The organism is Vagococcus fessus, from assembly GCF_003987565.1.
Taxonomy (GTDB): Bacteria; Bacillota; Bacilli; order Lactobacillales; family Vagococcaceae; genus Vagococcus_D; species Vagococcus_D fessus.
Genome location: NZ_NGJY01000001.1, coordinates 403,700 through 461,370, shown reverse-complemented (window position 1 = coordinate 461,370; position 57,671 = coordinate 403,700). Strand labels below are relative to the sequence as shown.

The following is a 57,671-nucleotide window of genomic DNA, read 5'->3' as shown; positions in this document are numbered from 1 at the left end:
AAATCGCTATCAAGAAGCCCTAGTAGAACGTATCAATTATGACGTTCAAGCTAACACTTTAGAAGAGGCACTGGTTGGTCAGGATGCCTTTATCGGTTTGTCTGACGCTAACTTAGTTACGAGTTCTATGGTCAAAACGATGGCGGAAAATCCTATTATTTTTGCATTAGCCAATCCAGTTCCTGAAATTACACCGGATGAAGCTAAAAAAGGTGGTGCTCGTTTAATCGGAACAGGATCTTCAGCTTATCCTAATCAGATTAATAATATCTTAGCTTTTCCTGGCTTATTCAAAGGTTTATTGGAAGCTAAAATTAATGCTGTTACATTGCCACTTCAAATTGTAGTAGCAGAAGCGATTGCAGGTTTGGTCTCAGAACCAACTGCTGAAAAGTTAGTTCCAGGAGTATTTGATGCAGGTGTTGTTGAGGCTGTAACAGATGCTATTATTAAATTTAAAGAAAAAGAGGAGGCGTTATAATGTCGGCGCAAACAGAGACAAAACAAACAAAGACGTTTGTTGAAAAATTAAAAGGATTTAAAATTGGGTTCATTCCATTGCCATTATATTTATTATTAGCTATCGGTTATGCTCTTATGACTTTTGCAGATAAAGTACCTGAAAATGATATGTTAGCAGCACTTGGTATTATGACTGTATTTGCTTATTTATTAGAAGAAATCGGTAAAAATATTCCAGTACTTAATTCATTAGGTGGGAAAGTATTAGTTGTAACATTCTTCCCGGCGTTCATGGTTTATAAAAACTGGTTACCTGAAAGCACGGTTAAAGTCGTAAGTGACTTTATGAGTAATACAAACTTCTTAATGTTCTTTATTACATTATTAGTAGTAGGTAGTATTGCATCAATGAACCGTCACACATTAATTAAAGCAAGTTCTAGAATTATCATCATCTTAATTCTATGTGACATTATTGGGTCATTAGTTGGAACTGGTGTTGGTATGATGTTAGGTATGTCAGCTTGGAAAACATATTTCTTCATTGTTGCTCCAATCATGGCTGGTGGTGTTGGTGAAGGTGCTATGCCACTTTCAATGGGTTATGCAGCAATTATTGCTAAAGACCAAGATGGTATTTTCGGTCAAATCTTACCATGTGTTATGTTAGGGAGTTTAGTTGCCGTTTTATGTGCGGGTGCTCTTAAAAAATTAGGTGATGTTCGTCCTGATTTAACAGGTAATGGTAAATTAATCGATGATCCTAATGAAGAAAAATTAGCTAGTCTTAAAGGTGGGAAAGTAGAAGTTAATATCGAACAAACATTGATCGCTGGTGTTGTTGCTATTTCAATTTATTTCTTAGCAGTATGGGTAGAGCATATCTTTAAAACATATGTCGGTTTCCATATCCCATCTCCTGTTATTTTATTAGTATCTGTTATGGGGGCTAAGATGTTAGGTTTCATCCCTAAAGAGATTGAAGAGGGTGGAAATAGTTTATATGGGTTTACAGTTAAAGGTATCACGCCGCCATTATTATTTGGTGTAGGTGTTGCCAAAACAGATTGGAACAAATTAATCGAAGTATTTAATAGTCCTGCAGCAATCATGACTATTATTGCAACAGTTTTAGCAATTGTTGCTACAGCTTACTTCGTATCAAAAGCTTTAGGGTTATATCCAGTTGATACAGCGATCGCGGTATCATGTTGTAGTGGACAAGGTGGGACAGGTGCCTTAGCTATTTTAGGTGCTGGAGACCGTATGGAATTAATGCCATTTGCTCAAGTTGCTGTAAGACTTGGTGGTGCAATGACCGTAACCTTTGCGATTTTCCTAATGGGAATATTATCATAAGCTATTTTTAAGGAGGACTACCATGTATTCAGAATATAATGTAGTTCATCTAAATTTAAGCAATACTAAACAATTAAATGAGTGGTCAACTCTTCTTGAAGAAGAAGGATTAACAGCTTTCTCTAAGGTAGATCTAGCAGAGCTAGATTTTACCTTAGGGATTTATTTAGATGACGAACTAATCGCAACTGCATCAAGTTCAACTAATATAATTAAATTCGTTGCTATTAAAGAATCAGAACGAGCAGGCGGAAGTTTGTTTAACACGCTTATTTCAAGTGTTATTTCTGACTTAGCAACACGTCATATTTTTCATGTATTTGTTTTTACTAAACCAGTGTATAGTCAGTCCTTTCAGTATTTAGGTTTTAAAGAATTGGCCTCAACTGAAAAAGGATGCTTACTAGAAACAGGAGATCAGACTATCAAAGATTATTTAAACGATATACCTCATAAAACTGGAGAGAAAATTGGTAGTATTGTTATGAATGCTAATCCATTTACTTTAGGGCATCGACATTTAGTTGAAACAGCGGCTAGTGAAAATGAGTGGGTTTATTTATTTGTTGTTAGTGCGGATAGATCGTTATTTACAACTGAGGAACGTTATCATTTAATCAAAGAAAATACAAAGGATTTAGATAATGTCATTGTTTGTAACGGAGCAGATTATCAAGTTAGTCCTATTACTTTTCCAACCTATTTTTTAAAGGATACAGATGATAAGGTGGCGTTCCAAACAGAACTAGATGCTAGTATTTTTAAAAAGTGGTTTGTACCTGAGTTAAACATAACAAGTCGTTATTTAGGAGAAGAACCTTTTTCAGTAACGACAAAAGCCTATAATGAAGCGTTACAGTCCGTTTTGAATGGAGTGTGCGATGTAAAAGTGATTCCTCGCAAGGAAACACAAGAAGGTATCGCTATATCAGCGACAGAAATTCGACATCTATTGGCTCATAACCAATTAGAATATATAAAAGACCAAGTGCCTAAACCGACATTTGATTTTATTATGGCGCACAAGGAGAGCTTGTTGACGCGAATAAAAACTAGGGAGGAAATAAAGAATGAAGATTGAAAAAACAGCCATTGCAGGCACATTGGAATCAAGTGATATCCAAATTACAGTATCAAAAAGTACTGAAGGGATTCAAATAGAATTAGATAGCCAAGTAGCTAAACAGTACGGTACACAAATTAAAAAAGTAATGATAGACACACTGGAAGCTTACGGTATTACAGAAGCTAAAGTTAAAGCTGTAGACAAAGGAGCATTAGATTGTACGATTAAAGCTCGTATGGTTGCGGCGATTAACCGTGCTATTGATGCGAAACACACAGATATTAATTGGGAGGTACTGTAAAATGGGAGAACGTTTAAGAAGAACGATGATGTTTGTACCTGGTAATAATCCATCTATGATCAAAGATGCTGGGATTTACGGTGCTGACTCGATTATGTTTGATTTAGAAGATTCAGTGTCATTATTAGAAAAAGATGCGGCTAGAATGTTAGTTTATCAGGCCATTCAAACAGTTGATTACGGTAAAACTGAATTAGTTGTTCGTATCAATGAATGTTCATCAGAATTTGGTAGAGCAGATATTTTCTCAATGGTTAAAGCTGGTGTGGATGTTATTCGTTTGCCAAAAACTGAAACAGTAGATGATGTATTAGAAGTTGAAGCTGTTATTTTAGAGGCAGAGAAGACATTTGGTCGAGAAGAAGGGTCTACACGTATGATGGCAGCTATCGAAGGAGCGAGTGGTGTTCTAAATGCACCAGCTATTGCAGTTTCTTCAAAACGCTTAATTGGTATAGCTATTGGAGCTGAAGATTATGTGACTAATATGAAAACACGTCGTTATCCAGACGGTCAAGAGTTATTCTTTGCTCGTAGTATGATTATTCACGCGGCACGTGCAGCTGGTATTTCAGCATTTGATACAGTTTATTCAGATGTTAACAATGAAGAAGGTTTCCGTAATGAAGTTGCGTTAATTCGTCAGCTTGGTTTTGATGGCAAGTCTGTTATTAATCCTCGTCAAATACCTGTTGTTAATGAAATTTATGCCCCAACTATTAAGGAAATCGAAAATGCTAAAGCTGTTATAGAAGCTATTAAGACTGCCGAGAAGAATGGTTCAGGCGTGATCTCATTAAACGGTAAAATGATTGATAAGCCAATTGTAATGAGAGCTGAGCGTGTCATGATGTTAGCGAAAGCGTCAAAAATAATTGATGAAGAGGGTAATCTTTATGAATAAAATTGAAAGTACATTTAAAAATAGTTTAGGACAAACGTATGAGCCATTTAAAACAGCTGATTTAGAAAGTTTAGAAATAGAACGTGTTGCTCCTAAAGTTAAAACAATGCCGACAACAGGAACAAAACGTGTTGATGATATTCAAGAAGTAATCAAGCGTACTGGACTTAAAGATGGTATGACTATTTCTTTCCACCATCATTTACGCGAAGGAGATTATGTTTTTAATCAAGTGATGACAGAGATTAAAAATATGGGCTTCAAAGACTTAACATTAGCACCGAGTTCATTAACAAATGTTATGAATGATATGGTAGTTGAGTGTGTTAAAGCAGGTGTTATTACATCAATTACAAGTAGTGGTATGCGTGGAAGTTTAGGAGAATTTGTTTCAAGTGGACAAATGGAAAATCCTGTCATCTTACGTTCGCATGGTAACCGTGCTCGTGCGATTGAATGTGGTGAGATTAAAATTGACGTAGCATTCCTTGCAGTACCTTGTTCAGATGATTACGGTAATGCTAATGCGGTCAACGGAAAAGCTGTTTTTGGTTCACTTGGTTATGCTCGAGTTGATGCTCAGTATGCAGATAAAGTCGTTTTAATCACAGATACAATTTGTGGCTATCCAAATACACCAATTAGTATTCCTCAAACACAAGTTGACTTTGTTGTGAAGGTAGAAGAAATTGGAAATCCTGATAAAATTGGGGCGGGGGCAACTCGTTTTACAAAAGATCCTAAAGAATTAAAAATAGCAGAGATGGTTAATAATGTTATTGTAAATTCTGAATACTTTAAAGACGGTTTCTCTTTCCAAACAGGAACAGGTGGAGCGGCATTAGCTGTTACGCGTTATTTAAGAAATTCGATGATTGCAAACAATGTAAAAGCTAGTTTTGCATTAGGCGGTATTACTCGTCCGACAGTTGATTTATTAGAAGAAGGATTAATTGATACTATCGTTGATGTTCAAGATTTTGATAAAGGTGCGGCATTAGGTATGGCTGAAAATGCTAAACAACAAGAAATTGATGCGTCATTCTATGCTGGCCCACATAATAAAGGTGCAGTAGTTAATAAGTTAGATGTTGTTATTTTATCAGCACTTGAAATTGATACTAATTTTAATGTTAATGTTATGACAGGTTCAGACGGTGTCTTACGTGGGGCTATTGGAGGCCATCAAGATGCTGCTAATGCTAAGTTAACTATTATTTCAGCGCCATTGGTACGTGGTCGCTTAGCAACAATTGTTAACGAGTTAACGACCGTTGTAACACCTGGCGAAAGTATTGATGTTGTTGTTACAGAAATAGGAATTGCCATTAATCCAGCACGTCAAGATTTAATGGAACAATTTAAAAATAATCCTAGTATCCCAGTGTTTACTATGGCAGAATTACAAGCAAGAGCTGAAAAAATTGTTGGAGTTCCTGAACCAATCGAGTATACTGACAAAGTTGTAGCTTACGTAGAATACCGCGATGGTTCATTAATTGATGTTGTTAAACAAGTAAAAGAATAGTGAGGTAAGCGAGATGGATATGTTCCTAACAGGTATACCGCAAACATTGCTTGATATATTAGATAATAAAGAAGAACGGGAGTGTTATAAATTGAAACAATTGGCAGTATTCCCTACTTGTCAATTGATCTCAATTGGGATTAACATACCTGGAGATATCAAAAACAATGAGAGAATCGAAAAAGTGTTTGATTTGGCAACAGAAGCGTTTGAACGCTACTTAGTGGATAATGAAATAATCATACGTCATGTGAGAAAAAAATATAATCCAACTGGACCTGAATTTTATGCATTAATAGACTCTAAACGAGATGATATTAAGAAACTATGTATTAACTTTGAAACTTTTCATCAGGTAGGTAGACTACTTGATATAGATGTCTATCAACGAAACGATGTGGGAGAATTGGTCATTATCGACCGTGATTTTTATAACTTACCGTCTCGACGTTGTTATGTTTGTGAGAAACCAGCTAAGGAATGTACCCGCGCTAAAACTCATTCGATAGAAGAATTAAGAACTAAAATAAATGAAATATGTCAGTCATTAATTTAAAGGAGATAATAATGAAGAATGCTAGATATTATAGTCAATTTGCCCAGCGTGCTATGCTCTATGAAGCCGTTTGTCACCCGAAGCCTGGTTTAGTGGACCCTGTTAGTCCAGGCGCACACCAGGATATGGATATTTTTACATTTATAGATAGCAGCTCTAGTATGCAAAAAGAGTTTGAAGACATGTATCTGGCTGGTTATCAATTTGATGGAGTAGATTTAAAAAATCTTTTTGATTCTATTCGTCCTATAGGCTTAAAGGCTGAAGTAGAAATGATGAAGTCGACTTATGATGTTAATACTCATAAAGGTGCTATTTTTTCATTGGGTATTTTATTAGCAGGATTAGGCTATTTGGATAATCAGAAAACAACAGTATCAATTGACTCAATTCAGAGTGTTGTTAAAGAGATGACAGGACACTTACTAGATGATTTTAATAATTTAGAGTTGAAGCCGGAAGAAAAGCTGACAAACGGCGAGAAACTGTACCTCGAATATGGCTTGCTTGGAGTTAGAGGGGAAGTAGCACAAGGTTTTCCTACTGTATTAAATTACGGTTTACCCTTGTTAGAACAATATGGGGACTGCTCTAATGAGTCGTTATTGAATGTTTTGATGTTGATGCTCTATTATAATGAGGATAGTAATTTAATTAAACGAGCGGGTGACGTCAAAATATTAAATTGGGCTAAAACAATTGTGACACGTTATTTCAAAAAAGGTGGAAGTCAAACAAAAGACGGAATACTTTATCTAAATGAATTAAATGACTTATTTATTTCTGAAAATCTATCTATCGGTGGAACAGCAGACTTGCTTATTGTAACCGTGTTTATATATTTAGTGGTATCTAATCAAAAAAAATAAGACCATATGGTCTTATTTTTTTTGGAAAAGTTTTTCTAAGTAGATATCAGAAATCAAACGGCATAGAGCTTGAAGATCTTTATCTGCTTCAATATTTGCATAGTAGTAAAACTTAACTGGTTCTTCATAGGCGTGCAGTTGATCAGAAACAACTAAGTCAGCCTGCCTTGCATCATTATGGAAGACGATAGTATCAGGTTTGAATAATTCTGACAAACGTTCTTTTAAGTAATATTCATAAGATAATTTGGTTTGGAAATCTAATACAATATAAAGTTGTGTTTGACGTGTTTTGCGATAGAAAGAAGACGTTAATTCTTCAAAAAAGTCGATATTGTCTAATAATAGTTTTGCGTAGCTAGGTGAAATCCCTGTTTTAATCAAATCAGATGAAATATTAGCTTGAAGAGTTGATTTTGGAGAAGTGTCCTTGGCATCTTCCGTTAGCTGTGTTGCTTTAAAGATACTCTTCATATCTGATGAAAATAGTTTTAGGTAGATTAAGCTGACTAATGTTGTATAGTTAAATGTTAAAGCATCTTTTTTTGAAGTAGGACCAATACTATCTAGTAGATGTTGGCTGATTTCTTCAGATTGCGCAATTATCTCTGGCAATTCAGTGTTTAACTTCTCTAAAATGTTTAAGTAGATTATAAGGTGATCATTCTGTTCTGCTACCTGAGAAAATAGTATTAGAACTAAAAAATTTATAAAAGCAAGAGCATCTGGGTTAGAAATCATGTCATTAATTTCTGGACTGAATAAATTTGTTTCATTATATAAGAGTTCCAATAGCAGTTTTACATCGGGATCTTCTATGGTGTAGTTTTCTAATTCGGGTAAGAAATTTCTTATACAATTGTACAAGGTATTTGCACGAAACTGTTGGAAATCATTCAAATCACTAATGGTATGATCAGTGAGGTAACGTTCTATTTCTATTTTTTTATCGTCATTATAATTTTCTCCATCAGAAAATAATTTATCATGCATTTCTGAGAATAGGTATGAAAAAAGTAAGATATTTTGTAAGCTACCCTCTAAACCGATATTTCCGCGTTTTGTCTTAATTGTTATGTTATAGTGTTTTAAAAATGCTTTAAGTCGAGCTAAAATTTGATTGTAGTAAACTTCTGAAATATTAATTTCAGTTAAAAGTTCACTTAGTTTAAAATGGCGATGTTTCACTAAATAGTTCAAGATTAAATATTCGTAGGAATGAGCTAAATCAGATTGAACTTTTTTTATAATTAAAATATTTTTACTGAGGTGTTGATTTTCAGGTGAGTTGAAATCAATTTGTAAAGTTTGTCCTGTATTTATAATAACAGGTTGACTTGTTTTAAATTGATCTTGATAATAATCATTAAGCTGTGAAACATAACGATCTAATGTCGGTCGACTTACTGCCAAACTTTCGCATAAGTCCGTTTTTTGTTTAGGATTCTCGCTAGAAAGCTGATTAAGAAGCATTAGTATTTTGTGTTCATTCGTTTTAAATATAAGATTTAACATAAAGATCTTTTCTCCTTTATTCAACAGATATAATGAATTCTATTTATTTTAGCATAAAATAAACAGGTTGTTATTATATGAAAATAACAAAAAAAATCCAAAAAACAAAACAAAACGCTCAAAAAGGGTGGTTTTTTTCAAAAAAATAGTTATTTGAACTAATTAGTTTATTATTAGAAATTAAATTGTTTTTTTTATTAACGTATAAAACGTACGTTATTCGAAAATATGTAAATTAAAAAGACCCTTAAGGTCTTTTTATTTACGTTTGAATATACCAAGTACACTACGACTCATTTCTCGACCAATACTTCTAATTAACTGATTTGTGAAAGAGTCTGCTATTTTTTCAACAGCACCTTTTGGTTTTTTCTTCTTCGCTTTTTCTTTAAGTTTTTCTTCTTTTTCTAATTCCTTTTGTAATTTCTCTTTCGCTTCTTCTTCTCGTTCAGCATCAATTTTTTTAGAAAGAAGTTCATAAGCTGATTCACGATCAACAGGAGAGCGGTATTGTGCATCGAAAGGAGAAGTTTCAATTAGTTTTTTATACTGAGTTTCATCGACTGTTCCTAGGAAACTTTCAGGTGGTCTGACCATTGCTCGTTCGACAATACTTGGTGTTCCGGTATCATCTAAGAATGAAATTAAAGCTTCACCAACTTGTAACTCAGTAATAACATCCGCTACTTTAAAGTTTTCATTAGGGCGGTAGCTATCAGCCGCAGCTTTAATTGCTTTTTGTTCTTTGGGTGTATAGGCACGTAAGGCATGTTGGATACGATTACCTAGCTGAGCTAAAATCGATTCTGGTAGGTCGATTGGGTTTTGGGTAACAAAATAAACGCCCACACCTTTTGATCGGATTAAACGAACCACTTTTTCAACTTGTGACACTAGGCTTTTGGGCATGTCATTAAATAGAAGATGTGCTTCATCAAAGAAGAAAACAAGTTTTGGCTTATCTAAATCGCCAACTTCGGGCAGTTCTTCAAATAATTGTGCAAGTAACCAAATTAACATTGTCGCATACAATAGCGGATTTTGATAAAGTTTTTGTGCCATTAAAATATTTAGGTAGCCTTTACCAGTATCATCTTGTCTAATGAAATCAGTTAGTTTTATAGCCGGTTCTCCAAAGAATAAATCTCCGCCTTGTTCTTGTATGGTAAGTAAGTGTCGTTGAATTGCACCAAGAGTTTGTTTAGTAATATGACCATATTCACCTGTATAGTCAGGCAAGTGATTGCTTACTTCTGTGACCAAGGATTGTAAATCTTTTAAATCAATTAAAAGGTAACCTTTGTCATCTGCAATTTTAAATAAAACTTGTAAGACATCTGCTTGAGTGTCACTTAATTCAAATAATCGAGAAAGTAGGATAGGACCCATCTCTGAAATCGTCCCTCTAACAGGGTGACCTAATTCTCCGTATACATCCCACAGATGAACTGGAAAGGGTTGAGCGGTGTAATCAGTAATTCCGAGTTTTTCAAGGCGGTCCTTCATTTTATCGGCATCACCAGCTTGAGATAAACTAGCTAAATCACCCTTGATATCAGCTAAAAACACTGGTATTCCTTGTTTACTTAATTGTTCAGCAATAACCTTTAGTGTGACTGTTTTTCCGGTTCCGGTAGCACCTGTAATAAAACCATGGCGGTTTAAGTACTGTAGCGGTATGCCTAAATCTTTTTCATTTTTTGCGATAGTGATACGTGTCATATTTATACGCCCTCCTTAAATTCTTCTTATTCAGTCTATCATCTTAAGTGTTTATTTTGCAATTAAGTTCATAAAATTCTCATCGTTATTCTACGTGTTAGTACACAATACGTTGCAAAAATGAACAATTAGTCTTTACATGAAAAAAACATTGTCGTATACTTAGTTAGGTTAGTGATTAACTGATTAACTAGGAGGGTGATGAGATGAGATTAGATTTTGATAGTACGTTACCTTTGTATAAACAAATTGCAAAGCAAATCGAAGAGGGTGTAATGAAAGGGATATATGGTCCAGGTACACAAATTCCTTCTACAACTGAAATTTCAAAACGCTATAATGTTAATCCTGCTACCGTATTAAAAGGAATGAATTTGCTCGTTTCTAAAAAAATATTAGTCAAACGACGTGGTATCGGAATGTTTGTAACAGAAAATGGGAGTCAACTCATTTTTGAAGAACGCAAAGAGCAGTTTATTAATGAAAATATTGTTGGACTAGTAGCGGAAGCGAAAGGTTTGAATTTATCCAAAACAGAACTACTAGTATTAATCGAGAGAGGGTTTGGAAATGAGTAAATTAGAAATAATTAGCATTGATAAATCGTTTGGTAAGAAACAAGTGTTGCATCAAGTTAATTTTAAATTAGAAGAAGGACAGCTATATGGCTTATTAGGTCGAAATGGCGCGGGAAAGAGCACGCTTCTTTCAATTATTAATAATAGAATTATTGGAGATGAGGGTGAGGTTTTATTAGACAATGAAAATGTTCTTGAAAATGACGAGTTATTGTCTGAAATTTTCTTAGTTAATGATAGCTGCTTGTTTGGAAGAGATGACTCTATGCAAGCAAAAGATTATTTTAATTTCGCCAAGTTAGTATATGACGATTTTGATACAGAGTTAATGGAACGTTTAATTTCTATATTTGGTTTGGATGTGAAAATGAAGTTAGCTAAACTTTCAACAGGTTATAAATCAATTTTTAATATTATTTTAGCTTTATGTGTTCCGTGTAAATTTATATTTCTAGATGAACCGACATTAGGATTGGATGCTAATCATCGTGATATTTTTTACAAAGAGTTAGTGGCAACATTTATTGATAAACCTCGTAGTTTTATTCTATCAACACATTTAATTTCTGAGATAGCTAATGTTATTAACTCAGTAATTGTATTGGACGAGGGACAAATAATCTTAGAAGAAACAGTCGATCATATTCTAGCTAAAGCCTGGTCAGTAAAAGGCCCTAAAGAAAAAATGGAGTCATTGCTTAATGAACCAACAATTATTGGTTTTGAAGAAATGGGCGAAGAAGTGACAGTATATTGCTACGGCAAGTTACCAGAACTTCCAGATGATTTAACGGTGGACCGTGTAGATTTACAAAAAATGTTTATCCAATTTACATCAGGCAAGGAGGTTTTGACACATGAAGATTAAACCTATTTTTAGGTATTATTTTAAAATTTGGTTGATAACAACGTTAATTGTTTCGAGTTTTGCTCTATTAATTGATATCATTTTCCCTATAGCTGTTGATTTGATAAATCATGTAAACTGGCAAGGAAATTTTAAAGCGTCCAATGGGTTCACACAATCCTTATGGCTAGTATTTATTATTGTCATTACCAATCCGATTAGAAAAGTGTTTACTTTAGGAGCGCAATTTAACATCTCAAGAAAAACGCAATATGTTGCGAATGCCATTGGTATTTTATTTTTTGCAGTAACATGGGTAATACTGTACAGAGTCCTTTATCCAATCGTGTTAGATTATTTATTTTATTATACAGATGATGTATGGAAGTATACATTGGCCCCAACTTTAGCGCTTAACTTTTGGTTGACTAGAGTGGTTAATATAATTGAATTGTTTTTACTTGGGATCGTAGTTTGGTTTTGTATGGCCCAGACGAAGCGTTTTTCTATACTAGCTGTCTTTTTTGTCAGTTTGATGGTTATCATATTAATACCTGTGTTAGTAATTGCAGTGATGAATGTTACACCTAACTATATTCAAATTGATATTTTTGACAAATTTAAGCTGATTTTTACAAATCCTATCGGTTTTTGGTTAGGTATTGCAGCTACAGTAGCACTAGGTCTTTACGTAGTACGTCGTACAACTCGTTCATTATCGATGAAATAAAAGGGAAGGCCAAGAGGCCTTCCTTTTTTATTTCAAGCATGAAACAGCTTGTTTCATGCTTGGTTTTACAATCAGAATAGGGGGAATCAACCTAAATCCGATTATTTTGTATTATTATAAGGATATAGAAAATGTGAGGAGGCAATTTATGACTAAAGATAAGAACAGTTTGTTTTCACCTGATTTTTTATGGGGATCAGCTTCAGCGGCTTACCAAATTGAAGGGGCGTGGGATGAAGGTGGAAAAGCACCCTCTATTTGGGATGAATTTGTAAAACAGCCAGGTGCAACTTATAAAGGAACAAATGGTAATATAGCAGTTGATCATTATCACCGTTATAAAGAAGATGTAAAATTGATGGCTGAACAGGGACTAAAAGCTTACCGTTTTTCAATTTCGTGGTCGCGCATTATTCCAAAGGGTAAAGGTGACATTAATCTAGAGGGTTTGAAATTCTATAGTGATTTAATTGATGAGCTTTTGAGCTATGGTATTGAGCCGATTGTGACTCTTTATCATTGGGACTTGCCTCATGCTCTTCAAACATCGTATGGAGGATGGGAATCTAGAGAAATTATTCAAGATTTTACAGAGTATGCAAAAGTTCTTTTTGAGATGTTTTCAGATCGTGTCAACTATTGGGTTTCATTAAATGAACAAAATATATTTATCATGCATGGCTATTTATTTGCGACACATCCACCAGCGGTTAAAGATCCTAAACGTATGTATGAAGCCAATCATATTGCTAATCTGGCTAATGCATCGGTTATTAAAGCTTTCCGAGAAGGTGGCTACAAAGGGAAGATAGGCCCTAGTTTTGCTTATACCCCGTCTTACGCTTTGGACTGTCAGCCTGAAAATTGTTTAGCTGCAGAACAACACCAAGAGTTGCTTTCCTATTTTTGGATGGATTGTTACGTACGCGGAACTTATCCAAGGTTAGCGATGAAACTCTTAGAAGACCAAGGTTTAGCTCCGACCCAACTTCCTGGCGATAGTGAACTTTTAAAAGCTGGTCGACCAGATTTCATGGGATTGAATTATTACCAAACAGCGACACTAGAAGCCAATACAAGTGACGGGGTTGGTTTTGATGGAAAAATGAATACCACTGGAGAAAAAGGAAAGAGTGGAAGTAAAGGATTACCTGGTTTATTTAAAACGGTAGTTAATCCGACACTAGAAACAACAAATTGGGATTGGACGATTGACCCATTAGGGTTAAGAATAGCATTAAGACGAATTGCTAGTCGCTATGATATGCCTATTTTAATAACTGAAAATGGTCTTGGTGATTTTGATAAGTTAGAAGATGATGGAACAGTTAATGACACCAATCGAATCGAGTTTCTTGAAAAACATGTCAGTGAGATAGAAAAAGCAATAGAAGACGGTGTCGAAGTGTTAGGGTATTGTACCTGGAGTTTTACAGATCTATTAAGCTGGTTAAATGGTTACCAAAAACGTTATGGCTTTGTATATGTAGACCGAGATGAAGAATCTGAAAAAGAATTAACTCGTATTAAAAAAGATAGTTTTTATTGGTATCAAGATATTATTAAAACAAATGGATCAAGTCTTAAAAGAAAATAAAAAAAGTCGTTCCTATTGGGGCGACTTTTTTTTCATTAAGAATTGTATAAGCGTTTCAATAAAATACACAGTAGGTAATTGCGAACTTAGATCCAAATTATGAGGTGTTCGCTCGATAGCTGAGTTATAGTTAAAATGATAATCCGTATAGGTAGCTAGAGAGTTAAACTCTTGGCTTGATATACTAATCGTGACGATACTCGTTTCTTGGAGATCTTTAGCAAGTTGGACAATACTATGCGATTCTCCAGAAGCAGAAAAAATTAAACAAACATCTTGGGCTGAGAGAGTAGGATGCTGTTTATTATTTAAGCTATATGAAGATAAGACAGGGTCTGTACTAAAACTTCGAAAGCCGATAGTAGTAAGTAGGTTTGAGGCGTAAGTGGCCATTAGTTGTGAGTTTCCTAATCCTAAACAATAAGTGATATCTGCTTTTTCAATCAGATTTCCAATGGTTGATAAGTCTTTTTCAAAGCTTTTTTGAAAAGAAAAAGGGAAAGCCGTTTCTGTATGTTCTTTTTTATAATTTTTCTTTAGTTGAAGTTGAGCTTTGAATTCTGGAAAATTAGCAAACCCAAGTTTTTTGATACACCGTAAAACAGTAGCAGGTGATGTATATGTTTCGTTAGCGAGATCTCTTACACGCATGTATATGACTTTGTCATAGTTGTTTTCTATGTAGTTGATAATAGTCAAATCTAGCGAGCTAAGGTTATTAGAGTGTTCAAAAGTTAGCATCATAATTCCTCATTTTTAATAGGTCTAGTCGTTACAGTGAGAGTGATTTACTTAAAGGGTAGTGTGGTATTCCAATCTCTTCAAAAGGATGTCCTGTTATGTCGTAGCCTTGTTTAAGATAAAAGGGTAAGGCATGTTCTTGGGCACTTAAAACGATATTAGGCACGCCATTTTCAATAGAGAATGCTTCAATAGCTTGAATAAGTGAGGATCCAATGGCTTTTTTTCTATAAGCGCATCTAACAGCTAAACGTTGTAGTTTAAAAGTTTTACTATCTAACTGTTTTAGCCGACAAGTAGCCATTGGTTCATTTTCTTTTGAGTAGATAACGAAGTGATAAGAGTTCTCCTCATCGCTGATTTCGATAGCGGGTGAAATATGTTGCTCCTTAATAAATACGTCTTTTCTTATCGCTAAAGAATCGTTATATATAGGATTGGAAAGAGAATCAGTCCAGCGGATAGTCAAAAGTATTCCTCCTTTAAGTTATGGGTGTTTCGTGATAGGTTTTATTTCCTTTTTCCAACAGAGCCTGACCGCTAAATAACTCGGTTACATCAGTATAAAACACTTCAATTTGAGGTTCATCTACCATACAAGTCACCACAACTTTATCTGTAAAAGTAGTTTCTTTGATAGAATAAGTTGAATTCTCAATAAAGTAATCAAATTTACTATGTTGAGTATAGTCTAGTGTGACATGTATTTCTTGTTGTAACTTACCTTGGACAATACCAACTACATCCAAAGCTTCATTGACAGCTCCGCCGTAAGCGCGAATTAAGCCGCCTTTACCTAACTCAGTTCCGCCAAAATAACGTGTAACAATAGCTAGCGTATTGATAATATTTCTTTTTTTTAGGATTTCTAACATAGGAAGACCTGCTGTTCCACTTGGTTCGCCATCGTCGCTACTTCGTTGTAATTCATTTTCATCACCTAAAACATAAGCATGACAGTTATGACTCGCTTTCCAGTGTTCCTTTTTTATTTTATTTAAAAGCATTTTAGCTTCGTCTTCTGATTCTATACGATAAAGATGGCAGATGAATCGGGATTTCTTAATTTCGATTTCATGTGTGCCATTTTCCTGAATAGTTAAGTATGTTGTTAACATGTTACACCTCGTTTCATATTAAGTATAGCGAGGCTGCGTGTATCAAGCAAGCAAAAATAATGAGTATTTTTAATTAATATTTGAATTTATAGGGGATTTAATAGTAGAATGAAGAAGAAATCAAATAGTAAGGAGTGGATTATTTTGGATGCAATTAAAGGCGTGTTTGAAAATGAACGATTGGTTTTAGCTAATGGTAAAAAAGTTTCACTTACTGATATTTGGAGAGCCAGAATAGAGCTAGTGCCTTATTTATTATTTCCTGTAACAGAAGAAATTGAGGAAAATGTATTTGAAGAAGGTGACGGTCGAATTCTTTATCCTGTCACAACAGATAATTATTTGAATAAGGGACAGATGGTATACGGGGAAAGTAGAACAACTCGTATTGGTCATTTTTTATCTCAAGGTGATACTAAGGTTGTTCGCAAGCCAGATTTGAAAAATCCTCATAAAGTGAAAACATTAGGTTACAGAAAACTAGTGTTAGAAATGAAGGATAAGACAGAGATTGAGGTATTGTTTGATGGCAACAGCATAGAATTGCCAGAATTGGTAACAGATTTAAAACAAAATGATGAAATGACAGCATTAGTTCCATTTTTTGATAGACCTTCAGAATTTATTAATATTTTAAAAAAAGAAGGTATTGAAGTTTATTATAGTGAAGATCATTAAAAAAGACGATTAGCTTAGCTAATCGTCTTTTTTATTTAGGTAGTTGGTGATTAATCCAATTTAGAATATCTGATTGAATCAAGTCTTTTTCATCTTCATTTAAAATTTCGTGACGCAAATCTGGATAAAGCTGTAGTGTGACAGCGTCAAATCCGTCTGATACCATTTCTTCGGTTACTTGGATGACGCCTTTCCCAAAATTGCCTACAGGGTCTTTTTCACCACTTGTAAAGAGAATAGGTAAATCATGGTTGATCCTATTATACCAACCTTTTTCATTTGCCGATGCGGTTAGTTGGAATAATGTATCAAATCCGTTGTTGGTAAAGGTAAAGCCTAGTAGTGGGTCTTCGAGATACTCATCTACATTTTGTTTATTTTTTGATAGCCAATCCATAGGTGTTCGTTTTTCTGGGAAAGCTTTGTAAAAATTACCAAAAGCAAGAGCATCAATTTTTTTATTGAGTGCTGTAGGATGTTTTTTGTTTAGTAGAGCAGTCACCGTTAGAGCTGCACGGAGTTCAGGACGACGTCCGCCAGTACCCATTATAATGGCACCATCGACTAATTTGGAATAGTTCTTCAGGTAGTTTCTTACGACGAATGAGCCCATACTATGTCCCATAATAAAATAAGGTAAGTTTGGATAAGCGGTTTGAGCTTTAAGTGTTATTGAGTGAACATCCTCAATTAATAGTTCGGGGCTATTTTCTTTACTGAAGTAGCCATAGAGAGGAGTTTCCTCGTTAACTGAATAGCCATGCCCTAGATGGTCATGACCTACAACGAGTATATTATTTTTATTTAAGTAATGAGCAAAATCATCATATCGTTCGATATACTCAGCCATACCGTGAACAAGTTGTAAAACGGCTTTGGGTTTTTCTGTGGAAGGTAACCAGGTAACATAATTAAGGTAAGTTTCTCCATCTGTAGAGAGTACTTTTTCTTTTAGTTTCATGAGAATCATCCTTTCGATTCTTTAACATAATTGTAAAGTCTTCTTAATTATAAAACAAAGTACAATAAACTGCTAATATTTCGTAAAAAAAACGTATCTATTTTTAGGAGGTGTTATATGGAGATAGATAAGGCTTTGTTAATAGGCAGACGGTTGCTTTTAGATGAATTACCCTACACTAAAGAGCAACTGGAGGGAGAGAGGGGGATAACTATTTCAAAAACCATGAGTCTTGAACGTGGGATTTGGACATGTTTAAGATGTGGCAACACGGAGCTGGTCGATTTACCTTTTACAGATGACCCAATTAAATATTGTCCTGCTTGTATTATGTTAGGAAGGGTCACGAATAAGGAGTTTTTTTATGGAGCTAATAGTGAGAGTATCTTTCATCCGATAATAAAAGAAGCGATGACTTGGGACGGAACGCTTTCGAAAGATCAGACAATAGTATCTGAGCGGATTGTAAAGGTGATAGAAGATAAGTCTTCAATTTTAATTCATGCAGTGACAGGAGCGGGGAAAACAGAGATGCTTTTTAAAGGAATAGAGTTAGCTTTATCAAAGGGTTATAGAGTGGGTATTGCTTCACCGAGAGTAGATGTTTGTATTGAATTATACCCCAGAATGAAAGCGGCTTTTTCTGCTATTGAAGTGTCCCTATTGTATGGCAAACAAGATGAACCTTATTTTTATAGTCAATTAGTCGTATTGACGTGCCATCAGCTTTTTCGTTTTTATAGAGCGTTTGATGTATTGATTATCGATGAAGTAGATGCTTTTCCTTATTTAAATAATAGGGAATTAGAATATGCTAGTAATAATGCTTTAAAGAAAAAGGGGTCATTTATTTATCTTAGTGCCACCCCACCTAAACCACTGCTCTCGAAAGTAAGGAAAGGAGAACTTGAAGCGATAACCTTAGCTAAGCGTTATCACGGGTATATCTTACCTGTTCCACAATTCAAAGTTGTCAGGAGGTGGCAATACAAGCTCGAGCATGGAAAATTAGATAGAGGTTTAAAAGAGTTGCTTTTACAAAAAGAAAAGAAAAAACGGCAGGTTTTAATTTTTTGTCCAAGTGTTGTGATGTTAAAGAAATTAGTTAATCTAACACAAAAAATATTTCCCGGTGTAAGGCAGGGGTTTTCTTATGCTTCGGATGAAGAGAGAATTTTAAATGTGCAAAAAATGAGAGAAGAAAAATATAGATGGTTTTTTACAACGACTATTTTAGAACGGGGTGTTACCTTTCCGTGTGTAGACGTCATTGTTGTTGGAGCGGATCATGCCGTTTTTAACGCCCATAGTCTGATTCAAATCGCTGGTAGAGCGGGCCGGAGTGGCCTTGATCCTTTCGGGGATGTTTATTTTTTATATGAAGGTAAGAGTCGCGCAATGAGTCAGGCAAAAAAAGAAATAAAAAAAATGAATAAGTTAGCTAAACGAGATGAAGGTGAGAACGTGCAATGAAATGTATGATTTGCGAAAGACAGTTGGCTGCTAGATTATCACTAGTAGATTTATTTTTATTTAAAGCGTTAATGCCAGAAGTGATATGCCTAACGTGTAAAAGAGAATTCGAACGAATTGATAAAAATATAAGTTGTCCAAATTGTTCAAAGCCTAATGTAGGGGGGATTTGTCAGGATTGTTTGACTTGGGATAGGCTTGATAATCTAGGTCGAATTCAACATGAGGCTTTGTTCTCATATAATAAAGCCATGCAAGAGTGGTTTAAACAGTACAAATTTAGTGGAGATATGCGGTTAGCAAGTTGTTTCCGTTCTGATTTAAAACAACTGCTAGATAGGTATCGCGGATGGATTATTACAACCATACCGTTGGGGGACCAGCGTTTACAGGAAAGAGGATTTAATCAAGTAGATGAGTTGCTAAATCAAGCTGGGGTTAAGGTTATTCCATTATTTACTAAATGCGAGACAGTTTATGGAGCGCAAAGTGAAAAAGGTAGATACGAAAGGCTCCGGACCCCTCAGACGTTCGCATTATATTCGAATAGTGAAATAGATTTTAAAACTGCTAAAATAGTGGTTGTAGATGATGTGTATACGACAGGACGAACGCTAAGGCATGCCTGTTCTTTGTTAAAGGGAGTAGGTGTTTCCGAGATTAGGACTGTTTCTTTAGCTCGGTAATTTAACTAAAATTTAATTTTAGATTGAATAGTATCTTGTATACGTTGGTAGCGCTATCTTTCGAGATGGATGCTGAAAATAATCAGTAGAAAGGAAGAGGTTATTAATTGAAATTTAATTTTTAATTAGTTATAATAAAGACAAGAAGAAGTTAAGCAACTAAAAAAGACTACTTCTTATAAATGGTAAATGAGAGGGGTAATTGTTATGCTAAAATTCAATATTCGTGGAGAAAATATCGAGGTAACAGATGCTATTAGAGATTACGTTGAGAAAAAAGTATCTAAATTAGAACGCTATTTCGATAAAGAAAAAACGACTGATGCAACAGCTCATGTGAATTTAAAAGTTTACTCAGATAAAAATGCAAAAGTGGAGGTTACGATTCCTTTACCATATATAGTATTAAGAGCGGAAGAAACATCACATGATTTATATGCAAGTATTGATCTTGTAGTTGATAAATTAGAAAGACAAATCAGAAAATTTAAAACACGTATTAATCGCAAACAAAGAGAAGGTAATATTGATACTCAAATGGCAGCTGTGTTCCTAAATAGCCAAGGCGATGGAAAAGAAGAAGAGAAAGAACCAGAATTAGAGATTGTAAGAACAAAACGTTTATCGCTTAAACCAATGGATAGTGAAGAGGCGGTTCTGCAAATGAATATGCTTGGTCATAATTTCTTTATCTTTGAAGATTCAGAAACGAATGGAACAAGCATTGTTTACAAACGTAAAGATGGTAAGTATGGATTAATTGAAACGAATTAAAATAAAAAAACCTTGGCTATTGTCAAGGTTTTTTATTTTTCTAGAAAATTTGCGACCTCCGTGATAAGAGGGCTATTTTCTGGTGATATGAGTTCACCATGTGAGGCACTAATTGTTTTTTCTTGATAAAGGCCAACGGCTCCTTTAAAAATGATGCGTGATCCATAAGCGCTACTTATGGGGACCGTACCATCTGATAATGTTCCTTGTTGATTATCACCAGCGATAGATAAAACTTTTAATGTTTTAGGGACCCCGTCTTTTACATCAGAAAATTGTTTGAAGTAAGAATTTTCTGATGTAAGATTGACTAGGGTTTCATCAGTTATAGGATCAAGATCATTGAATGGTGAACCAAGTAAAGCAAGGTGTGTTATGTCTTTTTTATATTTTTCTGACAGTGAGGACTCGATGTAATAGGCTCCTGCTAGGCCACCATTAGAGAAACCGACGAGTTTATATGATTTGAAATGGTAAATGCTATCGAGCGAATCGACCACTGCTGCTAAACCAGCTGCCCAACTTTGAATAGGAGCTTCCGGCTCTTCATAGCCAATAAATACACTCGGATATTGAGGATTTTGGCCTAGTTCGGATAGATACTCAAGTGTTCCATCTTTTTTTACTTTTATTTTTAAAATATCATCTTGGGTTATTTTCTTATTTAACTGTTTCGCAAAAGGAATCATGTTGGTTTCGTTACCACCACTACCGTGTATAAAAATAACGGGGGTAGTATCGTTTAATATGTGGGGTCTAGGGTGAGAAACGTGAGGTTCTCTAGTTTTTAGCGCAAAATAAATGGTTCCACCTAATACAAGAATTAGAAAGAGTAACACTAGTGGTTTAGTTGAATTCTTCATGTATATAGCACCTGATTTTTCGTATTTTTTTTTTTTTGATAATTTAATTATACATTTATTTAAAAAAATATAAATATTTAATTAAAACTAATTGCACAATGTGGTATTGTATTAGAGTAAAACTATTTCAATTTCATCCCAAAAATGCTAAAATAATAGAGATGGATTGATAAATTATTAAATTGCTTATAAACTAAAAAATAAGAACAGATAGAATCGTATTGATTCTTTTATTATGAAAGGAACGACAGAATGGCTAATTTTCTTAAAAAGATAATTGAAAGTGACAAAAAAGAAATTAAACGCTTAGAAAAGCTTGCAGATAAAGTCTTTACACATGACGAAGCAATGTCAAAATTAAGCGATGATGAATTAAAAGGTAAAACAGAGGAATTTAAAGGACGTCTTCAAAAAGGTGAAACATTAGATGACTTACTACCAGAAGCATTTGCTGTAGTTCGTGAAGGAGCTAAGCGTGTATTAGGTTTACATCCGTATAAAGTTCAGGTTATGGGTGGTATCGTACTTCATGAAGGGAATATCCCAGAAATGAAAACGGGTGAAGGTAAAACGTTAACAGCGACAATGCCTGTATATTTAAATGCTTTATCAGGTGAAGGGGTACACGTAGTTACCGTCAATGAGTACTTATCAACTCGTGATGCTAGCGAAATGGGTGAATTATATAATTTCTTAGGTCTTACAGTAGGACTTAACTTAAATGAAAAATCATCTGAAGAAAAACGCTTAGCTTATGCTTGTGATATCACATATAGTACAAATAGTGAGCTGGGATTTGATTATCTACGTGATAATATGGTTGTTTACCGTGAAGATATGGTACAACGTCCATTAAACCACGCAATCGTCGATGAAGTGGATTCGATCTTAATCGATGAAGCACGTACACCTCTTATTATTTCTGGTGGAGCAGAGAAATCTACTGCGTTATATTCTAGAGCTGACAATTTTGTGAAACGTTTAGAAAATGAAGTGGATTATAAAATTGATGTTCAATCTAAAACAATTGCTTTCACTGAAGAAGGTATCTCAAAAGCTGAAGAAAATTTCGGTGTTGAAAACTTATATGACATTGAAAATACAGCATTAACACATTATCTAGATAACTCATTACGCGCAAACTATATTATGTTGTTAGACATTGATTACGTTGTTCAAGATGGGAAAGTCATGATTGTTGACCAATTTACTGGTCGTATTATGGATGGCCGTCGTTATTCTGATGGCCTACATCAAGCCATCGAGTCTAAAGAAGGCGTTGAAATTGAAGATGAAACAAAAACAATGGCTAACGTTACTTACCAAAACTTCTTTAGAATGTATAAAAAATTATCAGGTATGACTGGTACAGCTAAAACAGAAGAAGAAGAATTCCGTGAGATTTATAACATGGAAGTATTCCAAATTCCTACAAACCGTCCGATTGCTCGTGATGATAGATCTGATTTATTATACCCAACTTTAAGTAGCAAATTTAAAGCAGTGGTTCAAGATATTAAAGAACGTCATGCAGCTGGACAGCCTGTACTTGTTGGTACGGTTGCTGTTGAAACATCAGAATTAATTTCTGACTTATTAAATAAAGAAGGCGTTCCGCATGAAGTATTAAATGCGAAAAATCACTTTAAAGAAGCTGAAATTATTTTAAATGCTGGTCAAAAAGGCGCAGTAACAATCGCAACAAATATGGCTGGTCGTGGTACAGATATCAAGTTAGGCTTAGGTGTTAAAGAATTAGGTGGTTTAGCAGTTATTGGTACTGAGCGTCATGAATCTCGTCGTATTGATAATCAGTTACGTGGACGTGCTGGTCGTCAAGGAGATCCAGGTGTGACACAATTCTACCTATCTCTTGAAGATGACTTAATGAAACGTTTCGGTTCAGACAAAGTTAAAGCGATGTTAGACCGTTTCAAAATCGCTGAAGAAGATGCAGTTATTCAAAGTAAAATGCTATCTAAACAAGTCGAAGCAGCTCAAAAACGTGTTGAAGGTAATAACTACGATACACGTAAAAACGTCTTACAGTATGATGATGTTATGCGTGAGCAACGTGAAATCATTTATGCGCAACGTAATGAAGTTATCATGTCAGATGAATCATTAACACCAGTGGTTATGGGAATGGTTGAACGTACGATTAAGCAAGTTGTTGTAGATCATACAACAGCCCCTGAGAAAAAAGATTGGAACTTACAAGGTATTGTTGATTTTGCGGGTGCATGCTTAATTCATGAAGATGATATTACATTAGCTGATATTGAAGATAAGACACCAGAGGAAATGTCAGATTACCTAGTTTCTAAAGCTAAAGAAGTATTTGAAACAAAAGCTGATCAATTACAAAGTGAAGAACAATTGCTTGAATTCCAAAAAGTTGTTATTTTACGTGTAGTAGATATGAAGTGGACAGACCATATTGATGCTATGGATCAATTACGTGAGTCTATTGGTTTACGTGCATATGGCCAAAATAATCCGCTTGTTGAATACCAACAAGAAGGGTATAGAATGTTTAATGAAATGGTTGGTTCAATTGAGTATGATGTTACTCGTTTGTTCATGAAATCAGAAATTAGACAAAATGTTCAACGTGAGCAAGTAGCGCAAGCTGAGCCTGTTAAACCTTCATTGGATGAAGGTCGAGTAGATTCAGATTCTCGCAAAAAACCTCGCCAAGTTGAAAATGTAGGACGTAATGACCTATGTCCATGTGGTAGTGGCAAGAAATTCAAGAACTGTCACGGTAAAGAGATGTAATATGACAGTGCGGTTTGGATAATCCAAGCCGCATTGCTTTTTTTTAAAGGAGATGACAGCGTGGAAATTAGTGAAATAAGAAAAGAACTAGAATCTGCTCAAAGTAAACTGCTTGAATTTGGGAGGTCCCTTTGACTTAGATGAGTTAGAACAGACTCTTGCTGTTTTAGATAATAAAATGTCCGAACCAGGTTTTTGGGATGATAATAATTCTGCTCAAAAAGTGATTGATGAGAGCAATGCTTTAAAAGCTAAGTATGAATTATACAAGAAGTTAGAAGAAGAGTATGATGAGTTGATGGTATTTCTTGAAATGCTTGGTGAGGAAGATGATGTAGATCTTGAAAAAGAGATGATCAACAGACTTAACTTGTTTTTAAACCAGCTATCTCAGTATGAATTAACCCAACTTTTAAATGGTCCTTATGATAGTCATAATGCTATTCTTGAATTACATCCAGGGGCAGGAGGAACTGAATCGCAAGATTGGGGAGATATGCTACTACGTATGTATACAAGATGGGCAAATGCTCACGACTTTAAGGTAGATTATATCGATTACCAAGCAGGGGATGATGCCGGGATAAAAAGTGTCACATTATTAATCAAAGGTTTAAATGCGTATGGGTATCTAAAAGCTGAAAAAGGAGTTCACCGTTTAGTGAGAATTTCACCGTTTGATTCTCAAAGTAGAAGACATACTTCTTTTTGTTCGGTAGATGTCATGCCAGAACTTAATAATGAAATAGAGATAGAGATTAATCCTGATGATATTAAGATGGATACTTTTAGGGCAAGCGGTGCAGGGGGGCAGCATGTTAATAAAACTGATTCTGCTGTTCGATTGACTCATATTCCTACAGGTTTTGTTGTTTCGAGTCAGGCCCAACGTTCTCAATTGAAGAATAGAGAGCAGGCGTTAGGCATGTTGAAAGTTAAGCTCCATCAATTAGAACTTGAAAAACAAGAAAAAGAAGCAGCCGCTATTAAAGGGGAGCAAATGGAAATTGGTTGGGGATCACAAATCAGATCTTATGTTTTCCACCCATATTCTATGGTTAAAGATCATAGAACTAATTATGAAGTTGGTAATACTCAGTCTGTTATGGACGGAGATTTAGACAACTTTATAGACGCTTTCTTACGATTGAGTTTATAAGGTGTGATATATTTGAAATAAACTTGTAATTAAAAGTAAGATGAATTACAATATTCAAGTGCTATAATGGTGACAGTCTTAAAAAGATAAAACTAGTTATTTTTCAAAAAACAACTATTGTAAGATAGGGGAATGTAAATGATTGAAATGATTGATGTTACGAAAAAATATTCTAATGGTACAACAGCCCTTAGAAATGTTTCGATTAATATCGGACAAGGCGATTTTGTTTATGTTGTAGGGCCCAGTGGGGCTGGTAAATCAACATTTATTCGTCTTTTATACCGTGAGGAAAAAGCGACAAAAGGTAGTTTAACAGTATGTGATCATGATTTAATGCAAATTAAAGATAAACAAGTACCATACTTAAGACGTGATGTTGGGATTGTCTTCCAAGATTATAAATTACTACCTAAGAAAACAGTGTATGAGAATGTGGCCTATGCCATGCAAGTAATCGGTAAAAAACCAAGAGAAATCAAAAAACGTGTCTTAGAAGTTTTAGATTTAGTTGGATTACGTCATAAAGTGCGCATGTTCCCAAGTGAACTATCTGGTGGGGAGCAACAACGTGTTGCGATTGCACGCGCTATCGTGAATACGCCAAAAGTGCTAATAGCCGATGAACCAACAGGGAACTTAGATCCTGAAAATTCTTGGGAAATTATGAAACTTTTGGAAAAAATTAATTTACAAGGAACTACAGTTTTAATGGCAACGCACAATAGTACAATCGTAAATACGATTCGTCACCGTGTATTAGCTATTGAAAATGGTCGTATTATTCGCGACCAACGTGAGGGGGAATACGGTTACGATGATTAGAACATTTTTCCGTCATATTGGCGAAAGTTTAAAAAGTTTAAAACGTAATGGATGGATGACTTTAGCATCAGTAAGTGCGGTTACCGTTACATTAGTTTTAGTAGGGATTTTCTTATCAATTATCTTTAACGTAACTAAGTTAGCAAAAGATATTGAACGTACTGTTGATGTTTCGGTATTTGTTGAGATTGGAACAGAGAAGAAAGATCTTGATAAATTAGAAAAAGAACTCAAAGAATTACCAGAAGTAAAAGAAGTTAAATTCTCAAGTAAAAAAGAACAGTACGAAAAATTAGTTGAAGATATGGGAAATAGCTGGAAATTATTCTCTAAAGATGAAAACCCATTGTATGATGTATTTATTGTAAATGCGTCAACACCGGAAGCTACTAAAGAAGTTCAAAAGGCTGCAACCAAGCTTAAAAATGTTTATAAAGCCGATTATGGTGGTTTATCTTCAGATAAGATTTTCAAAATATCTAAAGCAGTTCGTAAGTGGGGAATCATTGCAACAGCTGTCTTATTATTTATAGCAGTGTTCTTGATTTCAAATACAATTCGTATTACTATTATTTCGCGTAAACGTGAAATCCAGATTATGCGACTTGTTGGAGCTAAAAACAGCTTCATCCGTTGGCCATTCTTTTTAGAAGGTGCTTGGATTGGTATCTTAGGTAGTATTGTACCAATTATTATTATGACTTTAGGTTATATGCAAGCATACTTTTATGTGAATCGTGGTTTAGTAACATCAGGTTATTCATTAATCAAACCAGATGCACTTATTCCTCAAATTAATATACTGATGTTAGTAGTTGGGATATTGATTGGTTCTGTTGGATCTATATTATCTATGAGACGTTTCTTAAAAATATAAAAGTAAGACCACATATTATGTATGTGGTCTTTTTTTGTAAAAAAAACAGTTGGTCTTATGACCAACTGTAAGGGGATGAATCAATCATAGAGAGAAAGATTGGGGAATAACCCTCTCTATGACATAATTCTTTGAAAAAAGTCATTCTAGCATGAACAATCAGACTTTGGGGAAATATCAATTGCTCTTGCTCAGAAAAACACCAAAGATGATTCACTAAGAGTATACCATATCTGTTAAATAAATATCAATTAGCGGACATATTTTAATTATTTTGAAAATAAGGTTATGTTTTTTGATGTTAAGTTTTAGTTTTTGTTAAAATATAAACAAGTTTTTTGAAAAGAACATCTGATTGTAAGAATGGTGCAACTAGGGTAAAATTAAGGTATAAAATACTGGAATAGGTGGGATAAAAATGGAAAAATTTATTTTAGTTATTGATCAAGGAACGACAAGTACACGAGCAATTTTATTCAATAAAGAGGGTGTAGATATTGCAAAAGCGCAAGAAGAATTTCCACAATATTTCCCACAACCGAGTTGGGTTGAGCATGATGCAAATGAAATTTGGCAAAGTGTTCTCAACGTGACGCATCAGGTTATGCAAGAGGCAAGAATTAGTGCTAAAGATATTGAAAGTATAGGCATCACTAATCAACGTGAAACAACGGTTATATGGGATAAAGAATCAGGCATGCCGATTCATCATGCTTTGGTTTGGCAATCAAGACAGACTAACGATATTACTAATCAGCTGATTGATGAAGGATATGAGGATTTAATTCGATTGAAAACGGGTCTAAAAGTGAACTCATATTTTTCAGCTACCAAAGTAATGTGGTTGCTAAACGAAATTCCACAGGCTCGCAAACGTGCAGAAAAAGGTGACTTATTATTTGGTACGATTGATACGTGGCTAATTTGGAAACTGACAGATGGGAAAGTACATGCGACTGATTATACAAACGCTTCTCGTACCATGATGTTTAATATTCATAGTCTAGAGTGGGACGATGAGCTATTAGAAATTTTTAATATTCCTAAAACTCTTTTACCAGAAGTTAAGAAGTCATCAGATTTTTATGGTAAGACAGCTTATTATCATTTGTTTGATGAAGAGGTTAGTATTACTGGTGTTGCAGGTGACCAACAAGCGGCATTATTTGGGCAAAACTGTTTTGAACCAGGTAATGTAAAAAATACCTACGGAACAGGTTCATTTATTTTAATGAATACGGGTAAAAAAGCAGTTAATTCTGAGCATGGTTTATTGACAACGTTAGCGTGTGATGATAAGGGTGAAGTTTGCTATGCTCTAGAAGGAAGTATCTTTGTAACAGGTTCAGCTATTCAATGGTTAAGGGATGGGTTAGAAATCATTGAAGAATCCTATGAAACTGAACAGATGTCTTACGAGCTTGCAAGTAATGAAGGTGTATATGTTGTACCAGCATTTGTTGGCTTAGGTGCACCGTATTGGGATTCGAATGTCCGAGGAGCGATATTTGGTGTAACAAGAGGAACAAGTCGTCAAACATTTGCGCGTGCGACGCTTGAAAGTATTGCTTATCAAACAAAAGATGTTATCGAAACAATGGTTTGTGAAACTGGTTTACCAATTACACAAATGAAAGTTGATGGGGGCGCTTCAAAAAATAAATTCTTATTAGAATTCCAAGCTGATATTTTAAATATTCCAATTTTTAAACCGCTTGTTACTGAAACAACAGCAATGGGAGCAGCTTTCTTGGCAGGTTTAGGTACTGGATTTTGGAAAAACACTGAAGAAATACGTCACATTTGGCAAGTTGAAAGCAGTTTTTATCCTGATATGGATGTTAAGGATCGCGAAGCTTATTATAAAAAGTGGAAAAAAGCCGTAGCTGCTGCTCGTTTCTTTCACGAAGACTAAAGCTCATCCTTAGAATTGAGAGATAAATCCATCTTAGGTCCTATGACAATTTGTTGTTTTAGAGTGATAATAGTCATGTAAGATAAAACTTCATTAAGAAGTACATTAGCTAAGGAGGCTATTTATTATGAAAGAACAAGAACGTGTATTTGAATTAGTAAAAAAAGGAATTATTACAACTGAAGAAGCATTAGTGCTTTTGGAAAATATGGCAACGGAAAAAGATGTCAAGACGGTTACTAAAGAAGCTGGTGATATTAAAAATACAGCCAAAAAAACAAGCAATTCAGTTGAAGCCGAGTTTTTTAATCCAGAAGAAAGTTTATCTTTTGAAGAAGAGCAAGCACAAGCAGAAAAAGCAAGAGAGGCGAGCGAACAAGAGGATAAGCAACGACTTGAAAGATTACTTGCCCAATTGACACAAGAAGCAAATAATGCGTCTGCTGAGCTTGATAATGTGTGTAAAGATATTGAAGTATTAGAAAGTAAAATTAATGCAAAACAAGAAGAGTTGATGGTACTAAATACCTTATCTGACTTAGAAGAGCTAACAGAAGAACATGAAACTAAAAGTAATGAATTACATGACGTTATTTCGAAGCTAGAATTGGAATTGAATCAGTTAAATGATAAAAAAACAGATTTGGAGATTAAATTATCAGCGATTAACAAAGAAAAGAAAGAAACTCGTAAAGACGCACCAAGATTTGAAATTCCCGAGGATTGGGAAGAGTCTATTAATGAATTTGGACAAAAAGTAGGTGAAGCAGGCTCTCATTTCGGTAAAAAAATGGGAGAAGCAGGGGTTCAACTAGGTCGTTTCTTTAAAGACACAATAAAAACAGTCAATGAAAATGTAGATTGGAAAGATATTAATATTAAAGTTCCGGGACTGTCATCTAGCAGCTTTAAACATGACTTTTATTATCCTGAAACAACGGCATCTCTTATTGATGTTAAAGTTGCGAATGGCGAGGTAAACTTTATACCTTGGGATTCAGAAGATTTAAAAGTCGAGGCGGATGTTAAATTATACGGAAAAATGGAAGCAGATACTCCTTTTGAAGCCTTTTTGGAAAGAAGTCAAATTTTAGTAGATGAAGAGCAAATTCTGTTTCATATTCCAAATAAACGTATTAAAGCAGATTTAAATTTTTACTTACCCCGTCGTATTTACGATCACATCTCTGTTAAATTACTGAACGGTGATGTGACGGTCAGTGACTTGGAAGCTAAGGATTTATTTGTTAAAAGTACTAATGGTGATATGACATTCAATAGTTTGGTAGCAACAATGCTTGAAGTAGAGGGTGTTAATGGTAACGTGGCTGTATCAGGTGGTAAAGTCATGGATTTCCTTTCAGAAGCAGTGAATGGTGATTATAGTCTACAAGGTGACATCGAAAATATTAGTGTCAGCAATGTGAATGGTGATGTTAAAATCACTGGAACAGATAGCTTAGCTAAAGTAGAAGCGAGTGTTGTTAATGGTACACTTAAGTTAGCACTACCAGAATCTATTGGTGTTGATGGGATGGTTAAGACAAGCTTAGGAACGATTAAAAATCGTTTAACAAATTTTGAAGTTATTCGTGAAAAAGCAGATAAAACGAACCAACTGCTTCAGTTTAGAAGATATAATGAAGATAAAACTGCTTATATTCGTTTAAATACAACAACAGGTAGTATTTATATGAAAGATACTGAGCAGTAGTTAGAACAAGTAGAGGAGTGAACCAGTATGAAAAAGAAATTAACCAAATCAAGACATAACATCGTCTTTTCTGGTGTACTAGGAGGGATTGGTGAATTTATAGGTATTGATCCGACTATTTTAAGAGTTATTTTCATTATCCTAACATTCTTTGGTATTGGAACTCCAATTGTGCTGTATATCATTTTAATGGTTATTATACCTGCAGACAGAACAGGTAGGGGGCCATATGATACATTTGGTAGTTTCAAAGGCCGTGAAGATAGTGGATACAATCAGAGAAATTATGGAAGTAATCCATATGCAACAGGAAGTAAAAAACGTAAAGAAGCTGAAAAAGTTGACGATGATGATTGGAGTGATTTCTAATGACTTATTTTCAAAGATTAATTGTCAATACTCTTACATTTATCTCGCTTTCAGTTGTTTTACCTAATGATCGTTTTTATGTGAGTAGTTTAATGGTAGCTATATTAGCAAGTTTTGTATTGTCTATCTTAAATACTTTGGTAAAACCATTGTTACATATTCTGTCATTGCCCATCACAATTTTAACATTTGGATTATTCAGTTTAGTAATTAACGGTATGATGTTATCGATGACTTCATATATACTTGGTGAACAAAATTTTGGTTTTTCAAGTTTAGGAACAGCAATACTTGTTGCCGTAATTATGTCACTTGTTAATTCTGTTGTGATTAATAAAAATGTTGGAAATAGATATTAAAAAAACATTGACCCGATAGGGTCGATGCTTATTTTTTAAGGGCTTGAACTGTTTCTTTATCAGGTGTTACAAATAAAGTTTTTTGATTTTCATATATAACATAACCTGGTTTTGATCCATTAGGTTTTTTAATATGTTTAACTCGGACATAATCGACAGGGACACTGCTTGATAATCTAAATTTTGAATAATAAGCAGCTAGATTAGCAGCTTCAATTAAAGTTTTTTCTGAAGGTTCAGCACTTTGGACGATAACATGAGAACCAGGGATGTCTTTAGCATGAAGCCAGTAATGATTTTTATCTGCTGTTTTAAGCGTAAGTTGATCATTTTGAAGATTGTTTTTACCGACTAGAATTATAGTTCCATCAGTAGACATGTATTTTTCAGGTTTACTTTTTTGATTCTTTTTAGCTTTTTGTTGTTTGGTAGGACGAATATATTTCTCACTGATTAATTCTTCTTTGATGTAATCAACTTCAGAAGGTGTAGCAAGTTCTAGTTGGGATAAAACTGAATCTAAATAGTTAACTTCTTGTTCCGCAATCTTGAGTTGTTCTTCGATGATTTTAACACTATTTTTTAATTTACCATATTTTTGGAAGTATTTTTGAGCATTTTGAGAAGGGCTTAAATCTTCTCGTAAACTAATTGTGATAGGTGTATTTTCTTCGTAATAGTTATCAACGGTTACGGATTTAGCACCTCTGGGAACCTCATGAAGGAATGTTGTCAATAGTTCACCTTTTTGTCTGAATACTTCAGCATTTTCAGTATCAAGTAGTGATTGTTTAAATTTCTTTTGTTTGGCTTTAATCTTTTTGCTTTCACCCGCAATTTTTTTAACTAAGGCTCCAGCTTGTTGTTTAACTCGTTCCTTCTCAGCTTTCCCTTCATAAAACATCTCTAACAACGCGCTTAAAGAATCGAAAGTATACTTTTCAGGACCTAAATAGTCGTAAGTGATAGGTGTGAAATATTCTTTATTTTCGTAAATTGTAAGTGTAGGGACTGGATTTGAAACAATTTTTGACCAAAAATCTTTCCATGTTGAAAGTAATGCAGTTGGATTTTCAGCCATTTGGTAAGATAATTCATGAGCAGTATCTTTACCAAGCCCTTGGAATGTTTCTTGAAAATACTGAGGGGTAAGTTCTTCAGCAGTAGCAAGTAGTTCAAAAACAAGAGTATAATCAGTTGTAAATGGATCACGTTGCTCAGAGTTTTTGGGAGGGCGTACATATTCAGCGCCAGGTAAAAGTATTCGGTAGCTATTCTGACTAGGTCCTACATGCTTAATACAGTCCAGTATTTTATTACTTTCTTTATTCACTAGGATGATATTACTGTGACGCCCCATTAATTCAACAATTAAAACGACATTTTCTAAGTCACCAAGCTCGTTTCGTTTTGAAAATTCTAGATGAACAATTCTATCGTTTTCAATTTGCTTCATTTTTTGAAGAATAGCCCCTTCAAGATACTTTCGTAACATCATACAAAAATTTGGTGGTGTTGAAGGGTTTTGATAATCAACTGTTGTGAGTTGTATACGTGCATAAGCTGAATGAGCTGATAGTAGTAGTTTATGATTCTTTCCTTGGTTACGGATGACCAAGATTAATTCATTGTCGAACGGTTGATGAATTTTTGATAGACGACCATTCATTAGGGTGTCAGAAAGTTCATTTACCATTGCGTGAGTAAATACGCCATCAAATGCCATAGGGTAAAACCTCATTTCTAATTTTCAATAGTTAACTAATTATAATAATAGCGATTTTGAATGAAAAAGGGTTCAAATTATGCTTTCCTTTTCCGCTATCAATTAGTATACTTATATTATAACAGAGTAAAGGTGAAGTGAATGGAAAAAATAACGAAGTTACTAGAGAATTTAAAACAAGCTATTATTGACTATAAAGAAAAAGTAATGACTTACTTCAAAGAACGAGAAGAGAGATTGATTGAAAAGAATAAACAAGCGATTGCAAACAAACAACCTAGAAAAAAATCGGATAAAAGTTTCTTAGAGATTCTAATAGAGAAGAAAGAGCTCGTTCTTCTATCAGTTCTTTCAGTTGTAGTCTTAGTGCTCTTTTTAACGATTGCTGGACCGAGAATTAATCACAGTATCATATTGAAACAAAACGAAACGTTAATTGGTCAAACTTTTGAAGGAAATAAAAAAGTTAAAGTTGTTGCGTATGATGAACTTGAAGATATTATCAAGAAGAATAAAAAAGTTACTGTTATGATGGTTGATCAAAATGGTAAACATTATGAACAATTAGAAAAATCATTATTGGATTCAAAAGAGTTAAATAAATATGATGGGACTATTTATTTATATCCGATTACGATGAATAAAGATAAAATAGAGAAGTTTTATCATTTGAAGTCTGATTTTACAATGCTTCGCTTTGAAAATAATAAAGAGGTAAATCGTATTCCACTTACAACGAAAGATGAAGCTGAGGAAGAGTTAGTTAATTACTTGATTACTTTAGAACAAGGTGAGCGCCCTCAGATTGGTGAGAAGAATAAACAAAAACAAAAAGAATTACGTGAGCAAAAAGAACGAGAAGAAAAACGTAAAGAAAATGAAGATATTATAGATGAATTACAAGATTTCATCTTATAAAAAAGAAGTGACCTAGGTCACTTCTTTTTTATAAGCCAAATAATGTAGTTAATATAGGGATTATAGTTGAAATAAATAGTATGCCGATTACAAAGAGGTGTCTTTTTTTAGTCATGACAAGATAACCGATATATTCTCTTATGAAGGCAGTTGGGAGATAGTAGAATTTTGTTCTCGCTCCAATACCTCTAAATGATAAACCAAGGTTACGCGCTAAAATCCCCGCTCTAAGAAGGTGATAATTATTGGTTGCGACTACGACCTTTTTAGATTGGAAGCTTTCAATATTGTCTTTTTTACAGGCTAATTCTTGAGAGTACAAAATGTTTTCGCGTGTTGTTGTTGATCGATTTTCAATATAAACTTTTTCAGGGGCATACCCTTGTTCGTCGATATAGTTCGCCATAGCTTGCGCTTCTGAAATGAGTTCATCGGCTCCTTGACCACCTGACATGATCAGAGTTGGGGTATGTCCATATTTTTTCACTTGCTTATTATAGAGTTTGATCCCAGCATCAATCCTGCTTGCAAGTAAAGGTGTAACCTTATCACGATTAAGTCCAGCTCCAAGGACAATGATATAATCAACTTTACCAAAAATAGGATAAAAATTATAAAGTAAAGCCGTCAGTGTAAATAAAACAAAAGTTATAGCAAAGTAAACGAATGACGTATTGATAAAGCTGAAAATTTTTAATAAGCTCTGATTTTTAACTCTGTTGTTTGATAAAAATAATAGAACTTCAATAACTATCAAACCTGTGGCGACACCAAGAGGTAGCATATTGCTCAATGAAGGTCTTTCACGTTTTAATAAAATTCGTTCATTCCAAAATAAAGCAATAATCATAGCGTAGATTCCAAATAGTGCGACAAAAACAAGTGATAGTGCAATAATAACACCTAAAAAATAGGCAATAGGGGCGGCTATTTTCTCAATTAAAAAGAAGATAAAAATACCAAGAATACTAAAAAAGCATAAGAACCAAAAGCCTGTCCATAAACTGGTTGGTTTACGAGTAATCCATATAAAAAATAAAAGTGTAGGCACGAGTAGTAGCATAAAAATCATAAGTGTCATAGATTAAATCCTTTCTGTCATGTTGTATTTTAAGATAAGTATAACATGAATGGCATACACTTGATTAATTTTAGCTTTATTGCTACAATGATATAAATTTTAAGAAAGTAAGAGGTATCAGTACATGAAGTTATAATCTTGTTGAAAATTTAAACATTATGTTTAAAACAATGGGATTAGTCTGCGCTGATATACTTTTTGTATAGAGGGACCTTTTTTTGAGGTGCCGTTTGCCTATCTAATCCTTCCGAAACTGGGAGGATTATTTTTATATCCTCCTTTTCATAAAAGAAGGGAGATGTTATTTATGAGTAATATAATGACGCTAAGAAATTTAAAATTAAAGATAAAAAATCGTGACTTGATTTGTATAAAACAAGCCAGCGTTGATAAGGGCTCAGTAATTGGTTTGATAGGAGCTAATGGAAGTGGCAAGTCAACCTTACTGAATTATATTGTAGGGTATCCAAATTCATCAGATGTGGTTAGTTCAGGTGAGCTGATATCTAAAGTTCATAATATTGGTTACTATGAACAAGAAACAAGTTACTATCATTGTGACTCCAAAGAGTTCGATTACACCTTATTAAGTAAACATGGTTTAGATAATTGGAAGAAAAAGACGAGCTATGATCATATGAGTGGTGGAGAAAAAAGTAAAAGAAGGCTGCTGGATGTTTTCTCTAAAAAGACAGAGATGCTTGTTTTAGATGAACCAACTAATCACATGGATCAAGAAGGGTTAGTTGAATTGGTCAATTTGATAAAACATTATAAAGGGGCTATTATTCTTGTATCTCACGATCACTCATTTATCGAGAAGACATGTGATACTATTTGGGAAATAAAAGATCAGGAGTTAATTAGCTTTAAGGGAAGTCTTTCAGAGTATGAAGAAGACTGTCAAAGAAAGCTTAAAGAACAGCAACGAGCGAAGGAGAAAAAATTAAAAGAACAAAAACAACTAGAAAAGGAGTTACAATCTTTAAAAAATTGGTCAGCATCGGCTCACGCTCAGTCGACTAAACAAGAATTCCCTAAAGAGTTTTATCGTTCTAAAGCAAAGAGAATGGACAGTCAACGAAAATCGGCAGAAAAACGTTTAGTTAAAAAAATGAAAGAATCAGAAGATTTAGATACAAAAAGTGAAAAAATTACTTCGTATGATTTTGATACAGGACACTATAAAAAAGGAAAAGCTATCTTGTTGGATGATATTAGCTTCAAATTTGACAAGGAAAAGCTAATTGAAAAACTCTCTTTAACTATTAATTTTGGTGATAAATTAGTGATTAAGGGAGGAAACGGGAGTGGAAAAACAACATTATTTAAACTTATTATGGGTGAAGTAGTGGGAGATAAGGTGCCATGGGTATCGGAGTTTGCTAAAATTGGTTACTTGACACAAAGTATAAAAGATTGGAAAAATGATCAAACACTTGAAGAATACGTTTCTTTAACGCCTAATATGAGGCAGCGTTTAGTTTTACTAGCCACACAATTAGGCTTTAGTACTGAGCAATTACAACAAAATATTTCATTATTTAGTAAGGGAGAACAATTAAAAGTAGAATTGTTATACTTTATGATGAGAGAGGTTAATATTCTGATTTTAGATGAGCCAACTAATCATCTAGATTATCCCTCTAGACAAGCTTTAGCACGAGTATTAAAGGCCTATCCAGGTACGGTAATAGTTGCTTCGCATGATGAAAAATTCACCAACGAAATCGCAACATGTGAGTTCATATTAGGAAGGCAAACAAATAAGACGGTTTCAAGTGATGTTAGTGTGAAAAAGAAATCAAAATTACTTTTGGAAATGGAGAAAGATCGTTTAATGAGTGAGTTGAGTTTTCTTTCACAAGGAGATGAAGAATATAACATTAAAAATGATCGTTTTATAGAGGTTGTTAGGGTGCTAAAAGAGTATGAGTAATAACGATTTTAGCTGTTTGACATGACTCTAATAAAAAGGCTATACTTAATAGAATCGTTTGATCAGTAGGATGATAATTAGACCTTGATTTTATCTTGTGTAGACGTTTGTTCTGCTTTTTAAAAAAATGTATTAATAGATAATCTCTGGGAATTAATTATGAGATAAAAACGATTGCCTCTTTTAGGGTGATCGTTTTAATTTTTAGTAAAGTGAGGGACTAGTATGATGATTCCCGATGGAAAGACAAGGTGGGCAGCAGTTGTTGCTTCGCCAATAGAGCACAGCTTGTCGCCGTTGATTCACAATACGGCTTTTCAATCATTAGGTATTAATGCGACCTATCTAGCGTTTGATGTGTCAGAAGAAGAGCTAGAGGACGCTTTTTCAGGACTAAAGGCATTTAAAGGATTGGGATTCAATTTATCTATGCCTAATAAGCAAGAGGCATTGAAATATGTTGATTGTGTAAGTGAAGAGGCACGACTAATCGGTGCTGTTAATACCGTTGTGAACAGTGAAGGCAGCTTGACTGGCTATAATACGGATGGCATAGGGTTTATCAAGAGCTTGGAGTCAGAACAGGTTTTCGTGACAGATAAAAAAGTCACTGTACTTGGTTCTGGAGGTGCGGGGTTATCAATTATTGTAGCCTTAGCTTTATCGGATGTGAAGAAAATTACAGTGTTTAAACGTCCGAACGATAATTTTGAAGCGGTTAGTGATAATCTTCAATTTATAGCACAGCAGACACGATGCGAAATAGAATTGCTAGCCTTTGGATGTGACACGCGTTTAACAGATACTATTGCAACGAGTGATATCTTAGTAAATACGACTAATGTTGGAATGGGAGAAGGCTCTACAGATACCTTAGTTAAGGAAACGTCTTGCCTAATACCGTCATTAGTAGTGGTAGATATTATATATAATCCAAAAGAGACTCAACTTTTAGAAGATGCGAAATCAAAAGGGTGTCAGACTATCAATGGATTAGGGATGCTTATTTATCAAGCTGCAGAAGCTTTTAAATTATGGACAGGGCAGGATATGCCTGTTGAGGATGTAAAAAAAGCAATACTAGAGCATGAAAGGAATTTATAAGATGACAGATAGTTTAAGAATAGAAATGAAAAGTGAGAGTACTTCTTCAGATATGGAAAAAGTCGTTCAGCAATTAAAAACGGCAGGTTTAACTGTTTCGGTTAATGAAACAACGCCAATCTACTTAAGTGTACAAGGGTCGATAACAGATTCATGTATAACGTCACTTAAGACTAATCCTGTCATCTCTGAATTAAAAGAAGTTACAGGAACCTATAGATTAACAAGTCGTGAGTTTCATCCAGGAAATAGTAAAGTACAAGTTGGTGATATTGAAATAGGAGGTTCTGATTTTGTAACAATGGCGGGTCCTTGTTCAGTTGAAACCTTGGAACAAATGATGACCTGTGCAAGAATCGCTCATGAAGGTGGCGCTAAGGTCCTTCGTGGTGGCGCGTTTAAACCAAGAACATCTCCGTACGCCTTTCAAGGATTAGAAGAAGAAGGGCTCATTTATCTAAGACAAGCTGCAGATGAATATGGTTTGAAAGTAATCACTGAGGTCATGGATGAAGCCAATTTAGAGCTAGTTTGTAAGTATACAGATATCATACAAATCGGGGCACGTAACATGCAAAATTTCCGATTATTAGAGGCCGTGGGTAAAACAACGAAGCCAGTAGCGTTGAAGCGTGGAATTTCTGGAACAATTGATGAATGGTTACATGCTGCAGAATATATTGCAGCTAAAGGGAATACGAATATTATTTTTGTAGAGCGTGGCATCAGGACTTATGAAACAGCAACAAGAAATACATTTGATGTAAGTGCGGTACCGGTTGTTCAAAAGCTTAGTCATTTTCCAATTATTGTTGATCCAAGCCATGGTGTTGGTGTTTGGGATATTGTGCCACCTATGGCTCTTGCTGGAGTCGCCGCGGGAGCTTCTGGTATGATTGTTGAAATCCATCCAAATCCTTCAGAAGCTTGGTCGGATGGACCGCAGTCTTTAAATGAACAAAATTATTTAACGATGATGAAAAAAGTAAATATTCTTAGTCAAACGATGAAAGAGTTAGCTCAATTTGATTAAGTAAAATGAACAAAGGAGAATGTTTATGAAAGTGTGTGTTCCTTTACAAACAACACCTTATACCATTACTTTTAGTAAGGGTGGTTTAAATATGGTTGGAAATTGGCTCTGTGATATATGGAAGCCCCAACGTGTGGCAATAATTACAGATAAGACGGTTTCAGATTTGTATTTAGAGTGTGTAAGCATAAGCTTAAAAAAAGCGGGCTTTGAGGTTTCTCATTTTGCAATTCAACCTGGTGAAGCAAGTAAAAGCTTGGACATGGCAGAGGTGTTATTTCAATGGTTAGCAGAAGAAGGCCTAACTCGAAGTGATGGCATCATGGCTTTGGGCGGAGGTGTTGTGGGAGACCTAGCAGGATTTGTCGCCTCAACGTACATGAGAGGCATTCACTTTGTACAAGTGCCAACAACACTTCTTGCACAGGTTGACAGTAGCGTGGGAGGCAAGACGGCTGTTAATACCGCAGCAGCTAAAAATTTAGTGGGCAGTTTTGCTCAACCTTCGGGTGTATTTATTGATACCATGACTTTACATACGTTATCTGAAAGACGTATCAAAGAAGGTCTAGCTGAAATAATAAAAACTGCAGCAATTCTTGATGCTAAACTTTGGGAAACGCTAGATCGATTTAAAACACTTGATGAGTTTCTTAAAGCGGCAGATGCGGTTATTGCAAGGTGTTGTGAATTAAAAGCATCAGTTGTTTTAGAAGATGAGTTTGATAATGGTCAGAGACTTATTTTGAATTTTGGCCATACGATTGGTCACGCTATTGAAGCAACGATAGGTTATGGTGTTGTGACTCACGGTGAAGCTGTGGCGTTAGGAATGGTACAAATTAGCCAAAGAGCAGAGGATAAAGGGTTAATGCCTAATGGAATAACTCGAGATATTAAGCAAATGTTAATCAAGTTTGGGTTGAAAACACACATAGATAAATGGGATGAAGAAGCACTATTAGAGGCTATTGCTCATGATAAAAAAAAGCGGGGTAATACTCTCAAATTAATTTTGTTAGAAACGATTGGTAAAGCAAAAATTGTCACAGTACCAATTGAAGAAATAGCAAGTTTTTTGAAACGTATAGACTAAGAAAAGGAGAGGATTTATAATGCGTTTTCTTACAGCTGGAGAGTCACATGGTCCAGAGTTAACGGCAATTATTGAAGGATTGCCTGCAGGTATGCCTTTAGATGTAGAGATGATAAACAAAGATTTAAAAAGGCGTCAAGTTGGTTACGGTCGTGGCGGTAGAATGAAAATCGAGCAAGATCAAGTTAGAATTACATCAGGACTAAGACATGGTAAAACATTAGGTTCTCCCTTAACATTAGTCATAGAAAATAAAGATTGGAAAAACTGGCAGTCGGTTATGGGGATAGATCCGGTTACTGAAAAAGAGAAAGTAAAACGCCAAGTGACAAGACCACGTCCTGGGCATGCTGATTTAGTTGGAGGCGTTAAATATAATCACCGTGATCTACGTAATGTTTTAGAGAGATCTTCTGCACGTGAAACAGCTGTAAGAGTTGCGATAGGAGCTGTTTCTAAAGCTATATTGTCAGCCTCTGATTGTGAGGTGATGGCTCATGTTACCGAAATTGGTGGGATAAAAGCGAGCATTTCAGAAGGTACATCACTAGGTGATTTGAAGATGAAGTCGGAACGTTCAGATGTGAGGTGTTGTGACGAGAATGCAGCTGGTTTAATGCGCGAAGCGATTGATAGAGCTAAGAAAGAAGGCAATACATTAGGGGGTATTGTTGAGGTTGTTGTGACGGGACTTCCAATTGGATTGGGAAGTTACACACAATGGGATCAGAAATTAGATGCAAAATTAGCGCAAGCTATGTTGAGTATAAACGCATTTAAAGGTGTAGAATTTGGTGTAGGATTTGAGGCTGCGCGATTACCAGGCAGTGATGTGATGGATGAGATTATTTGGGATCAATCTCAAGGATATACAAGAAAATCAAATAGACTAGGCGGATTTGAAGGAGGCATGACCAATGGTATGCCTGTTATTGTTAGAGGGGTCATGAAACCTATTCCAACATTATATAAACCGCTAGAAAGTGTTGACATCAACACTAAGGAAGTTTATACAGCTAGTGTTGAGCGTTCTGATTCGTGTGCTGTACCAGCAGCAAGTGTTATTGCAGAAGCGGTTATTGCTACAGAATTAGCAAAAGCTCTTTTAGATAAATTTGATGGTGATTCTTATACTAACTTAATTGGAACTATCAAAGAATATAAAAACTATACAACAGAGTATTAGACTTATAAGGGGAAGAAAATGAAACTTAAAACGAATATTACAAAAATGGTTGGTGAAGTGGCTGTTCCTGGCGATAAGTCAATTTCACATAGAAGTATTATGCTTGGCGTTATGGCTCATGGTACAACAGTTATTAATAATTTTTTATTAGCAGAAGATTGTTTAGAAACAGTTATTCTTTTTAAAACGTTAGGTGCTGAAATTGAGGTGGATAGTGAGACTGCTACTGTTACGATCAAGGGTGGTGGATTACAATCGTTAACTCAACCTAACGAAGATCTATATGTAGGGAATTCTGGGACAACAATGCGCTTAGGCTTAGGTGTTTTATCAGGTGTTCCGTTTATGACACGATTTAAAGGTGATGACTCTTTAACCAAGCGTCCTATGGAGCGAGTGATGGCACCATTAAGAGAGATGATGGCTATCACTTTTGCGGAAAACGGGGGAGATACTCCGCCAATTATTATGCTAGGAACATCTCGCTTACGTGGTAGAACTCATAAAATGACCATTGCTAGTGCTCAAGTAAAATCGGCTATTTTATTAGCAGGCCTATCTGCAACAGGTGAAACAGTTGTCGAAGAGTTAGAAAAAACTCGCAATCACACGGAACAGATGATTAGACAATTCGGTGGTGAATTGACTGTCTCAGGTAAAACTATTCGCTTGATGGGTCCTCAAGTTCTAACAGGAACAACTGTTGTAGTACCGGGAGATATATCTTCGGCTGCTTATTTTATCGCTGCTGGAATATTAATAAAAGATAGTGAGCTTACTTTACCTAATGTAGGTTTAAATCCAACACGAACAGGTATCTTAGACGTGCTAAAAACAATGGGTGCGCAGTATGATATAAAAAATAAGACAGATGGACCTGAACCTAGAGGAACTATTAGCGTCACTACTAGTGAGCTTAAAGGCACTACAATCGAGGGTGAGATTATTCCGACTTTGATTGATGAGTTGCCAATAATTGCACTTTTAGCAACACAAGCTAAAGGGAAAACGATTATTAAAGACGCATCAGAATTAAAAGTAAAAGAAACAAATCGTATAGATTTAACTGCTCAAGAGTTAAATAAGATGGGTGCTAAAGTTACTCCAACAGAGGACGGACTAATTATAGAAGGACCAACGCCTTTGAAGGGTGCTCATGTATCAAGTCATGGGGATCACCGTTTGGGTATGATGTTAGCTATCGCAGCATTACTTGTAAAAGAAGGCGATGTTGAATTAGAAAATGTTGATTCGATTCGAGTATCTTATCCGTCATTTATTGAAGATTTAAGTAATTTAATAGAGGGTAAATAGGTGGAGGTATGTTTTTTTTAGTAGGATTTATGGCATCGGGAAAAACAACAGTCGGGTCGCAACTTGCTGCTGCAATGGAACTGGAATTCTGTGATTTAGATTGTAGGTTTGAAGAGATAACAACGCTAACTATTCCAGCCTTTTTTGAAAAGTATGGCGAAGAAGCATTTAGAGATAAAGAAAGCGAGATACTTCGTGATGTAGTGAACGAGTGTTCAAAAAGAGTTTTTGGAACAGGTGGGGGTTGCGTCATACGTGAAGAAAATCGCGCGCTACTCGATAGACAACACGTCATTTATTTAAAAGTACCATTTGAAGTTATATATAAACGTTTGACTGCCAAAAATAAAAGTGCCCGTCCTTTAGCTAATACGAAGTCTAAAGAAGAGTTGCGTGCGCTTTATAAAGAACGTGAAAAATGGTATAGGTCTGTATCAACTTATTGTATTGAGTGTGAAGACTATCTTCCTAGTGAAATTGTAGCGTTGATTTTAAATCTACTAGACCATTAAGTTTATAAATTTATTAAGCGTAAGTCATATATCTTTATAATTGCACTGAAATCTATTATTCTTATTTTATGGTCTTTTAAATAAAAGTAAAGAGGTGACGATGTGTGAGTTCTCCTTATAAGGGGCAAAAAATGGGACTAAGTGGTGTTATTCGTTCGTTTGGGAAATTATTTTTATTTATTCTTATTATGTGTATTGCGTACTGTTATTATAACTATACCCAAGGCAAACGATTGTCAGAAAATGATATAAACTACAAAGAACCTAGTGAGATGATTTATAAGGGCAAAAAGAATCGAAACGGAAGTACCAGTAGTATAGTGATTGTGAATAAAGGCAACGATTATTCAAAACGCGAGGCGAGTGCAATCATGTTTGTTGATTATTATTCGAAAGATAAAACCCCTCGTTTAATTTCTTTTTTTCCACAAGCGATAATCAAAACGAGCTCGAATCAAAAAACGTCATTAGCAGAACGTTTTAAAGAAGATGGGCCAGAGGGAGTTCGAGCTTTACTCAAAGAAAGTTTAGATTTAGATTCTAATTATTACTGTGTGTTATCGCCCTATGCTTTAGAAAAAAGTATGGAGGGCTTAATCCCTGATGGGGTGACGTTTCAAACTTCCGATCCTTTTACTACCAAATCAAATTTCATTGATTATGCTATAGGGAATGGATCCGAAGCGAATGAGTTGGCGGAAATAACAAAAGATCAGCTTGTATTCGAGGAATTACATAAAGCCAGCTTTACCTTGAAGAACAGTTTGCATGTTCCAAGAGGGATAGGAATTGCTCATGGTTATATGGCAACAAATTTACCTGGAAGAGTTTATACAAGTATTCTAAAAGATTTTATTCTAGGACAAAATAAACCATTGAAAAAAATGATTTTACCCATAGAATGTTTAGTTAACGGGAAAGATACTAAAGAAAATGTTACACTAGACGATGATAAAAACAAAAAAATAGTACATGATTTTTTAAACTAGAAAAGTTTTTGAACATAGAGCTACATGTTTTTTTAAACCTATAGTATAATAGGAACATGCACGAAGAAAAAAGTGAGGTTATTTTTATGAAAACGGCAATTGTGACGGACAGTACAGCTTACTTGTCTGATGAAATAAAAAATCACCCGGATTTATACATTATTCCAATTCCTGTCATTTTGGATGGAAAAATTTACAATGAGGGCATTGATATTGAAGCAAATGATTACTACGATTTATTAAATAACAGTAAAGAATTTCCAACGACTTCTCAACCCTCTATTGGTGAAGTACTTGAGCTGTTTCAAGAGTTAGCCAACAAAGGATATGAACGCGCAATTAGTATACACTTGTCATCAGGTATTTCTGGCTTTGTTAATAACTTAATGGCAATGGCTCCAGGTATTGAAGGCATTGATGTTCGTCCGTTTGATTCGAAAATTACTAGTATGCCAATGGGCTACATGGTTAAAACAGCGCTTGGGATGGTAGAAGCGGGACAAGATATTGATGCGATCTTTGAAAAATTGGAGTTAATTAGAAGTAATACAGATGCTTATCTAGTTGTAGATGATTTGAACATTTTAGTCAGAGGCGGACGTCTTAAAAATGGTGCTGCTCTTATAGGAAGTTTATTGAAAATCAAACCAATTTTAAAATTTGATAATGGTGATATTATTTTATCAGAGAAAATTAGATCAACTAAAAAAGCGTTGTCGCGTGTAGAAGATTTAATGGCAAAAAAACAAAAGAAAACAAAAGAAGATTTGAAATTTTTTATTATTCATGCAAATAGCTTGGCTATTGCTGAACTTGAGAAAAAAGAAATGGAAGAGAAATACCCTGGTATTGAGATTGAAATTGGACATATTGGCCCAGTTGTTGGAACTCATATTGGAGAGAAAGCAATTGTATTTGCTTGGTGTGGTAAATAGTTTTAGCTATTATTTTATTTATATTTAATTACCACTGAGAAAAAGACAAGTGAGACAATCACTTGTCTTTTTCTGTATTATTATTTTTTTACAAGCTTAAATTAGGAGGATTTGATGAAAGAGTATGGTAAGACTGTAAGGACAATTAGAAAAAATAAAAGAATCTTGCAAAAAGAAGTTTATGAGAATTTAGTAGTAAAGAGTTTCGCTATTCGCTTTGAAAAAGGTGAAGTGATGCTACAATATGATACTTTTCTAGAAGTTTTAAACCGGTTAAATGTGACGCCTGATGAATTCCATTTTATTCATAATGATTACAACATGATAGAAGAAAAAACGGTTTGGTCAGAATTAATCCAGGCGATCTCTACTGGTAATGATCGTAAATTGCATAGTATTTATCAAACCTATAAAGGGAGTAAAATTATTTTTGAACAGGTCATGGCTTTTTTAGCAAATGCAATTGATTGCTATAATCCACAGCGGGCAGATCCCCATGCCGGTCTAGATAAAAATGAAGTTAAAGCTGTTTACGACTATTTTAAAGGGCAAGATAGATGGACATTGGATGAAATTACAATTTTTACGACGTGTCATTATATTTTTACGAGTTTAGAACAACAACGTTTGCTTAAAAGATGTTACCCTAGTTTGCGATTATATAGGGGGTATCCTTTTTATAATGAAGGTATGGTGACTTTATTGAGCCATTATATTTTAGATTGCTATCACAAAGGTGACACTAAAGAGGCAAATGCTTGGTTTGTTAAATTAAAATCTATCCCGACGTCCAAGGATGAATTATCACTTAGATTACGTCAATTATTATGTGAGGCTTATTACTGTTATGCTAAAGGGCAAAAGAGTGAAGCTGACCACTTAATTAAAAATCAGTTGTTTATTTTAGAAACATTGGGTCTCGAAAACGAAGCTGAAGGAATTAGTCGTTCTTATAAACGCTTCAAAGAAAATGGTTAGCCGCTGACTTAGGAAATAAAATTAAATTAAGAAAATGAGGCGAAAGCATGAAAGTAGATTGGAAACGTAATATGTATATTGCATGGGCGGGTTGTTTTTTTACAGGCGCAAGTTTCAGTTTAGTCATGCCTTTTATACCTGTCTATATTGAAAGTTTAGGGGCTCCCAAAAATATGATAGAGTTTTATTCGGGAGTATCTATCAGCATCACTGCACTGGCATCTGCGTTGGTTGCGCCAATATGGGGAAGTTTGGCAGATAGAAAAGGGCGGAAGTTGATGATGGTCAGAGCAGCAGCAGGTATGACTTTTACTATGGGGGCATTAGCTTTTGTTCCTAATGTGTATTGGCTGCTGGTTATGAGATTCATGACAGGTATACTTTCTGGATATGTTCCGAATGCAACGGCCATGATAGCTTCTCAAGTACCTATGGAGAAAAATGGGTGGGCTCTTGGAACTTTAGCGACAGGAACTGTTGCAGGGAGTCTAATCGGTCCGATGATGGGTGGTTTACTTGCTCAAACGTTTGGAATGAAAAATGTGTTTATTATCACAGGAACAGTTTTATTTATAACAACAATTTTAACGGTATTCTTTGTAAAAGAAGATTTCACACCTGTATTGAAAAAAGACGTTATTTCAACTAAGGATTTATTTACACAGATTAAAAACCCAGGAATGTTGTATGGTATGTTTGCTACAACGTTAATATTACAAATTGGGATTACAAGTATTTCTCCTATTTTAACGTTATATATACGTGAACTAGGTGGAGATATGTCTAATATTTTATTTGTATCAGGTATGATTGTTTCGGTATCAGGTGTATCTGCATTTGTTTCGTCACCGATACTAGGTAAGATTGGCGACCGCTTTGGTAATCAAAATGTCCTTCTCGGAGGACTTGTATTTTTCCTTTGTACAATAATTCCAATGGCTTTTGTCACAACACCATTTCAGTTAGGCGTCCTGAGATTTTTAATGGGCTTTTCAACAGGAGCATTGATGCCATCAATTAATTCAATAATTAGTAAAATCAGTCCAAAAGAAGGGGTCAGTCGAATCTTTAGCTATAACCAAATGGCTCAAAATTTTGGTCAGGTGTTTGGCCCATTGGTTGGATCGACGATAGCAAGTAGTTTTGGTTATCAAAATGTTTTTATTGGAACAGGTTGTTTTATAGTTCTTAATATTTGTTTATCTCTTTATAATTTTAGAGGTACGATAGGGAAAAAGATTAGATACAAATAAAAAGAAGCCTAATTTAGGCTTCTTTTTATTTTGTTGCTTGTTTAGTTGTAGGTTTAGAAACCACTGCTACTAGGCAGACAACGACTGCTAATAGGACAGAACCCATTAGACCTTGTTCGAAGCTGTATAACGTGTGGCTTAGAGTTGAACCAAGAAACGCTACAACTTGTCCTAAGATTAAAGACCATAATAATACGATTGCATAACGCATTAGCTACACCTCTTTTCACTTCCGTATTTTATCATATAATGAATTGTTTAACAAAGAAAAAATTACCTGAGGCGTGATTAGCTAACGAGCTTTACTTGTATTTCATGTTATAATAGAGAGGATATTAAGAGGAGGTGCTAGAGTGATCACGGCACAATTACAAACATTGAGTTGTTACTCTTTGTTAAAAAGTACCAATAAAATTGAAGAGTTAGTGACAACAGCTAAAAGCTATGGCTATAAAGCAGTAGCGTTGACTGATTTAAATATTATGACAGGTGCTGTTGAGTTTTATAAAAGCTGTAAGAAAAATGATATTAAACCTATTATAGGATTAACCTTAGAGTATCAACTGTCAGAAGAGCATCCAATAGAATGTACGATGCTCCTATACGCTAGCAATCAAAAAGGCTATGAAAATCTCATGAAGATATCATCTACAAAGATGTCACGCGATATGAAGGAGCCATTCTTTTTCTCGGAGTTTAGCGAATTATTAGATAACATTGTGGTGATTGAACCAGAGCATGGCTCACAATTAAGTTATTATTATCAAAAACAGGAAAAAGAGCAATTGGCTACCTATTTGTCAAAATTAACTTATCATATACAGAATGAGATGTTCTATGCGGGTGTTTCTCTGTATCCAGATAATCCCCCTCAAGCAAGTTGGTTAGCTTTATTGGAAACTTATAAAATAGAACCTGTGGCGCTCCATGATGTACGTTATATACACCCACAAGATGCTTTTTCTGTAGCTGTATTAAATCATTTAGAGTTAGGTACCAAGATTACGACTGAAGAAATAGGGCAGTCCGGTTCATTGTATTTATCAAAGTCATCAGATTTCACTCATGTTTATAAAAAATATCAACTAGACCGTGCTGTTATAAATACTAATAAGGTGGTAGAGTTGTGTGATTTTTCTATGTTGTTTAATCAAACCCTTTTACCCCATTATGATATTCCGGGAAATAAAGACGCGTCTTTATTTTTGCGTGAGTTGTGTATAGAAAACTTACCTAAACGAATTGCTAATCCTGGTCAAGAGTATATTGAACGACTGGATTATGAACTGTCAGTAATTGAGGAAATGGGATTTGTCGATTATTTCTTAATTATTTGGGATGTTATGATGTTTGCCCAAAAGGAAGACATCTTATTTGGGCCAGGTAGGGGATCAGCTGCTGGGTCATTAGTTTCTTATTTAACATATATTACTCATGTGGATCCGATTAAATACGATTTATTATTTGAACGATTTTTAAATAAAGACCGTTATACCATGCCTGATATTGATTTAGATATTCCTGATAGACGCCGTGACGAAGTATTGCAATACGTTAATTCACGTTATGGACATCAGTGTGTGTCGCAAATTGCTACTTTTGGAACACTAGCTGCTAAGATGGCTCTTAGGGACATTTCCAGAGTGTTTGGTTTGAATAAAAATGAAATTGGTCAGTGGTCTAAGGCGTTTCCAGCAAGAGGAAAGCACACACTAAAAGAAGCGTTTAAAGAATCTAAGAGCTTTCGCGAATTAGTAGAAAGTTCGGATAAAAACCGTCTGATTTTTGAGGTTGCATGTAAAGTAGAGGGCTTACCAAGACACCTTTCAACACATGCAGCTGGAGTTGTCATTAGTGATCAAGATTTGACTCAGTGGGTTCCTTTGCAAGAAGGAAGTAATGATATTCCGCTAACCCAGTTTACGATGAACGATGTTGAAGAGATTGGGTTGCTTAAAATGGATTTCTTAGGTTTAAAAAACTTAACAATTATCGACGACACCATGAAGAATATTACCTATTCTACTGGTGAAAAGATAGACTTGTTGAGTATCCCTTTAGATGATGATGAAACATTGAAGTTATTTAGAAAGGGTCAAACAACTGGGATTTTTCAATTTGATTCTCAAAATATAAAGAATGTATTGAAAAAGTTAGGGCCGACATCACTAGAAGATGTAGCTGCCGTGAGCGCTCTTCATCGTCCAGGTCCAATGGCTAATATCGATATATTTATCGACCGAAAAAAAGGCAAGGTTCCTGTAACTTATATACACGAGTCATTAAAACCGATTTTAGATGTAACATATGGTGTTATTGTTTATCAAGAACAAATTATGAAGATTGCTAGTGTCATGGCTGGCTTTTCACTAGGAGAGGCAGATATTTTAAGACGTGCCATTGGTAAGAAAAAGAAAGCTGTTTTAGATGAACAACGGGATCATTTTATTAAAGGGTCTTTAAGTCAAGGCTATGATGAAGCCGTGGCTTCAGAAGTATATGATTATATTGAACGTTTTGCTAATTTTGGTTTTAATAGATCACACGCTATTGCTTATGGTTTTGTATCCTATTGGATGGCGTACTTTAAAGTTCATTATACAGGAGAGTTTTTTTCAGCTTTACTTCACTCGGACCGTCAAAATACTGCTAAAGTTAAAGAATATTTACTTGATGCAACACGAATGGGACTTAAAATAGTATCGCCAGATATTAATAAGGCCTCGTTTAGTTTTAGTTTTCAAAAAGACGTACTTGTATTTGGTTTGAGTGCGATTAAAGGTGTTCGTAGTGATTTTGCTAAAAGCATCATTGCAAACCGAAACAATGAAGGCATGTTTAAGTCATTGAAAGATTTTCTAATGAGAATGGAAGAAAAATGGCTTAAAGAAGAGTATATCCTACCTTTAATCTATAGTGGGGCTTTTGATCAGCTTCATTCCAATAGAAAAGAATTAGCAGACGAGTTAGGTGCATTGTTAAAAAGTATCTCATACAGTGCGGGGAGTCTTGATTTACTAGATATTTTGAGTCCTAAAAAAGAGGAACATGCAGATTATACGGTAGGAGAAAAATTAGATCTTGAAGCAGATTATTTAGGAATGTATATTTCTGGACACCCAGTTGATGATTTCAAGCTAGTTAAACTTATAAAAAACGTCACAACAATTGATCAGCTACAAGAAAAAATGACACGGACTATTTTTATATATATAAAACATATAAAAGTGATTCGAGCAAAAACAGGGGAAAAGATGGCCTTTTTGGAAGGAAATGATGGGACAGGAGAGTTATCATTAACGTTGTTCCCTGGTGTTTATAAACAAGTCTCTGATTTATTAGAATTAGATAAAGTATTAGTTGTGACGGGTAAGGTTGAGCGAAGCGCATACACTCAAAGTCTGCAAATGTTAGTTAATACCGTTGAGTCAGCAGAAGACCTATCTGAAAAAATGGGCCCTAAAGTGTGCTACATCAAAATACCCGCTGATAAATATAGTCAAGAAATCGTAGGGGAGTTAACGGCTATTTTGAAGAAATATGAGGGTAAGTGTCCAATAATTTTATTCAATGAGCAAAGTGCACAAAAAAATATTTTAAATGCCGAACTTTGGGTAAAAGAGTCCGAAGAATTAAAAAATGAGGTATGCTATTTACTAGGAAAAAGCACGATTATCTTTCAGTAATTGTGATTTTAGTAATTAGTCAGTAATTTTTCATAGTATTTTCATATTTTAAAAGACTTTTTACTGTAAAAATGGTAGAATTATGACGTTGTAGTATTGTATACTGTTATTAAGGTAAAAAATACTTAAATATAACAAATTAAATAAAAATTTATTGAGGTGAGTTAACTATGAAACGTATTGCTATTTTAACAAGTGGTGGAGATGCTCCAGGAATGAACGCTGCAGCTCGCGCAGTTACTCGTAAAGCTATTTACGAAGGTATGGAAGTATACGGTATTAATTATGGTTACGCAGGTTTGGTTGCCGGAGATATTCGTAAACTAGAAATCGCTGATGTTGGTGATATCATCCAACGTGGGGGAACATTCTTATATTCAGCACGTTATCCAGAATTTGCTACTCAAGAAGGACAATTAAAAGGAATTGAACAACTTAAAAAATTCGGTATCGAAGGTTTAGTTGTTATTGGTGGAGATGGTTCTTACCATGGTGCGTTAGCATTAACAAAACATGGCTTCCCAGCAGTTGGTATTCCAGGAACTATCGATAATGATATCCCAGGAACAGATTATACAATTGGTTTCGATACAGCTATTAATACTGTATTAGATGCGGTTGATAAAATTCGTGATACAGCTACTTCACATGTTCGTACTTTCGTAATCGAAGTTATGGGACGTAATGCTGGTGATATCGCTCTTTGGGCAGGTGTTGCAGGTGGAGCTGACGTTATTGTTGTTCCAGAACAAGAGTTTGACATGAAAGAAGTCGCCACTAAAATTGCTGAAGGCCGTGAACGTGGTAAAAAACATTGCTTAATTATGTTAGCTGAGGGTGTAATGCCAGGTCATGAATTTGCTGAGAAATTATCAGAACATGGCGATTTCCATGAACGTGTATCCGTATTGGGGCATATTGTTCGTGGTGGTTCACCAACTGCACGTGATCGTGTACTTGCAAGTAAATTTGGTGGGAAAGCTGTTGACCTTCTTAAAGAAGGAAAAGGTGGACTATGTGTCGGTATTCGCAATGAAGAAATCGTTGCTGCAGATATCGTAGATACTTTAGAAAATGGTAAACACAAACCAGATATGTCTTTATACACATTAAATCAAGAAATTTCTTTATAATCTAAAAGCTTTATTATAGATGATTCAAAATACAGAATATAGGAGCGTTATTGTAATGAAAAAAACTAAGATTGTATGTACCATTGGACCAGCTAGTGAAACGGTTGAAACATTAGCTCAATTAATGAATTCAGGAATGAACGTTTGTCGTTTAAACTTCTCTCATGGAGATTTCGAAGAACACGGTAACCGTATCAAAAATATTCGTGAAGCTTCAAAATTAACAGGTAAACGTGTTGCCATTCTTTTAGATACTAAAGGACCAGAAATCCGTACACATGATATGGCTGGCGGATCAAAAATTACAATCGTTAAAGGATCAACAGTTCGTATTTCAATGACTCAAGTTGAAGGAACTCCTGAAAAATTCTCAGTAACATACCCAGAATTAATTAACGATGTTACTCCAGGATCACACATCTTATTAGATGATGGTTTAATTGATTTAGAAGTAACAGAAATCGATAAAGCTGCTGGCGAAATCGTAACAGTTGCTCAAAATGAAGGATTATTAGGAAGCAAAAAAGGGGTTAACGTTCCTGGCGCTTCAATCAACTTACCAGGTATCACACCTAAAGATGCTGCTGATATCGAATTTGGTATCCAAAATGATATCGACTTTATCGCTGCAAGTTTCGTACGTCGTCCAAGCGATGTATTAGAAATTACTAAAATTTTAGATAAACATGATGCAACTCACATCCAAATTATTTCTAAAATCGAAAACCAAGAAGGTATCGATAACTTAGACGATATCTTAAAAGTTTCTGATGGTTTAATGGTTGCTCGTGGTGACTTAGGGGTAGAAATCCCAACTGAAGAAGTACCAGTTGCACAAAAATTAATGATTAAAAAATGTAATGAATTAGGTAAGGTTGTTATTACTGCAACACAAATGCTTGATTCTATGCAAAAAAATCCTCGTCCTACACGTGCTGAAGCAAGTGATGTGGCGAATGCTATCTATGATGGTACAGATGCTATCATGTTATCAGGTGAAACAGCTGCAGGGGATTACCCAGTAGAAGCTGTTCAAACAATGCATAACATTGCTGTTCGTACTGAAGAAGCTTTAGTAGAACAAGATGCTTACGCTCTTAAAAACTATGCTCAATCAGATATGACTGAAGCTATTGGTCAATCAGTTGGTCATACAGCTAAAAACTTAGGTATTAAAACAATCGTTGCTGCGACTGAATCTGGTCACACTGCACGTATGATTTCTAAATACCGTCCAAAATCTCATATCGTTGCGATTACATTCGAAGAACGTAAAGCACGTGGTTTAGCATTAGCTTGGGGCGTATTCCCAACGGTTACTGAAAAACCAGCTTCTACAGATGATATGTTCACATTAGCTACTGAAGTTTCTCAAGAACAAGGGTTTGCTTCAGAAGGTGATTTAATCATCATCACTGCAGGTGTTCCAGTAGGCGAACGTGGTACAACTAACTTAATGAAGATTCAATTAATCGGTTCTAAATTATTAGAAGGTCAAGGCGTAGGCCGTGAAGCTTTCGTTGGTAATACAGTTGTTGCTGCTACTGCTGAAGAAGCAAATGCTAACGCTACTGAAGGTTGTGTCTTAGTTGTTAAAACAACGGATAAAGATTACATGCCAGCTATCGAAAAAGCAGGAGCTTTAATCGTTGAAGAAGGTGGCTTAACTTCTCACGCAGCTGTTGTTGGTATCGCTAAAGGTATTCCAGTAATCGTTGCAGCTACAGATGCTACAACTAAGATTGCTGCTGATACATTAGTTACTGTTGACCCTCGTCACGGTATCGTATCAAGTGGTTTAAAATCACAAGCATAATTTAAGAATTCTTTAAAAGACTAGGAAATCCCTAGTCTTTTTTTAATTTATAAACGCAAAATACCACCATGTGTTTCATTTGTGTTAGAATAAGGAGACTATTTTTTGTCAAAACAGAAGAGAAAGAAAGTGACACAATGACTAAACGTAAACGACCAGATGTGCCCTATAAGCAATATATAATTTCATTAATTTGTATGGGGATTATTGCAGGTGGCGGTGCTTATAAAATAACAGAAATGCGCTATGATCAGGAAAGAAATCAGTTAGCGACAGTTATGCCACATTTTGATGATATGATGAAAATTAACACCACATATGAAACTATTAGAAATTCGTATGTGGGCAAGATTAAGAATGAAGAATTAGTTGATGGCGCTATTAAGGGGATGACCCAAGCTTTAAATGATCCTTATTCAGATTATTTTAGTGGGAAAGAGTTTGATGAATTAAATGAAACAATTTCGGGGTCGTTTGCTGGTATAGGAGCAGTAATGACGGTTAAGGATAACAATCTAGTTATTGCAGAACCTCCTGTAAAAAACTCTCCGGCAGAGAAAGCTCTTTTAAAAGCTGAAGATATTATTTTGAAAGTCAATGGTAAAGCAACTAAAGGAAAAGAATTAAGTGAAGTTGTTAAAGAAGTTCGTGGAGAAAAAGGGACTAAAGTTAAGTTGACTGTGCAGCGTGGAGAAGATATTTTTGACAAGTCATTAGTTCGCGATGATATTCCTGTAGAAACAGTTTTTGGTGCTATTTCTAAAGATAATGATAAAATTGGCTCGATTATTATTAGTAACTTCTCAGAACGAACAGCAGCTGATTTAAAAGATCAGATTGAAGTCCTTCGAAAAGAAGGGGCTCAAGCTTTTATTATTGATTTAAGACAAAATCCAGGCGGCTTATTGGATCAGGTTGCTGAAATGAGTAGTATGTTCTTAAAAGATGGTAAAACAATTGTTCAGTTTGAAGATAAAGATGGAAATAAAGAAGCTTTAAAAGCTAATAAAGGTGTAGATAAAGGCTTTAAAGTGAAAGAGCCGGTAGTAGTTCTTGTTGATGAGGGAAGTGCGAGTGCATCGGAAATTTTTGCAGCAGCTCTAAATGAGTCTGCAGGTGTCCCGATAATAGGGACAAAAACATATGGTAAAGGTACCGTTCAAACTGTTCAACCACTGTCTGAAGAAAGTGAATTGAAATTAACAACTAATAAATGGCTAACTCCTAAAGGAAATTGGATACATAAAAAAGGATTAGAGCCAACTATAGCAACGGAATATCCTGATTTTGCTTACCTTGCACCAATTGGAAGAGACATGACATATCAAGAAGGTGTAACAGGTAAAGTTATGGTTAATATTAATGGGATTTTAGCGGGAATAGGCTATGATGTAGATGCTAAAAGTGATAAATACGATGGCCAAACTAAAGCCGCTGTCAGTGAGCATCAAGCGAAATTTGATCTACCTGTTACAGGAGAAATTGATAATGACACAGCTCGTAGTTTAGAAAAAGAATTAGCGAAAAAAATTATCGATAACGATGAAACTATGACTAGGGCACTAGAAGAAATCGTCAAAAAAATAAACTAAAATGACTCACTCTACCTTAATATGTTAGGTAGAGTGAGTTTTTATTTTATAAAAAGTATTAAAAGAGTAGCCAATCCCTCTTTTTTTTATTATGATAGATATAGTGTATGATAGGAGGGAACTATGAAAGACTATATACTAGAAAAGTTCTTCTATTGGGCTAAAATGATTATTTTGGCGTGTGTATTAGTTTTTATAATTAGAGGCTTTCTTTTCATTCCAATGAAGGTAGATGGAAATTCAATGGAAACAACACTGAAGCCGAATGATCAATTGGTTTATGAAAAAATATCTAAAATTAAAAGATTTGATGTGATTATATTTGAAAATGAGGATGGTTCTATTTATATTAAACGAGTGATAGGACTACCAGGTGAACATATAAAGTATGAAGACGACGAATTGTATGTTAATGGTAATAAAGTAGAAGAAGATTTTTTAGGACAAGCAAAAATTAAGCGCGACAGTAATCAATACACGACAAACTTTGATTTGAAAGAAATGACTAACCAGGAAACGTTATCAGATGATGGTTATTTTGTTTTAGGTGATAATCGCAGGTTAAGTAAAGATAGTCGTTCATTTGGTGAAATCAAAGCGGCTAGAATTATTGGCAAGGCCCGCTTTATTTACTATCCTTTGAAAAATTTCGGTAGAATAAAATAAGTTGTTAGATAGAAAGTTGGAGAGAAGAGTTATGACAATACAATGGTTCCCAGGACATATGGCGAAAGCTAGAAGAGAAATTACAGAAAAATTAAGATATGTAGATATGGTGTTTGAATTGGTAGATGCAAGATTACCTTTATCAAGTCGTAATCCGATGATGGATGAAATTGTTCAACAAAAACCACGTCTTATTTTATTAAATAAAGCAGATTTAGCAGATCCAAGAGAAACGGATAAGTGGAAACACTATTTTGAAGAAAAGGGACATGCGGCGTTAGTTATTAATTCACATGAAGGTAAAGGAATTAAGCAAATCGTACCTAAGTGTAAGGAAGTATTAAAAGAAAAACGTGAGCGTCAACAAGCTAAAGGGATGAAACCTCAGGCTATACGTGCCATGGTTATTGGAATTCCTAATGTTGGTAAATCAACACTTATGAACCGTTTAGTAAAGAAAAATATAGCTAAAACAGGTAATAAACCAGGGGTTACTAAAGGACAACAATGGTTAAAAGCTGGAAATGATTTGGAGTTGCTTGATACACCAGGTATTTTATGGCCGAAATTTGAAGACCAAGCGATTGGAAAAAAATTAGCTTTAACAGGTGCGATCAAAGATAATTTGCTTCATTTGGATGATTTAGCAATCTATGGTTTAGAGTTCTTTGGGGCTCACTATCCAAAAGATATAAAAAACCGTTATAATTTCACGGACGAAGAGATGGAACTGACGCCAGTCGATCAACTTGTATTAATTACAAAGAAACGTGGATTTAGAGATGATTATGACCGTGCGAGTGCGATGTTTATTCAAGAAGTACGTGCAGGTATGGTCGGAAGATATACATTAGACAGATATAATGAAATGCGAGAGGATTTAAATGACTAAAGGTTTGACGATAAGCAACATTAAAGAAAAGCTACAAACAGTAAGCACTCAAACAGATCCCTTTTTCAAGAGTATTATTGATGATGAACGTAAAGGTGTTCAAAAGTTGATAGAATCATGGAAAAAGGACCAGTTAAAAAAAGAAAAGATTAAAGAACATTCTGAGTTTATGTGCCGTTATGAGCGTGATGGTTTAGCAAAAGGTTACAAAATGATAGCAGGTATAGATGAAGTGGGCAGGGGTCCGTTAGCGGGTCCTGTTGTGGCTGCAGCTGTTATTTTACCTAAAGATTTTGAAGTTCTTGAGATTAATGATTCTAAACAATTATCCGAAAAAAAACGTGATGATTACTATGATTTAATAATGGAGCAAGCTGTTGCGGTATCGGTGGGTATTGTTGATGAACGTGAAATTGATGACATTAATATTTATCAGGCAACAAAATTAGCAATGAAAAAAGCTGTCGGTAAATTATGTTTTAGACCAGATTATTT

Annotated in this window: 52 protein-coding genes and 2 pseudogenes (2 of these 54 running past the window's edge); 44 read left to right on the top strand and 10 right to left on the bottom strand. The window is 34.9% G+C overall.

Annotated features, from left to right (window positions below):
• The 8 genes in view from CBF31_RS02310 to citG are tightly spaced (at most 22 nt apart) and all read left to right on the top strand, a layout consistent with a single transcriptional unit that may run on beyond the window.
• On the top strand, positions 1-481 hold the end of the coding sequence (locus CBF31_RS02310; RefSeq protein WP_126830573.1) for an NAD(P)-dependent malic enzyme. Its footprint begins 674 nt before the window's first position; the window shows 481 of its 1,155 coding nt (coding positions 675-1,155); its start codon lies off the left edge, out of view; it ends in the stop codon at positions 479-481.
• Complete coding sequence (locus CBF31_RS02305; RefSeq protein WP_126830569.1) at positions 481-1,821, top strand: 2-hydroxycarboxylate transporter family protein; 1,341 nt, start codon at positions 481-483, stop codon at positions 1,819-1,821. Before CBF31_RS02310 ends, CBF31_RS02305 begins: the two co-directional genes overlap by 1 nt.
• 22 nt (positions 1,822-1,843) lie before the next feature.
• The gene (gene citC, locus CBF31_RS02300) at positions 1,844-2,902 is read left to right on the top strand and encodes a [citrate (pro-3S)-lyase] ligase (RefSeq protein WP_126830567.1); all 1,059 of its coding nucleotides are present in this window, start codon (positions 1,844-1,846) and stop codon (positions 2,900-2,902) included.
• A complete protein-coding gene (gene citD, locus CBF31_RS02295) occupies positions 2,892-3,188 on the top strand; it encodes a citrate lyase acyl carrier protein (RefSeq protein WP_126830565.1) in 297 nt (98 codons plus the stop codon). The genes citC and citD overlap by 11 nt, the downstream gene beginning before the upstream one ends.
• Position 3,189: 1 nt before the next feature.
• Positions 3,190-4,092 (top strand): citrate (pro-3S)-lyase subunit beta, encoded by a 903-nt coding sequence (gene citE, locus CBF31_RS02290; RefSeq protein WP_126830563.1) that lies wholly within the window; start codon positions 3,190-3,192, stop codon positions 4,090-4,092.
• Positions 4,085-5,620 (top strand): citrate lyase subunit alpha, encoded by a 1,536-nt coding sequence (gene citF / locus CBF31_RS02285; protein WP_245977902.1) that lies wholly within the window; start codon positions 4,085-4,087, stop codon positions 5,618-5,620. The genes citE and citF overlap by 8 nt, the downstream gene beginning before the upstream one ends.
• A 13-nt stretch (positions 5,621-5,633) precedes the next feature.
• Positions 5,634-6,176 carry a citrate lyase holo-[acyl-carrier protein] synthase gene (gene citX, locus CBF31_RS02280; protein ID WP_126830560.1) on the top strand — a complete coding sequence of 181 codons (543 nt, stop codon included), beginning with the start codon at positions 5,634-5,636 and terminating at the stop codon, positions 6,174-6,176.
• Positions 6,177-6,187: 11 nt separating this feature from the next.
• Entirely contained in the window at positions 6,188-7,045 is an 858-nt protein-coding gene (gene citG / locus CBF31_RS02275; protein ID WP_126830558.1) for a triphosphoribosyl-dephospho-CoA synthase CitG, read from the top strand.
• Positions 7,046-7,057: 12 nt separating this feature from the next.
• Here citG and CBF31_RS02270 read toward each other — a convergent pair whose 3' ends face one another.
• Positions 7,058-8,560: a helix-turn-helix domain-containing protein gene (locus CBF31_RS02270; protein WP_126830556.1), complete on the bottom strand. Its 1,503-nt coding sequence runs from the start codon at positions 8,558-8,560 to the stop codon at positions 7,058-7,060.
• A gap of 258 nt (positions 8,561-8,818) precedes the next feature.
• Positions 8,819-10,282, bottom strand: coding sequence for a helicase HerA-like domain-containing protein (locus CBF31_RS02265; RefSeq protein WP_126830554.1), 1,464 nt, complete (start codon positions 10,280-10,282; stop codon positions 8,819-8,821).
• A 206-nt stretch (positions 10,283-10,488) separates the two neighbouring features.
• On the opposite strand from CBF31_RS02265, the gene CBF31_RS02260 reads away from it, so the two are divergent.
• From CBF31_RS02260 to CBF31_RS02245, 4 genes are all read left to right on the top strand, one after another.
• Positions 10,489-10,860 (top strand): GntR family transcriptional regulator, encoded by a 372-nt coding sequence (locus tag CBF31_RS02260; protein ID WP_126830552.1) that lies wholly within the window; start codon positions 10,489-10,491, stop codon positions 10,858-10,860.
• Positions 10,853-11,728, top strand: coding sequence for an ATP-binding cassette domain-containing protein (locus CBF31_RS02255; protein ID WP_126830550.1), 876 nt, complete (start codon positions 10,853-10,855; stop codon positions 11,726-11,728). Before CBF31_RS02260 ends, CBF31_RS02255 begins: the two co-directional genes overlap by 8 nt.
• Positions 11,718-12,437 carry a hypothetical protein gene (locus tag CBF31_RS02250; protein ID WP_126830548.1) on the top strand — a complete coding sequence of 240 codons (720 nt, stop codon included), beginning with the start codon at positions 11,718-11,720 and terminating at the stop codon, positions 12,435-12,437. The genes CBF31_RS02255 and CBF31_RS02250 overlap by 11 nt, the downstream gene beginning before the upstream one ends.
• 148 nt (positions 12,438-12,585) lie before the next feature.
• Complete coding sequence (locus CBF31_RS02245) at positions 12,586-14,034, top strand: glycoside hydrolase family 1 protein (protein ID WP_126830546.1); 1,449 nt, start codon at positions 12,586-12,588, stop codon at positions 14,032-14,034.
• Between the two features lie 12 nt (positions 14,035-14,046).
• On the opposite strand, the gene CBF31_RS02240 is transcribed toward CBF31_RS02245, so the two are convergent.
• From CBF31_RS02240 to CBF31_RS02230, 3 genes are read right to left on the bottom strand one after another with little or no spacing between them, the layout of a single operon-like run.
• Complete coding sequence (locus tag CBF31_RS02240; protein WP_170167843.1) at positions 14,047-14,775, bottom strand: MurR/RpiR family transcriptional regulator; 729 nt, start codon at positions 14,773-14,775, stop codon at positions 14,047-14,049.
• A gap of 31 nt (positions 14,776-14,806) precedes the next feature.
• On the bottom strand, positions 14,807-15,244 hold the full coding sequence (locus CBF31_RS02235) for a GNAT family N-acetyltransferase (protein ID WP_170167842.1): 438 nt from the start codon (positions 15,242-15,244) through the stop codon (positions 14,807-14,809).
• 13 nt (positions 15,245-15,257) lie between these two features.
• On the bottom strand, positions 15,258-15,893 hold the full coding sequence (locus CBF31_RS02230) for a YigZ family protein (RefSeq protein WP_126830540.1): 636 nt from the start codon (positions 15,891-15,893) through the stop codon (positions 15,258-15,260).
• A 108-nt stretch (positions 15,894-16,001) separates the two neighbouring features.
• Here CBF31_RS02230 and CBF31_RS02225 point away from each other — a divergent pair, with 108 nt between their 5' ends.
• The gene (locus tag CBF31_RS02225) at positions 16,002-16,571 is read left to right on the top strand and encodes a hypothetical protein (protein ID WP_126830538.1); all 570 of its coding nucleotides are present in this window, start codon (positions 16,002-16,004) and stop codon (positions 16,569-16,571) included.
• A 31-nt stretch (positions 16,572-16,602) separates the two neighbouring features.
• Here the strand turns inward: CBF31_RS02225 and CBF31_RS02220 are convergent, their stop codons facing one another.
• On the bottom strand, positions 16,603-17,532 hold the full coding sequence (locus CBF31_RS02220; RefSeq protein WP_126830536.1) for an alpha/beta fold hydrolase: 930 nt from the start codon (positions 17,530-17,532) through the stop codon (positions 16,603-16,605).
• A gap of 117 nt (positions 17,533-17,649) precedes the next feature.
• Here CBF31_RS02220 and CBF31_RS02215 point away from each other — a divergent pair, with 117 nt between their 5' ends.
• The 3 genes from CBF31_RS02215 (at position 17,650) to hpf (ending at position 20,465) form a co-directional block, all read left to right on the top strand.
• A complete protein-coding gene (locus CBF31_RS02215) occupies positions 17,650-19,005 on the top strand; it encodes an ATP-dependent helicase ComFA (protein ID WP_126830534.1) in 1,356 nt (451 codons plus the stop codon).
• The gene (locus CBF31_RS02210; protein ID WP_126830532.1) at positions 19,002-19,691 is read left to right on the top strand and encodes a ComF family protein; all 690 of its coding nucleotides are present in this window, start codon (positions 19,002-19,004) and stop codon (positions 19,689-19,691) included. The genes CBF31_RS02215 and CBF31_RS02210 overlap by 4 nt, the downstream gene beginning before the upstream one ends.
• 207 nt (positions 19,692-19,898) lie before the next feature.
• Positions 19,899-20,465, top strand: a complete 567-nt coding sequence (gene hpf / locus CBF31_RS02205) for a ribosome hibernation-promoting factor, HPF/YfiA family (RefSeq protein ID WP_126830530.1) — start codon at positions 19,899-19,901, stop codon at positions 20,463-20,465.
• A 32-nt stretch (positions 20,466-20,497) separates the two neighbouring features.
• Here hpf and CBF31_RS02200 read toward each other — a convergent pair whose 3' ends face one another.
• Positions 20,498-21,328: an alpha/beta hydrolase gene (locus tag CBF31_RS02200; RefSeq protein WP_126830528.1), complete on the bottom strand. Its 831-nt coding sequence runs from the start codon at positions 21,326-21,328 to the stop codon at positions 20,498-20,500.
• Between the two features lie 252 nt (positions 21,329-21,580).
• On the opposite strand from CBF31_RS02200, the pseudogene secA reads away from it, so the two are divergent.
• The 9 genes and pseudogenes from secA to CBF31_RS02160 all read left to right on the top strand — a co-directional run.
• Positions 21,581-23,960: pseudogene (gene secA / locus CBF31_RS02195) on the top strand (preprotein translocase subunit SecA); the annotation flags it as partial.
• Positions 23,961-24,028: 68 nt separating this feature from the next.
• Positions 24,029-24,109, top strand: a pseudogene (locus CBF31_RS11280) (SEC-C metal-binding domain-containing protein); the annotation flags it as partial.
• 60 nt (positions 24,110-24,169) lie between these two features.
• A protein-coding gene (prfB, locus tag CBF31_RS02190) for a peptide chain release factor 2 (protein WP_126830524.1) occupies positions 24,170-25,268 on the top strand; the annotation gives its coding sequence in 2 pieces (ribosomal slippage) (positions 24,170-24,229 and positions 24,231-25,268; 1,098 coding nt in all).
• Positions 25,269-25,406: 138 nt separating this feature from the next.
• Entirely contained in the window at positions 25,407-26,093 is a 687-nt protein-coding gene (ftsE, locus tag CBF31_RS02185) for a cell division ATP-binding protein FtsE (RefSeq protein WP_126830522.1), read from the top strand.
• Entirely contained in the window at positions 26,086-26,970 is an 885-nt protein-coding gene (ftsX, locus tag CBF31_RS02180) for a permease-like cell division protein FtsX (RefSeq protein ID WP_126830520.1), read from the top strand. The genes ftsE and ftsX overlap by 8 nt, the downstream gene beginning before the upstream one ends.
• Before the next feature lie 418 nt (positions 26,971-27,388).
• Complete coding sequence (glpK, locus tag CBF31_RS02175; protein WP_126830518.1) at positions 27,389-28,885, top strand: glycerol kinase GlpK; 1,497 nt, start codon at positions 27,389-27,391, stop codon at positions 28,883-28,885.
• Positions 28,886-29,012: 127 nt separating this feature from the next.
• Entirely contained in the window at positions 29,013-30,599 is a 1,587-nt protein-coding gene (liaX, locus tag CBF31_RS02170) for a daptomycin-sensing surface protein LiaX (protein WP_126830516.1), read from the top strand.
• Positions 30,600-30,626: 27 nt separating this feature from the next.
• Positions 30,627-30,968, top strand: a complete 342-nt coding sequence (locus tag CBF31_RS02165; RefSeq protein WP_126830514.1) for a PspC domain-containing protein — start codon at positions 30,627-30,629, stop codon at positions 30,966-30,968.
• Positions 30,968-31,327, top strand: a complete 360-nt coding sequence (locus tag CBF31_RS02160) for a phage holin family protein (RefSeq protein ID WP_126830512.1) — start codon at positions 30,968-30,970, stop codon at positions 31,325-31,327. Before CBF31_RS02165 ends, CBF31_RS02160 begins: the two co-directional genes overlap by 1 nt.
• Before the next feature lie 28 nt (positions 31,328-31,355).
• Here CBF31_RS02160 and CBF31_RS02155 read toward each other — a convergent pair whose 3' ends face one another.
• Positions 31,356-33,053, bottom strand: a complete 1,698-nt coding sequence (locus CBF31_RS02155; protein WP_126830510.1) for an NFACT RNA binding domain-containing protein — start codon at positions 33,051-33,053, stop codon at positions 31,356-31,358.
• Between the two features lie 141 nt (positions 33,054-33,194).
• Between CBF31_RS02155 and CBF31_RS02150 the strand changes: the two genes are divergently transcribed.
• Complete coding sequence (locus CBF31_RS02150) at positions 33,195-33,971, top strand: hypothetical protein (RefSeq protein ID WP_126830508.1); 777 nt, start codon at positions 33,195-33,197, stop codon at positions 33,969-33,971.
• Between the two features lie 28 nt (positions 33,972-33,999).
• On the opposite strand, the gene CBF31_RS02145 is transcribed toward CBF31_RS02150, so the two are convergent.
• Positions 34,000-35,052, bottom strand: a complete 1,053-nt coding sequence (locus CBF31_RS02145) for a YdcF family protein (RefSeq protein ID WP_126830506.1) — start codon at positions 35,050-35,052, stop codon at positions 34,000-34,002.
• 307 nt (positions 35,053-35,359) lie between these two features.
• On the opposite strand from CBF31_RS02145, the gene abc-f reads away from it, so the two are divergent.
• The 11 genes from abc-f (at position 35,360) to CBF31_RS02090 (ending at position 47,391) form a co-directional block, all read left to right on the top strand.
• Entirely contained in the window at positions 35,360-36,991 is a 1,632-nt protein-coding gene (gene abc-f, locus CBF31_RS02140; protein WP_170167841.1) for a ribosomal protection-like ABC-F family protein, read from the top strand.
• Positions 36,992-37,216: 225 nt separating this feature from the next.
• Complete coding sequence (gene aroE, locus CBF31_RS02135) at positions 37,217-38,095, top strand: shikimate dehydrogenase (protein WP_126830502.1); 879 nt, start codon at positions 37,217-37,219, stop codon at positions 38,093-38,095.
• A 1-nt stretch (position 38,096) separates the two neighbouring features.
• Positions 38,097-39,128 carry a 3-deoxy-7-phosphoheptulonate synthase gene (gene aroF, locus CBF31_RS02130; protein ID WP_245977901.1) on the top strand — a complete coding sequence of 344 codons (1,032 nt, stop codon included), beginning with the start codon at positions 38,097-38,099 and terminating at the stop codon, positions 39,126-39,128.
• Between the two features lie 25 nt (positions 39,129-39,153).
• A complete protein-coding gene (gene aroB, locus CBF31_RS02125) occupies positions 39,154-40,224 on the top strand; it encodes a 3-dehydroquinate synthase (RefSeq protein ID WP_126830500.1) in 1,071 nt (356 codons plus the stop codon).
• A gap of 19 nt (positions 40,225-40,243) precedes the next feature.
• A complete protein-coding gene (gene aroC / locus CBF31_RS02120) occupies positions 40,244-41,410 on the top strand; it encodes a chorismate synthase (RefSeq protein ID WP_126830499.1) in 1,167 nt (388 codons plus the stop codon).
• Between the two features lie 18 nt (positions 41,411-41,428).
• Positions 41,429-42,724, top strand: a complete 1,296-nt coding sequence (gene aroA, locus CBF31_RS02115) for a 3-phosphoshikimate 1-carboxyvinyltransferase (RefSeq protein WP_126830497.1) — start codon at positions 41,429-41,431, stop codon at positions 42,722-42,724.
• An 8-nt stretch (positions 42,725-42,732) separates the two neighbouring features.
• Positions 42,733-43,236, top strand: a complete 504-nt coding sequence (locus tag CBF31_RS02110) for a shikimate kinase (RefSeq protein WP_126830495.1) — start codon at positions 42,733-42,735, stop codon at positions 43,234-43,236.
• A 104-nt stretch (positions 43,237-43,340) separates the two neighbouring features.
• Positions 43,341-44,225 (top strand): hypothetical protein, encoded by an 885-nt coding sequence (locus tag CBF31_RS02105; RefSeq protein ID WP_126830493.1) that lies wholly within the window; start codon positions 43,341-43,343, stop codon positions 44,223-44,225.
• Positions 44,226-44,311: 86 nt separating this feature from the next.
• Positions 44,312-45,160 (top strand): DegV family protein, encoded by an 849-nt coding sequence (locus CBF31_RS02100; RefSeq protein WP_126830491.1) that lies wholly within the window; start codon positions 44,312-44,314, stop codon positions 45,158-45,160.
• 114 nt (positions 45,161-45,274) lie between these two features.
• Positions 45,275-46,138, top strand: coding sequence for an Rgg/GadR/MutR family transcriptional regulator (locus tag CBF31_RS02095; protein WP_126830489.1), 864 nt, complete (start codon positions 45,275-45,277; stop codon positions 46,136-46,138).
• Between the two features lie 47 nt (positions 46,139-46,185).
• Positions 46,186-47,391, top strand: coding sequence for a multidrug efflux MFS transporter (locus CBF31_RS02090; protein ID WP_126830487.1), 1,206 nt, complete (start codon positions 46,186-46,188; stop codon positions 47,389-47,391).
• Positions 47,392-47,416: 25 nt separating this feature from the next.
• Here the strand turns inward: CBF31_RS02090 and CBF31_RS02085 are convergent, their stop codons facing one another.
• A complete protein-coding gene (locus tag CBF31_RS02085) occupies positions 47,417-47,602 on the bottom strand; it encodes a DUF2929 family protein (protein ID WP_126830485.1) in 186 nt (61 codons plus the stop codon).
• Positions 47,603-47,744: 142 nt separating this feature from the next.
• On the opposite strand from CBF31_RS02085, the gene dnaE reads away from it, so the two are divergent.
• The 7 genes from dnaE to CBF31_RS02045 form a co-directional block, all read left to right on the top strand.
• Positions 47,745-51,077, top strand: a complete 3,333-nt coding sequence (gene dnaE, locus CBF31_RS02080; RefSeq protein WP_170167840.1) for a DNA polymerase III subunit alpha — start codon at positions 47,745-47,747, stop codon at positions 51,075-51,077.
• A gap of 170 nt (positions 51,078-51,247) precedes the next feature.
• Positions 51,248-52,210 carry a 6-phosphofructokinase gene (gene pfkA, locus CBF31_RS02070; protein ID WP_126830481.1) on the top strand — a complete coding sequence of 321 codons (963 nt, stop codon included), beginning with the start codon at positions 51,248-51,250 and terminating at the stop codon, positions 52,208-52,210.
• A gap of 55 nt (positions 52,211-52,265) precedes the next feature.
• Positions 52,266-54,026: a pyruvate kinase gene (gene pyk / locus CBF31_RS02065; RefSeq protein ID WP_126830479.1), complete on the top strand. Its 1,761-nt coding sequence runs from the start codon at positions 52,266-52,268 to the stop codon at positions 54,024-54,026.
• Between the two features lie 137 nt (positions 54,027-54,163).
• On the top strand, positions 54,164-55,618 hold the full coding sequence (locus CBF31_RS02060) for a S41 family peptidase (RefSeq protein ID WP_126830477.1): 1,455 nt from the start codon (positions 54,164-54,166) through the stop codon (positions 55,616-55,618).
• A 123-nt stretch (positions 55,619-55,741) separates the two neighbouring features.
• Positions 55,742-56,284, top strand: a complete 543-nt coding sequence (gene lepB / locus CBF31_RS02055) for a signal peptidase I (protein WP_126830475.1) — start codon at positions 55,742-55,744, stop codon at positions 56,282-56,284.
• 31 nt (positions 56,285-56,315) lie between these two features.
• Positions 56,316-57,176, top strand: coding sequence for a ribosome biogenesis GTPase YlqF (gene ylqF / locus CBF31_RS02050; protein WP_126830473.1), 861 nt, complete (start codon positions 56,316-56,318; stop codon positions 57,174-57,176).
• On the top strand, positions 57,169-57,671 hold the 5' portion of the coding sequence (locus CBF31_RS02045) for a ribonuclease HII (RefSeq protein WP_126830471.1). The gene runs 271 nt beyond the window's last position; only the first 503 of its 774 coding nucleotides appear in the window; the start codon lies at positions 57,169-57,171; its stop codon lies beyond the right edge, outside the window. Before ylqF ends, CBF31_RS02045 begins: the two co-directional genes overlap by 8 nt.

What these genes read in the sequence shown, in the direction of transcription:
- CBF31_RS02305 (WP_126830569.1), top strand. Translation starts at nt 481, where the DNA reads ATGTCGGCGCAAACAGAGACAAAACAAACAAAGACGTTTGTTGAAAAA.
- citC (WP_126830567.1), top strand. Translation starts at nt 1,844, where the DNA reads ATGTATTCAGAATATAATGTAGTTCATCTAAATTTAAGCAATACTAAA.
- citD (WP_126830565.1), top strand. Translation starts at nt 2,892, where the DNA reads ATGAAGATTGAAAAAACAGCCATTGCAGGCACATTGGAATCAAGTGAT.
- citE (WP_126830563.1), top strand. Translation starts at nt 3,190, where the DNA reads ATGGGAGAACGTTTAAGAAGAACGATGATGTTTGTACCTGGTAATAAT.
- citF (WP_245977902.1), top strand. Translation starts at nt 4,085, where the DNA reads ATGAATAAAATTGAAAGTACATTTAAAAATAGTTTAGGACAAACGTAT.
- citX (WP_126830560.1), top strand. Translation starts at nt 5,634, where the DNA reads ATGGATATGTTCCTAACAGGTATACCGCAAACATTGCTTGATATATTA.
- citG (WP_126830558.1), top strand. Translation starts at nt 6,188, where the DNA reads ATGAAGAATGCTAGATATTATAGTCAATTTGCCCAGCGTGCTATGCTC.
- CBF31_RS02270 (WP_126830556.1), bottom strand. Translation starts at nt 8,560, where the DNA reads ATGTTAAATCTTATATTTAAAACGAATGAACACAAAATACTAATGCTT.
- CBF31_RS02265 (WP_126830554.1), bottom strand. Translation starts at nt 10,282, where the DNA reads ATGACACGTATCACTATCGCAAAAAATGAAAAAGATTTAGGCATACCG.
- CBF31_RS02260 (WP_126830552.1), top strand. Translation starts at nt 10,489, where the DNA reads ATGAGATTAGATTTTGATAGTACGTTACCTTTGTATAAACAAATTGCA.
- CBF31_RS02255 (WP_126830550.1), top strand. Translation starts at nt 10,853, where the DNA reads ATGAGTAAATTAGAAATAATTAGCATTGATAAATCGTTTGGTAAGAAA.
- CBF31_RS02250 (WP_126830548.1), top strand. Translation starts at nt 11,718, where the DNA reads ATGAAGATTAAACCTATTTTTAGGTATTATTTTAAAATTTGGTTGATA.
- CBF31_RS02245 (WP_126830546.1), top strand. Translation starts at nt 12,586, where the DNA reads ATGACTAAAGATAAGAACAGTTTGTTTTCACCTGATTTTTTATGGGGA.
- CBF31_RS02240 (WP_170167843.1), bottom strand. Translation starts at nt 14,775, where the DNA reads ATGCTAACTTTTGAACACTCTAATAACCTTAGCTCGCTAGATTTGACT.
- CBF31_RS02230 (WP_126830540.1), bottom strand. Translation starts at nt 15,893, where the DNA reads ATGTTAACAACATACTTAACTATTCAGGAAAATGGCACACATGAAATC.
- CBF31_RS02225 (WP_126830538.1), top strand. Translation starts at nt 16,002, where the DNA reads ATGAAGAAGAAATCAAATAGTAAGGAGTGGATTATTTTGGATGCAATT.
- CBF31_RS02220 (WP_126830536.1), bottom strand. Translation starts at nt 17,532, where the DNA reads ATGAAACTAAAAGAAAAAGTACTCTCTACAGATGGAGAAACTTACCTT.
- CBF31_RS02215 (WP_126830534.1), top strand. Translation starts at nt 17,650, where the DNA reads ATGGAGATAGATAAGGCTTTGTTAATAGGCAGACGGTTGCTTTTAGAT.
- CBF31_RS02210 (WP_126830532.1), top strand. Translation starts at nt 19,002, where the DNA reads ATGAAATGTATGATTTGCGAAAGACAGTTGGCTGCTAGATTATCACTA.
- hpf (WP_126830530.1), top strand. Translation starts at nt 19,899, where the DNA reads ATGCTAAAATTCAATATTCGTGGAGAAAATATCGAGGTAACAGATGCT.
- CBF31_RS02200 (WP_126830528.1), bottom strand. Translation starts at nt 21,328, where the DNA reads ATGAAGAATTCAACTAAACCACTAGTGTTACTCTTTCTAATTCTTGTA.
- ftsE (WP_126830522.1), top strand. Translation starts at nt 25,407, where the DNA reads ATGATTGAAATGATTGATGTTACGAAAAAATATTCTAATGGTACAACA.
- ftsX (WP_126830520.1), top strand. Translation starts at nt 26,086, where the DNA reads ATGATTAGAACATTTTTCCGTCATATTGGCGAAAGTTTAAAAAGTTTA.
- glpK (WP_126830518.1), top strand. Translation starts at nt 27,389, where the DNA reads ATGGAAAAATTTATTTTAGTTATTGATCAAGGAACGACAAGTACACGA.
- liaX (WP_126830516.1), top strand. Translation starts at nt 29,013, where the DNA reads ATGAAAGAACAAGAACGTGTATTTGAATTAGTAAAAAAAGGAATTATT.
- CBF31_RS02165 (WP_126830514.1), top strand. Translation starts at nt 30,627, where the DNA reads ATGAAAAAGAAATTAACCAAATCAAGACATAACATCGTCTTTTCTGGT.
- CBF31_RS02160 (WP_126830512.1), top strand. Translation starts at nt 30,968, where the DNA reads ATGACTTATTTTCAAAGATTAATTGTCAATACTCTTACATTTATCTCG.
- CBF31_RS02155 (WP_126830510.1), bottom strand. Translation starts at nt 33,053, where the DNA reads ATGGCATTTGATGGCGTATTTACTCACGCAATGGTAAATGAACTTTCT.
- CBF31_RS02150 (WP_126830508.1), top strand. Translation starts at nt 33,195, where the DNA reads ATGGAAAAAATAACGAAGTTACTAGAGAATTTAAAACAAGCTATTATT.
- CBF31_RS02145 (WP_126830506.1), bottom strand. Translation starts at nt 35,052, where the DNA reads ATGACACTTATGATTTTTATGCTACTACTCGTGCCTACACTTTTATTT.
- abc-f (WP_170167841.1), top strand. Translation starts at nt 35,360, where the DNA reads ATGAGTAATATAATGACGCTAAGAAATTTAAAATTAAAGATAAAAAAT.
- aroE (WP_126830502.1), top strand. Translation starts at nt 37,217, where the DNA reads ATGATGATTCCCGATGGAAAGACAAGGTGGGCAGCAGTTGTTGCTTCG.
- aroF (WP_245977901.1), top strand. Translation starts at nt 38,097, where the DNA reads ATGACAGATAGTTTAAGAATAGAAATGAAAAGTGAGAGTACTTCTTCA.
- aroB (WP_126830500.1), top strand. Translation starts at nt 39,154, where the DNA reads ATGAAAGTGTGTGTTCCTTTACAAACAACACCTTATACCATTACTTTT.
- aroC (WP_126830499.1), top strand. Translation starts at nt 40,244, where the DNA reads ATGCGTTTTCTTACAGCTGGAGAGTCACATGGTCCAGAGTTAACGGCA.
- aroA (WP_126830497.1), top strand. Translation starts at nt 41,429, where the DNA reads ATGAAACTTAAAACGAATATTACAAAAATGGTTGGTGAAGTGGCTGTT.
- CBF31_RS02110 (WP_126830495.1), top strand. Translation starts at nt 42,733, where the DNA reads ATGTTTTTTTTAGTAGGATTTATGGCATCGGGAAAAACAACAGTCGGG.
- CBF31_RS02100 (WP_126830491.1), top strand. Translation starts at nt 44,312, where the DNA reads ATGAAAACGGCAATTGTGACGGACAGTACAGCTTACTTGTCTGATGAA.
- CBF31_RS02095 (WP_126830489.1), top strand. Translation starts at nt 45,275, where the DNA reads ATGAAAGAGTATGGTAAGACTGTAAGGACAATTAGAAAAAATAAAAGA.
- CBF31_RS02090 (WP_126830487.1), top strand. Translation starts at nt 46,186, where the DNA reads ATGAAAGTAGATTGGAAACGTAATATGTATATTGCATGGGCGGGTTGT.
- CBF31_RS02085 (WP_126830485.1), bottom strand. Translation starts at nt 47,602, where the DNA reads ATGCGTTATGCAATCGTATTATTATGGTCTTTAATCTTAGGACAAGTT.
- pfkA (WP_126830481.1), top strand. Translation starts at nt 51,248, where the DNA reads ATGAAACGTATTGCTATTTTAACAAGTGGTGGAGATGCTCCAGGAATG.
- pyk (WP_126830479.1), top strand. Translation starts at nt 52,266, where the DNA reads ATGAAAAAAACTAAGATTGTATGTACCATTGGACCAGCTAGTGAAACG.
- CBF31_RS02060 (WP_126830477.1), top strand. Translation starts at nt 54,164, where the DNA reads ATGACTAAACGTAAACGACCAGATGTGCCCTATAAGCAATATATAATT.
- lepB (WP_126830475.1), top strand. Translation starts at nt 55,742, where the DNA reads ATGAAAGACTATATACTAGAAAAGTTCTTCTATTGGGCTAAAATGATT.
- ylqF (WP_126830473.1), top strand. Translation starts at nt 56,316, where the DNA reads ATGACAATACAATGGTTCCCAGGACATATGGCGAAAGCTAGAAGAGAA.